Origin of the sequence: Methylobacterium sp. 275MFSha3.1, assembly GCF_900108435.1 — a bacterium.
Taxonomy (GTDB): Bacteria; Pseudomonadota; Alphaproteobacteria; order Rhizobiales; family Beijerinckiaceae; genus Methylobacterium.
Genome location: NZ_FNWP01000015.1, coordinates 1 through 56,321 on the forward strand (window position 1 = coordinate 1; position 56,321 = coordinate 56,321).

The 56,321-nt window shown below is 71.8% G+C and carries 51 protein-coding genes, 1 tRNA gene and 1 pseudogene (1 of these 53 running past the window's edge); 21 read left to right on the plus strand and 32 right to left on the minus strand.

Features of this window, described 5'->3' with window-relative positions:
- From BLW78_RS31770 to BLW78_RS18245, 3 genes and pseudogenes are all read right to left on the minus strand, one after another.
- Positions 1-138, minus strand: a pseudogene (locus tag BLW78_RS31770) (sugar transporter); the annotation flags it as partial.
- Between the two features lie 223 nt (positions 139-361).
- Positions 362-1,852 carry an LTA synthase family protein gene (locus BLW78_RS18240; RefSeq protein WP_091681225.1) on the minus strand — a complete coding sequence of 497 codons (1,491 nt, stop codon included), beginning with the start codon at positions 1,850-1,852 and terminating at the stop codon, positions 362-364.
- 218 nt (positions 1,853-2,070) lie between these two features.
- Entirely contained in the window at positions 2,071-3,573 is a 1,503-nt protein-coding gene (locus tag BLW78_RS18245; RefSeq protein WP_091681227.1) for a capsular polysaccharide export protein, LipB/KpsS family, read from the minus strand.
- Between the two features lie 336 nt (positions 3,574-3,909).
- On the opposite strand from BLW78_RS18245, the gene BLW78_RS18250 reads away from it, so the two are divergent.
- The 4 genes from BLW78_RS18250 to BLW78_RS18265 all read left to right on the plus strand — a co-directional run bounded on the left by BLW78_RS18250 (position 3,910) and on the right by BLW78_RS18265 (position 7,433).
- Complete coding sequence (locus BLW78_RS18250; RefSeq protein WP_091681229.1) at positions 3,910-5,217, plus strand: capsule biosynthesis protein; 1,308 nt, start codon at positions 3,910-3,912, stop codon at positions 5,215-5,217.
- A 115-nt stretch (positions 5,218-5,332) separates the two neighbouring features.
- Entirely contained in the window at positions 5,333-6,100 is a 768-nt protein-coding gene (locus tag BLW78_RS18255) for an SDR family NAD(P)-dependent oxidoreductase (protein ID WP_091681231.1), read from the plus strand.
- Entirely contained in the window at positions 6,100-6,960 is an 861-nt protein-coding gene (locus BLW78_RS18260; RefSeq protein WP_020093748.1) for a formyltransferase family protein, read from the plus strand. The genes BLW78_RS18255 and BLW78_RS18260 overlap by 1 nt, the downstream gene beginning before the upstream one ends.
- 62 nt (positions 6,961-7,022) lie before the next feature.
- Positions 7,023-7,433 carry a flagellar basal body rod protein FlgC gene (locus BLW78_RS18265; protein ID WP_020093747.1) on the plus strand — a complete coding sequence of 137 codons (411 nt, stop codon included), beginning with the start codon at positions 7,023-7,025 and terminating at the stop codon, positions 7,431-7,433.
- Here BLW78_RS18265 and BLW78_RS18270 read toward each other — a convergent pair.
- The 3 genes from BLW78_RS18270 to BLW78_RS18280 all read right to left on the minus strand — a co-directional run bounded on the left by BLW78_RS18270 (position 7,426) and on the right by BLW78_RS18280 (position 11,622).
- Positions 7,426-8,814, minus strand: coding sequence for an amino acid permease (locus tag BLW78_RS18270; protein ID WP_091681233.1), 1,389 nt, complete (start codon positions 8,812-8,814; stop codon positions 7,426-7,428). The two genes, BLW78_RS18265 and BLW78_RS18270, sit on opposite strands and share 8 nt — an antisense overlap.
- A 115-nt stretch (positions 8,815-8,929) precedes the next feature.
- A complete protein-coding gene (locus tag BLW78_RS18275) occupies positions 8,930-9,616 on the minus strand; it encodes a hypothetical protein (RefSeq protein WP_020093745.1) in 687 nt (228 codons plus the stop codon).
- Complete coding sequence (locus BLW78_RS18280; protein WP_091681235.1) at positions 9,613-11,622, minus strand: hypothetical protein; 2,010 nt, start codon at positions 11,620-11,622, stop codon at positions 9,613-9,615. Before BLW78_RS18280 ends, BLW78_RS18275 begins: the two co-directional genes overlap by 4 nt.
- A 291-nt stretch (positions 11,623-11,913) precedes the next feature.
- Between BLW78_RS18280 and rpsO the strand changes: the two genes are divergently transcribed.
- From rpsO to BLW78_RS18295, 3 genes are all read left to right on the plus strand, one after another.
- Positions 11,914-12,183: a 30S ribosomal protein S15 gene (gene rpsO, locus BLW78_RS18285; protein ID WP_012317943.1), complete on the plus strand. Its 270-nt coding sequence runs from the start codon at positions 11,914-11,916 to the stop codon at positions 12,181-12,183.
- 220 nt (positions 12,184-12,403) lie between these two features.
- Positions 12,404-14,623, plus strand: coding sequence for a polyribonucleotide nucleotidyltransferase (pnp, locus tag BLW78_RS18290; RefSeq protein WP_091681238.1), 2,220 nt, complete (start codon positions 12,404-12,406; stop codon positions 14,621-14,623).
- Between the two features lie 172 nt (positions 14,624-14,795).
- Complete coding sequence (locus tag BLW78_RS18295) at positions 14,796-15,017, plus strand: YgaP-like transmembrane domain (protein ID WP_020093742.1); 222 nt, start codon at positions 14,796-14,798, stop codon at positions 15,015-15,017.
- 224 nt (positions 15,018-15,241) lie between these two features.
- Here BLW78_RS18295 and BLW78_RS18300 read toward each other — a convergent pair whose 3' ends face one another.
- Positions 15,242-15,505 (minus strand): GlsB/YeaQ/YmgE family stress response membrane protein, encoded by a 264-nt coding sequence (locus BLW78_RS18300; protein ID WP_012317940.1) that lies wholly within the window; start codon positions 15,503-15,505, stop codon positions 15,242-15,244.
- 182 nt (positions 15,506-15,687) lie between these two features.
- Here BLW78_RS18300 and BLW78_RS18305 point away from each other — a divergent pair, with 182 nt between their 5' ends.
- Entirely contained in the window at positions 15,688-16,044 is a 357-nt protein-coding gene (locus tag BLW78_RS18305) for a RidA family protein (protein ID WP_020093741.1), read from the plus strand.
- Positions 16,041-17,168, plus strand: a complete 1,128-nt coding sequence (locus BLW78_RS18310) for a polyamine ABC transporter substrate-binding protein (RefSeq protein WP_020093740.1) — start codon at positions 16,041-16,043, stop codon at positions 17,166-17,168. The genes BLW78_RS18305 and BLW78_RS18310 overlap by 4 nt, the downstream gene beginning before the upstream one ends.
- Before the next feature lie 25 nt (positions 17,169-17,193).
- On the opposite strand, the gene BLW78_RS18315 is transcribed toward BLW78_RS18310, so the two are convergent.
- The 4 genes from BLW78_RS18315 to BLW78_RS18330 form a co-directional block, all read right to left on the minus strand.
- Positions 17,194-17,865 carry an ankyrin repeat domain-containing protein gene (locus BLW78_RS18315; protein ID WP_170855181.1) on the minus strand — a complete coding sequence of 224 codons (672 nt, stop codon included), beginning with the start codon at positions 17,863-17,865 and terminating at the stop codon, positions 17,194-17,196.
- Positions 17,866-18,070: 205 nt separating this feature from the next.
- A complete protein-coding gene (locus tag BLW78_RS18320) occupies positions 18,071-18,481 on the minus strand; it encodes a DUF3597 domain-containing protein (RefSeq protein WP_091681242.1) in 411 nt (136 codons plus the stop codon).
- Between the two features lie 121 nt (positions 18,482-18,602).
- The gene (locus BLW78_RS18325) at positions 18,603-18,926 is read right to left on the minus strand and encodes a hypothetical protein (RefSeq protein ID WP_042671911.1); all 324 of its coding nucleotides are present in this window, start codon (positions 18,924-18,926) and stop codon (positions 18,603-18,605) included.
- Between the two features lie 22 nt (positions 18,927-18,948).
- Positions 18,949-20,799: a DEAD/DEAH box helicase gene (locus BLW78_RS18330; RefSeq protein WP_091681243.1), complete on the minus strand. Its 1,851-nt coding sequence runs from the start codon at positions 20,797-20,799 to the stop codon at positions 18,949-18,951.
- A 289-nt stretch (positions 20,800-21,088) separates the two neighbouring features.
- Here BLW78_RS18330 and BLW78_RS18335 point away from each other — a divergent pair.
- Positions 21,089-21,172 (plus strand) — tRNA-Tyr (locus tag BLW78_RS18335).
- A 17-nt stretch (positions 21,173-21,189) separates the two neighbouring features.
- Here BLW78_RS18335 and ruvC read toward each other — a convergent pair.
- Positions 21,190-21,813 (minus strand): crossover junction endodeoxyribonuclease RuvC, encoded by a 624-nt coding sequence (gene ruvC, locus BLW78_RS18340; protein ID WP_020093735.1) that lies wholly within the window; start codon positions 21,811-21,813, stop codon positions 21,190-21,192.
- Positions 21,814-21,936: 123 nt separating this feature from the next.
- Positions 21,937-22,257 (minus strand): YnfA family protein, encoded by a 321-nt coding sequence (locus BLW78_RS18345; protein ID WP_020093734.1) that lies wholly within the window; start codon positions 22,255-22,257, stop codon positions 21,937-21,939.
- 104 nt (positions 22,258-22,361) lie between these two features.
- Here BLW78_RS18345 and BLW78_RS18350 point away from each other — a divergent pair, with 104 nt between their 5' ends.
- A complete protein-coding gene (locus BLW78_RS18350) occupies positions 22,362-23,342 on the plus strand; it encodes a tyrosine recombinase XerC (protein WP_091681245.1) in 981 nt (326 codons plus the stop codon).
- 261 nt (positions 23,343-23,603) lie between these two features.
- Positions 23,604-24,353, plus strand: a complete 750-nt coding sequence (locus BLW78_RS18355) for a response regulator (RefSeq protein ID WP_020093732.1) — start codon at positions 23,604-23,606, stop codon at positions 24,351-24,353.
- 157 nt (positions 24,354-24,510) lie between these two features.
- On the opposite strand, the gene lpdA is transcribed toward BLW78_RS18355, so the two are convergent.
- The 10 genes from lpdA to gloB all read right to left on the minus strand — a co-directional run bounded on the left by lpdA (position 24,511) and on the right by gloB (position 36,848).
- Complete coding sequence (lpdA, locus tag BLW78_RS18360; protein ID WP_091681247.1) at positions 24,511-25,914, minus strand: dihydrolipoyl dehydrogenase; 1,404 nt, start codon at positions 25,912-25,914, stop codon at positions 24,511-24,513.
- 67 nt (positions 25,915-25,981) lie between these two features.
- Positions 25,982-26,737, minus strand: a complete 756-nt coding sequence (locus tag BLW78_RS18365; protein WP_020093730.1) for an SDR family oxidoreductase — start codon at positions 26,735-26,737, stop codon at positions 25,982-25,984.
- Positions 26,738-26,744: 7 nt separating this feature from the next.
- Positions 26,745-28,064, minus strand: coding sequence for a 2-oxoglutarate dehydrogenase complex dihydrolipoyllysine-residue succinyltransferase (gene odhB, locus BLW78_RS18370; RefSeq protein ID WP_091681248.1), 1,320 nt, complete (start codon positions 28,062-28,064; stop codon positions 26,745-26,747).
- A gap of 49 nt (positions 28,065-28,113) precedes the next feature.
- A complete protein-coding gene (locus tag BLW78_RS18375; RefSeq protein WP_042671905.1) occupies positions 28,114-28,413 on the minus strand; it encodes a YciI family protein in 300 nt (99 codons plus the stop codon).
- A gap of 10 nt (positions 28,414-28,423) precedes the next feature.
- Positions 28,424-31,414 carry a 2-oxoglutarate dehydrogenase E1 component gene (locus BLW78_RS18380; RefSeq protein ID WP_091681250.1) on the minus strand — a complete coding sequence of 997 codons (2,991 nt, stop codon included), beginning with the start codon at positions 31,412-31,414 and terminating at the stop codon, positions 28,424-28,426.
- A 173-nt stretch (positions 31,415-31,587) separates the two neighbouring features.
- Positions 31,588-32,472, minus strand: coding sequence for a succinate--CoA ligase subunit alpha (sucD, locus tag BLW78_RS18385; protein WP_010685286.1), 885 nt, complete (start codon positions 32,470-32,472; stop codon positions 31,588-31,590).
- Between the two features lie 2 nt (positions 32,473-32,474).
- Complete coding sequence (gene sucC, locus BLW78_RS18390) at positions 32,475-33,671, minus strand: ADP-forming succinate--CoA ligase subunit beta (protein ID WP_020093726.1); 1,197 nt, start codon at positions 33,669-33,671, stop codon at positions 32,475-32,477.
- A gap of 112 nt (positions 33,672-33,783) precedes the next feature.
- A complete protein-coding gene (mdh, locus tag BLW78_RS18395; RefSeq protein ID WP_042671902.1) occupies positions 33,784-34,746 on the minus strand; it encodes a malate dehydrogenase in 963 nt (320 codons plus the stop codon).
- A gap of 401 nt (positions 34,747-35,147) precedes the next feature.
- On the minus strand, positions 35,148-35,723 hold the full coding sequence (locus BLW78_RS18400; protein WP_012317921.1) for a TetR family transcriptional regulator: 576 nt from the start codon (positions 35,721-35,723) through the stop codon (positions 35,148-35,150).
- 348 nt (positions 35,724-36,071) lie between these two features.
- Entirely contained in the window at positions 36,072-36,848 is a 777-nt protein-coding gene (gene gloB / locus BLW78_RS18405; RefSeq protein WP_091681252.1) for a hydroxyacylglutathione hydrolase, read from the minus strand.
- Positions 36,849-37,008: 160 nt separating this feature from the next.
- On the opposite strand from gloB, the gene BLW78_RS18410 reads away from it, so the two are divergent.
- The 4 genes from BLW78_RS18410 (at position 37,009) to BLW78_RS18425 (ending at position 40,352) form a co-directional block, all read left to right on the plus strand.
- Positions 37,009-37,743 carry a class I SAM-dependent methyltransferase gene (locus BLW78_RS18410; RefSeq protein WP_042671901.1) on the plus strand — a complete coding sequence of 245 codons (735 nt, stop codon included), beginning with the start codon at positions 37,009-37,011 and terminating at the stop codon, positions 37,741-37,743.
- Between the two features lie 5 nt (positions 37,744-37,748).
- Positions 37,749-38,462 carry a MarC family protein gene (locus BLW78_RS18415; protein WP_091681254.1) on the plus strand — a complete coding sequence of 238 codons (714 nt, stop codon included), beginning with the start codon at positions 37,749-37,751 and terminating at the stop codon, positions 38,460-38,462.
- A gap of 616 nt (positions 38,463-39,078) precedes the next feature.
- The gene (locus BLW78_RS18420; RefSeq protein ID WP_091681256.1) at positions 39,079-39,912 is read left to right on the plus strand and encodes a nucleotide-binding protein; all 834 of its coding nucleotides are present in this window, start codon (positions 39,079-39,081) and stop codon (positions 39,910-39,912) included.
- The gene (locus BLW78_RS18425; protein ID WP_091681258.1) at positions 39,909-40,352 is read left to right on the plus strand and encodes a hypothetical protein; all 444 of its coding nucleotides are present in this window, start codon (positions 39,909-39,911) and stop codon (positions 40,350-40,352) included. The genes BLW78_RS18420 and BLW78_RS18425 overlap by 4 nt, the downstream gene beginning before the upstream one ends.
- A 22-nt stretch (positions 40,353-40,374) precedes the next feature.
- Here BLW78_RS18425 and pbpC read toward each other — a convergent pair whose 3' ends face one another.
- From pbpC to BLW78_RS18445, 4 genes are all read right to left on the minus strand, one after another.
- On the minus strand, positions 40,375-42,447 hold the full coding sequence (gene pbpC / locus BLW78_RS18430) for a penicillin-binding protein 1C (protein WP_244526981.1): 2,073 nt from the start codon (positions 42,445-42,447) through the stop codon (positions 40,375-40,377).
- Between the two features lie 139 nt (positions 42,448-42,586).
- On the minus strand, positions 42,587-42,802 hold the full coding sequence (locus tag BLW78_RS18435) for a hypothetical protein (RefSeq protein ID WP_020093718.1): 216 nt from the start codon (positions 42,800-42,802) through the stop codon (positions 42,587-42,589).
- A gap of 154 nt (positions 42,803-42,956) precedes the next feature.
- The gene (locus tag BLW78_RS18440; RefSeq protein ID WP_091681261.1) at positions 42,957-46,370 is read right to left on the minus strand and encodes an acyl-[ACP]--phospholipid O-acyltransferase; all 3,414 of its coding nucleotides are present in this window, start codon (positions 46,368-46,370) and stop codon (positions 42,957-42,959) included.
- Between the two features lie 154 nt (positions 46,371-46,524).
- The gene (locus BLW78_RS18445) at positions 46,525-46,794 is read right to left on the minus strand and encodes a hypothetical protein (protein WP_020093716.1); all 270 of its coding nucleotides are present in this window, start codon (positions 46,792-46,794) and stop codon (positions 46,525-46,527) included.
- Positions 46,795-46,984: 190 nt separating this feature from the next.
- Here BLW78_RS18445 and BLW78_RS18450 point away from each other — a divergent pair, with 190 nt between their 5' ends.
- A complete protein-coding gene (locus BLW78_RS18450) occupies positions 46,985-47,995 on the plus strand; it encodes an SDR family oxidoreductase (RefSeq protein ID WP_091681262.1) in 1,011 nt (336 codons plus the stop codon).
- A gap of 190 nt (positions 47,996-48,185) precedes the next feature.
- Positions 48,186-49,061: an MBL fold metallo-hydrolase gene (locus BLW78_RS18455; protein WP_091681264.1), complete on the plus strand. Its 876-nt coding sequence runs from the start codon at positions 48,186-48,188 to the stop codon at positions 49,059-49,061.
- On the opposite strand, the gene BLW78_RS18460 is transcribed toward BLW78_RS18455, so the two are convergent.
- The 3 genes from BLW78_RS18460 to nthA are packed head-to-tail and all read right to left on the minus strand — an operon-like array spanning position 49,049 to position 50,696.
- Entirely contained in the window at positions 49,049-49,372 is a 324-nt protein-coding gene (locus BLW78_RS18460) for a nitrile hydratase accessory protein (RefSeq protein ID WP_056525624.1), read from the minus strand. The genes BLW78_RS18455 and BLW78_RS18460 overlap by 13 nt on opposite strands.
- Positions 49,369-50,028 (minus strand): nitrile hydratase subunit beta, encoded by a 660-nt coding sequence (nthB, locus tag BLW78_RS18465; RefSeq protein WP_091681265.1) that lies wholly within the window; start codon positions 50,026-50,028, stop codon positions 49,369-49,371. Before nthB ends, BLW78_RS18460 begins: the two co-directional genes overlap by 4 nt.
- Positions 50,025-50,696: a nitrile hydratase subunit alpha gene (gene nthA / locus BLW78_RS18470; RefSeq protein WP_091681267.1), complete on the minus strand. Its 672-nt coding sequence runs from the start codon at positions 50,694-50,696 to the stop codon at positions 50,025-50,027. Before nthA ends, nthB begins: the two co-directional genes overlap by 4 nt.
- Before the next feature lie 202 nt (positions 50,697-50,898).
- Between nthA and BLW78_RS18475 the strand changes: the two genes are divergently transcribed.
- Entirely contained in the window at positions 50,899-51,603 is a 705-nt protein-coding gene (locus tag BLW78_RS18475; RefSeq protein WP_091681268.1) for a sigma-70 family RNA polymerase sigma factor, read from the plus strand.
- 165 nt (positions 51,604-51,768) lie between these two features.
- On the plus strand, positions 51,769-52,056 hold the full coding sequence (locus BLW78_RS18480) for a hypothetical protein (protein ID WP_244526978.1): 288 nt from the start codon (positions 51,769-51,771) through the stop codon (positions 52,054-52,056).
- A gap of 111 nt (positions 52,057-52,167) precedes the next feature.
- Here BLW78_RS18480 and BLW78_RS18485 read toward each other — a convergent pair whose 3' ends face one another.
- The gene (locus BLW78_RS18485) at positions 52,168-53,559 is read right to left on the minus strand and encodes an amidase (protein ID WP_091681272.1); all 1,392 of its coding nucleotides are present in this window, start codon (positions 53,557-53,559) and stop codon (positions 52,168-52,170) included.
- Positions 53,560-53,563: 4 nt separating this feature from the next.
- On the minus strand, positions 53,564-55,165 hold the full coding sequence (locus BLW78_RS18490) for an ABC transporter substrate-binding protein (protein WP_091681273.1): 1,602 nt from the start codon (positions 55,163-55,165) through the stop codon (positions 53,564-53,566).
- Between the two features lie 209 nt (positions 55,166-55,374).
- Here BLW78_RS18490 and BLW78_RS18495 point away from each other — a divergent pair, with 209 nt between their 5' ends.
- On the plus strand, positions 55,375-56,321 hold the 5' portion of the coding sequence (locus BLW78_RS18495; protein WP_170855186.1) for an acetolactate synthase large subunit. The gene runs 598 nt beyond the window's last position; only the first 947 of its 1,545 coding nucleotides appear in the window; the start codon lies at positions 55,375-55,377; its stop codon lies beyond the right edge, outside the window.

Genomic DNA, 56,321 nt, shown 5'->3' on the forward strand with positions numbered 1-56,321 from the left:
GTCGATGATCTCGTAGCGGGCAAGGATCCCGCCGTCGGCCGTGGCGACCTCGGCCCCGGCCTGGATCGCGCTCGCCGTCGGACCCGCCGCGGGCATGTACGTGCAGCCGCCGGCAGATCCAGCCGCGAGGGCGGCCATCAGGGCGGTGCACGCCGTCTTACGCAGCATCACAAAGATTTCTCCTCGCCGAGCCCGCGCCATCGCTGGCCCGGGCCGGGATACCCAGTTTGACCGCCAAACGCTGCGATCGCTTTAACGACCGCGCCGGTGCGGCGGCCGCCGTGCGGACGGTCGCGCTATCCGCGGGCAATGCGTCACCAGCGTGGCACGGCCACGCTTATGCCGCGCAAGCTTAACCGTATCATGTCCCCGCGGCGATGTCCGCAGGTGCCGTCGCGAGGGCCCCGCGGAGCGCCCGACCGAGCTCGTCGGCGGCGATGTCGGCGCGGCGCGGGACCGCCTGCGGGCGGCCGAAGCGGAACAGGGCGTACTCGGTCGTCCGCCCGCCGAAGCCCGGCTTGCAGCTCGGCAGCGACGGTGCGTGGTCGCCGAACACGCAGAGCGTGATGGTCTGGCCGCGCTCGCGGGCGACGGCGTCCAGGCCCGCGACGAGATCCTCGACCATCCGCCCGGTATTGGCGACGTGATGGAGGTACTGCGCCTGCGGATCGTCGATGCCCGGCAGCCGCCCGGGCTTCCAGGGGCCGTGGTTCTCCATGGTCACGCAGAACAGGAACAGCGGCGCGCGCCGGGCCCGGACTTCCGCGAGGAGGCGCGCGCCGAGGGCGACGTCCCCGACATAGGGCCCGACGCGCGGCGCCTCCGCGAACGCCTCGCCCATCACGAGATCGGCGAAGCCGAAGGCCTCCATCACCCGCGCCCGGCGGAAGAAGTCGCGGTGGAACGGGTGCAGGAACAGGGTCCCGTAGCCCCGACTCCCGGCGAGCCGGGCGAGGCTCGTCGGCTCGTCGCCGCTGCGGGACGTGTAGGGGTCGTAGCGGCCGAAGCCGAGGCTCTCGGACGGACGGCCTGTGAGCACCGCGTGCTCGCTGCGCATCGTGTAGGCGCCGTGCGCCGGAACCCGCAGGCGCCCGTACTGCGCGGCCCGGGTTCGGAACAGGTCCATCGCCGGCAGTTTCGCGCCGCCGAGCCGCTCCGGATCGACGAAGGATTCGAGCTGGATCACCACGACGACATCGTCGCCCGGGCCCTCCGGCAGCGCCGGCGCCGCGGGCACCGGCACGCCGCCCGCCATCGCGCGGGCGGTGTAGCCGAGGAGGCTCGCCGGGAGGCCGACCCGGGTCACGTCGGCCTCCAAGTCGGGCTCGGGGAACCAGCGGGCGATCAGCCGGGCGAGCGGCGGCCGCGGGGCGGCCTTGACCAGCAGCCAGAGCGCGAGCGGGAGGCCGAGCATCGCCAGCACCCGCGGCAGGGTCGCGGCGGGCAGCACGCTCGGCTCGATCCAGTACCACAGCGCGGTGAACGCCGCGGTGAGCAGGACCGGCACGGAGATGCGCGGGTCCCACAGGGGCGGGATGTAGTAGAGCTGCGGATGCCGCGGCACCTGGGGCAGCAGGGCGAAATCGCTGAACAGCAGCGGCTCGCCGATCACCGAGCGCTTCGCGCGGCTGACGACGATCAGGATCGCCACGGTGATCACGCAGGTCAGCCCCGCGAGCCAGGGCCGCCAGGAGAACTCGAACCAGAACAGCAGGATCAGCAGGTAGCCGAGCAGCCGCAGGCCAAGATCCCGGGGCGCGAGGCTCGCCCGGGTGATCGAGTCGCCCGCGAACACCTCCAGGGCGAGGCACACGGCGAGCGCGAGACCGGTGGCGATGAGGAACGTCGTCAAGACACGGGCACTCGGCGTGGGGCGGGCCTGCTCGCCGCCGGCATCCGGTCCGGCAGGAAACAGCGCGCGGGAGCAAGGGCTTGCGAGCCGTTCCTGATCCGGAATGATCGGAAACGGTCCCGGGGCGGGCGGTTGCGGGCGGACTCTAGCAGCGCGCGCTATCGCTTTGGTGTCACATCAGGGTCTCGCGGAACCGGATTCGCGCCGCGCGCCGCGCCCTAGCGCGGTCCGCCGCCGGCCTCGCGGCCGACGCCGCGCCGGCTGCGCAGGGCCCGCACGACGGGATTGAGGAGGCCGTAGCGGGCACGCATCACCAGGTGGGCCGTCCGGCCGAGGGAGAGGGCGTTGCGCGGCGCCGCCGCCCGGGCCGCGCTGAGGCGGTCGAGGAGCTGTTCCGGCGTGCACGGCTTCATCGCCACCGGGTCGAGGTAGCGCGCGTAGAGGATCATGGCGCCGGCCACCAGCTCATCGAGGCTCAGCCGGCGGCCGCGGTCGGCGCCCGGCGCGAGATCCTCCGACAGGCCCCAGCCGGAGTAGAACGGCCGGCCGTGGGTCGCCACGGTGAGGCCGCGGATCAGGGCCTCGAACCCGGCGAGGGACGTCATGGTCTCGACGTGATGCACCCGGTCGAGGAGGTCGACGATGCTGATGCCGCCCACGATCCGGTCGGCCAGGGTCAGGGCCTCCGCCTCCGGGATGATGCCGGGACGGAACCCGGCCTCCACGTCGGGATGCGGCTTGTAGAGCAGGAACGCGTCCGGGTTGCGCCGCCGCGCCGCCTCCAGCAGCGCCCGGTTCGAGCGGACCAGCGGCGAGCCGTGGCGCACCGAGGCGTCGTCCTCCACTTGGCCGGGCACGAGCACGATCCGCCGGCCGGCCGGCCAGTCGAGCGCGGCGGCGTCGAGGCCGACATTGTACTTGCTGAGCCGGCGCGCCACGACCTCCTCGCGCAGGCGCCGCGCCCGGGCGACGAGGTCCGGCGTGAAGTCGGCCTCGGCGAGCAGCCGCTGCAGGCGGCTCTCCCGGCGCGGGTCGTAGTAGATGCCGAGGTCGTCCACCACGATGGAGGCGCCGGGCTGCAGGCTGGCGCCGAGCCCCACGGAGCGCAGGAACCCGTCCTCCACGCGGGCCAGCGGCAGGCCGGCCCGCGCGCAGGCTTCCTCGAGCTGGCCGGGCGCCCGCGTCGCCCAGGCGAGGAGGCGGCCGCCGTGGCGCTGTCCCGCGGCGATCGCGGCCTCGGTGGTCATGGTGTGGATCGGCCGTCCGGCGGGGCCCGCGCCCAGGACGTCGAGGGCGGGCCGCTTCCAGCGCGACATCCCGACATAGACCACCCGCCGGTCGTTCTCGGCAAAGCGCGTGGCGAGCCACGCCACCCGCTCGGCGCAGGTCGCGCGGTCGATCGGCGCCCCGGTCCAGGGGTCGAGGTAATGGACGCCGCCCTCCCCGCCGAGAGGCGCCCCGTCGAGGGTGATCCGCAGGGATGCGAAGCCGGACTCCGGCGAGTCGTAGGGGCTCAGGAGCGGCCCGGGCGCGACCACGAGCCGGCGCCGCCCCGTCAGCGCCAGCAGGCGCCCGGCGAGGCTCCCCGCGCCCCAGGTCGCGCCGACGGCGCCGGGGCGCGCCGGACCGAAGGCGAGGCCCGTCGCGGCCTCGATCTCCGCCCGCAGGCGGCGGATCGTGCGGCCGGTCGCGTAGAGCGACGGGATCGGGTCAGCGGGCATGGTCGGTGCGTCCGGCTCCGGTCGGGTGAGGTGCGGAACAGGCCTGTAGCGCATTTTCGCCGGCATGGGATGGTGATGCAACGCGGGGACAACCTGAGCGCGCGTCGCCGTCGCCACGTCCTGGAAAGGATTTGGACATATCGTCGCCGCGATTGCCCGCCTATTCCGGAGGCTAGGCCGCAGACGCGGGACCGTTGCAGACGGGCCACGCCGGCGCGGAAACGCCATGCCGCGGCATGGCTTCGGATTGCGGGCTCGCCGGGCACCGTGCCACCTCAAGAGTCTCTCGCCGGTTCGGTTCATCCGGCCCAGGGTCAAGGACAGAAGCGCCGCGGAATGCAACAGCCCGCCCCCGACGCCCTCCGCGACCGCCCCGCGACCTTCCTCTTCCTGCAGGGCATCGCGACGCCGTTCTTCTCCGATCTCGGGCAGGCGCTGCGCGCGCGGGGACACTCTGTCCGGCGCATCAATCTCTGCCCCGGCGACTGGCTGTTCTGGAGCGGCGAGGCCGATAATTACCGCGGTCGCCGCGAGACCTGGGGCGAGTATCTCGACGCCTATCTCGACCGCGAGGGCGTGACCGACATCGTGCTGTTCGGCGATTGCCGGCCGTTCCACAAGGCGGCCCGCATGATCGCCGAGTATCGCGGCCTGCGGGTGCACGTGTTCGAGGAGGGCTATATCCGCCCGAACTGGATCACCTGCGAGCTGGGCGGCGTGAACGGCTTCTCGTCCCTCCCCCGGACGGCCGCCGAGATCCGCGCCCTGGCGCGGCGCCTGCCGCAACCCGGCCGGGCGATGCCCTCCACGGGCGACATGGCCCGGCGCAGCGTCTGGGACGTCGGCTACAACCTCGCCAACGTCCTGTTCCCGTACCTCTTCCCCCATTTCCGCAGCCACCGGCCGACCCATATCGCGGCCGAGTATGCCGGCTGGATCAAGAAGTTCGCCCGCCGCGCGCATACCCGCCGCGAGGCGGCGCGCTGCGACGAGATCTACCGCGCGGTCGGCTGCGACTACTTCCTGCTGCCACTGCAGCTCGACAGCGACTACCAGATCCGGGTCCACTCGCCGTTCCTCGGCGTCGAGGGCTTCATGGACCGGGTGATCAAGTCGTTCGCGGACGGCTCGTCGGCGCCGACCCGGCTGCTGGTGAAGCTGCACCCGCTCGACAGCGGCCTGATCAACTGGCGGAAGTTCGCCCGCGCCTCGGCCCGCCGCCACGGCGTCAGCGACCGGCTCGACTTCATCGACGGCGGCGACCTGCCGGCCCTGATCAAGGGCGCCCGCGGCGTGGTCATCGTCAACTCGACGGTGGGGATGCTGTCCCTGGAGATGGGCTGCCCGACCCACGCGGTTGGCACCGCGATCTACAACATGGCCGGCCTGACCCATCAGGGCGACCTCGACAGCTTCTGGAAGAATCCGACGCCGCCGGAGACGGACCTGATGGCGGATTTCCGCCGCGTGGTCCTGCACCGGACCCAGGTCAACGGCGGCTTCTTCTCCAAGGAGGCGATCGACCGCGCGGTGGCCGGCTCGGTACCGCGGATGGAGGCCGCCCTCCCCGACGCGATGCTGGCGGCGGCGCGGGCGGTGAGTGAGGCGGCCGAGCGCGACGGCGAGCTCGCGCCGGTCTACTGACCGGGCTCGCCCGGCTCCCGAGCCGTCGCCATTCGGCGGCCTTTGAAGCGCGTTTAACCGCGGGTGAGCCGTTCCCGGCCTTGATCTTTCCCCGCGCGGCGGCGTAACCCGCCCCATGCCCCGCATTCTGATCACCGGCGCGTCGAGCGGCATCGGCGCCGCGCTGGCGCGCCACTACGCGCAAACCGGCGCGAGCCTCATCCTCGTCGGCCGCAACGCCGAGCGGCTGGAGGCGGTCGCCCGGGACTGCCGCGCCAGCGGCGCCGCCGTCGAGACCGCCCGCCTCGATACCCGCGACCGGGCCGCCACCGTGGCGCTGGTCCACCGGTCGGATGCCGAGGCCCCCCTCGACCTCGTCATCGCCAACGCGGCGGTGAACGGCGGCAACCAGGAAGGGCAGGTGGAGGCCGAGGACGTGGCCTTCGAGACCGCCGACATCAATTACACCGGCACGCTCAACGTGATCCTGCCCGCCCTGACGCTGATGCTCCAGCGCGGGCGCGGCCAGATCGTGCTGCTGTCGTCGCTCGCGGCCTACGCGCCGCTCCAGGACGCGCCGGCCTATAGCGGTGCCAAGGCCGCGCTCGTCGCCCACGGTCTCGCCCTGCGCCAGAAGGTCGCGTCCCGCGGCGTGAAGGTCAACGTCGTCACCCCGGGCTACGTGAAGACGCCGATGGGCGGCGAGCTCAAGGGTTGGCGGCCGCTCGAGATCAGCGCCGAGGAGGCGGCCGTGCGGATCGCCAAGGGCATCGCGGCCAACCGCGACGTGATCGCGTTCCCGTTCATCCTCACGGCGCTCGCGCGCACCGTGCTGCTCCTGCCCGAGAACGTCCGCAAGGCCGGCCTCTACGCCTTCCGTTTCCAGCGCCGGAAGCGGCGCTGATGGCGCGACCCCGGATCGCGCTGTTCGTTCTGGAGGCGCTGCCGAACGCCCGCGCGGTGCGCCGGCTCGTCGCCGATCTCCGGGCCGACATCGCGCTGGTCGGGCTCTCCAACGCCGAGCGGCCGTCGAGCGGCGGCCTCACGGGGCAGATCCGGCGGCACCTCGCGCGCTCGGGCCCCGGGATCCTGCCCTACCTCGCGGTCAATTTCGGCCTGCCGGACCTGCTGCGGCCCCTGGCGCCCCTGACCCAGGCGGCGTCGGGAAGCGGCGACGCGCCGGAGGCGACGCCGCTCAGGACCCTGTGCCGCCGCCTCGGCGTCCCGACCCTGACGGTCGACGACGTCAACGGTCCCGACGTCGCGCGGGCCCTCCGGGACGCGGCGCCGGACCTGATCCTCACCTACCATTTCGACCAGATCCTGAAGCCCGAGACCATCGGGCTGGCGCGGCTCGGCGGGATCAACGGGCATCCCGGCCTGCTGCCCCGCCACCGGGGCCCGGTGCCGACGATCCACGCGCTGGCCGACGGGCCCGGGCAGTTCGGCATGACCCTGCACCGGCTGGCCGCCGCGATCGACACCGGCGCGATCCTCGCCCAGGAGGCGCTGGCGCTGCCCGAGGGTACCACCGCGACTCGGGCCTCGGTGGCGCTCCACGCCCACGGGCGCGGGATGCTCGACCGGTTGCTCGAGGACGTCACCCGGAGCGGAACCCTGCCGGAGGGGCGGTCCGAGCCCGTTCTGCCCTACTGCCCGTTCCCCGACCGCGCGATGCTGGCCGCGCTGCGCCGCCGCGGCCTTCGCCTGACCGACGGGCAGGATCTTCGGGACGCGCTGAGCCTCTCCGCGCGGGCGTCTTAACCCCCGGTTAAGGCTGTTCGGCAAGGATTCGGTCAGATCCTCGCCGTCGACAGGGCCCGCGCATGCCGGATACCAGCGCCCTCAACTCGGCCGCTGGCGCCCTGGCCGCCGGCCGGCAGGTGCAGAGCGGGCGGATCCGCGCGATCTCCGAGAACCTCGCCAACGCCGATTCGGTCCCGACCACCCCGGGCGGTGCCCCCTACGCCCGCAAGATCGCGGTGTTCGCCCCGGTGGCGGCCGACAGCCCCCGCGACCCGGTCGGCCGGATCGTCCGCGACACCACCGGCTTCCGCACCCGCTACGACCCGACCAATCCCGGGGCCGACCCGACCGGCTATGTCCGTCTGCCGAACGTCAACGTCGCGGTCGAATCGGCCGACCTCCAGCGGGTGGTCCGGAACTACGAATTGAGCCTGAGCGCATCGGCCTCGATCAAGACGCTCGCGCAGGCCACCATCAACCTGATCAGCTGAGCCGGCCGTGCCGCCGGCCGTAGCCGGCGTAGATCGCGAGGCCGATCGCCAGCCAGACCGCGAGGCGGATCCAGGTGTCGGCCGGGAGCGACGCCATCAGCGTGACGCAGGACAGGATCCCCAGTCCGGCGATGAGGGTCACCGCCGGCACGCGGAACGGGCGCGCCCGGTCCGGATCGGTCCGGCGCAGGATCAGCACCGTCGCGCAGACGAGGCAGAAGGCCAGGAGCGTGCCGATACTGACGATCTCGCCCAGGACGTCGATGGGCACGAGCCCCCCCACGGCCGCCGTGAACAGGCCGATCACCAGCTGGCTCGCCACGGGCACCCGCGTCACCGGATGGACCCGGCAGAAGATCCCCGGGAGGAGCCCGTCGCGGGCGATGGCGAAGAAGATCCGGCTCTGCCCGTAGAGGGCGGTCAGTGCCGAGGTGGTCAGGCCGATCAGGGCGCCGGCCTTGATGATCGTGGCGAAGCCCGTCAGGCCGATCACGTCGACCGCCTTGGCGACCGGGTCGGCGACGTCCAGGTCCCGATAGGGCACGAGTCCCGTGAGGACGGCCGCCATGGCCACGTACAGGATCGTGGTGATCAGCAGCGACCCGATCAGGCCGACCGGCGCGTCGCGCTGCGGCGCCCGGCACTCGCCCGCGGCCGTCGCCACGGTCTCGAAGCCCACGAAGGCGAAGAACACCACCGCGGCGCCGCGGAACACGCCGCTCCAGCCGTAGGCGCCGAAGGTCCCGGCATTCTCCGGCACGAACGGGTGCCAGAGTTCGGGACGCAGATGGGCCACGCCGACACCCACGAAAGCCAGGATGATCGCGACCTTGCAGGCGACCAGCAGGCCGTTGACCAGGGACGCCTCCGCGGTGGCGCGCATCAGCAGGGCGCTGAGCAACAGCACGATCCCGGCCGCCGGGAGGTTGACGAGGCCGCCGGCGCCGGGCGCCGCGGCCAGGGCCGGCGGCAGGCGCAGGCCGAACTCCGCCGCGAGGGACTGCGCGTAGCCCGACCAGCCTACCGCCACGGTCGCCGCCGCCACGGCGAACTCGAGGACGAGGTCCCAGCCGATGATCCAGGCGGGAAGCCGCCCGAGGCTCGCGCGGGTGTAGGTGTAGGTCGATCCCGGCTCGGGGATCATGGCGGCCAGCTCGGCGTAGCACAGGCCGACGAGGCCGCAGGCGACGCCGCCGATCACGAAGGAGAGGCTGAGCGCCGGACCCGCGTACTGCGCCGCCGCCGTCCCGGTGAGCACGAAGATGCCGGCGCCGATCGTGGCGCCGAGGCCGATGGCGACGAGGCCCGGCGCGGTGAGGCTCCGGGCGAGTCCGCGCCCCGCGCCCGCCCGTTCACCCGTGGTCACCGCGGACTCCGCCATCGCGTCCGTTCTCCCTCGCCCAGATCGTCACCCGGCACTTTTCATGCCCGGACGGCGGCCTCCGCGGAACCGCCCGGACCGGCACCGCACCGTCCTCATCCCGAGTCGATACAGCCTACCGCCGCACCGCGCCCACGGGATCGGGTTCAGGCGCCCCGCCGCGCGCTTCCGGGTCGCCCCCGCCGGGCGGGGACGGTGCGGCGGCGATCATCCGGGTGTCGGTCCGGAACGCCCGGGCGACGAGGCCGCAGAAGCGGATGAAGGCGCTGCCCTGCGAGGTGATGACGTAGCCGTCACCCGCTCGCGCGACGTTGCCGGAGGCCTGCTGCTCGGCCAAGCGCCGCTCCATCTGCCGGAACTCGCCGAGATAGACCCGCTCGAACACCGCCCGCGCGCGCTCAGGCGTGAAGCGCTCCCCGGGATGGGCGGCCATCTGGCCGAGCAGGAACACGCTGATCGACCGGTCGACCGTCACCGGCAGGATCACGAAGGCGCTGAGGTTCAGGGACAGCGACAGGACGCAGGCGCCGAGGGCGTCCCGTCGGCGCAATCCCCAGGCTCGGCCGAGCCCGGCCAGCGCCGCCGTGACCGCCAGGGTCAGCAGGAAGGCCACCGCGAGCAGGATCAGTCCGCGGTAGAACAGGATCGTCACGCCGGACCACAGATCCGTCTGGAACAGCAGCACGAAGCAGGCGAAGCCGACGACGACGGCGCCGGCCTGCAGCAGCGCCTGGGCGCAGAGCCAGCGCAGGGCCTGCCCGGCGCGCGGGCGGGTGGGTGCCGCGGGACTGGGTTCAGTCACGGAGATCCTCCACGGAGATCTTGGACCCGCAGGATCCGGACGAGCGGATCGGCGTAGACCGCGGGGCTGCGCCAGACCCAGGAATCGGGGCTGCTCCAGGGGGCGTCCTGCGCGGTGACGACCAGGGCGCCGATCCCGGCCGCTTCGGCGCGCCGCCGCACCTCGGCGCCGTCCAGGCGGTCGCGGAAGACCGGCGCGACGTCGGCGAGCCGCGACGCCACGGCGTCCGGCGGGGCGCCGAACAGGCGCGCCTCCGCGTCGGCCACCCCCGTCGGCTGGAGGCCGTAGAGCCCGAAATCGAACACCCGGTGCGGCACCGGCGACTGCTGCAGCACCAGGTCGTGGGGCATGTGCGTGCCCGCCCAGGCGTAGGCCGCGCGCAGCGCCCGGTCGATATCGGGACTGCCGGCGAGGCGGGCGAAGGCGGGCCGGTCGGAGGCGGGATAGGCGCGCATCCCGACGAAGCCGTAGAGGGTCGTCGCGTAGCCGAGGATCAGCAGCGCGGCGAGGAGGCCGGGGAACCGGAGCCGCCGCGCCTCGCTCAGGCGGGTCAGCGCCACCACGGTCCAGACCAGGGCCGCGACCTGCGCGAGCAGGACCACGCGCGCGCCGAGGTCGTTGTTGAGGATCGCCGAGCGCAGGAAACCGCCGAGGAGCAGGCTCGCCGCGGCGCAGAGCGTGAGCAGGCGCCCGGCCTCGCGCCTGTGCGCCTCCCGGCGCGGCACGAGGCGCCAGAACAGCAGCGCACCGGCGGCGCAGACCCCCAGGGCCGTGTAGTAGTTCAGCGGCAGGAGGATCAGGCGCAGCGCGCTCAGGGCCGGCTCGTCGACGAGGCCGTCGAGCGGCCCGAATCGCCGGATCGAGAACCGGATCGGCGCGCCGCCGTCGGTCCGGTTGGCCAGGACGCTCAGCAGATAAGGGGCGGCCAGCGCGGCGCTGAGCAGGCCGGCAACCGCCAGCCGGGCCGCGGCGCGCCAGCGGCGCTCCAAGCCGAGCAGCACCAGCCAGGCACCGGCCGCACCCGCCGTGCCGAGGCAGACCCAGACGGACAGGCCCGCGCAGGCCGCGAAGGCCAGTGCCGCGACGCCGATCGCCGCCGCCTCCGCGCGCCTGTCCGGTCGCGCCCGGTCCGCGACCTCCGCCAGGGCCAGGAGTCCGAGCCACCCGGCGACGGCGCCGGCGACGTGGTGCGGCACCCAGACCAGCGAGGCCGGCCAGTTGAGGACCTGCTCGTTCAGCCATTCCGGGACCGGCAGCCAAGTCCCGGACGTCGTCCGGTCGGCGAGGACCAGCAGGATGTCGAGGCTTCCGGCCGGCAGCAGCAGCAGCACCGCGCGGCGCACGAGCCGGGGCGCGGCGTCCGCGACGAGTCCGGTCGCCGCGAGCAGACGGTCGATCAGGCCGAGGAGCGCGAGGCCGGTCCAGAAGGCGAGGCCCGCGAAGGCGGTCCGCCCGTCGACCAGCCGTCCGCCCGCCCAGTCGACCAGGGCGGTGAGCGTGTAGAAGCCGTAATAGTAGCCCGCCCGCTCGGGCCGGGCGAAGAACGGGTCCACCGGCGGCAATCCGTGCTCCATGATCGCGCGGGTCAGGGCAGCGTGCTTGACGAGGTCGATGATCGTCACGGGCCGGTAGAGGGCGGTGCCGGTATCGACGTCGATCAGCGCGTAGGCCACGACGCCGAGCCAGAGCAGCGCGAGGGCGAGCGCCGCCCGGTCGAGGGACTCGCGCAGGCTCCGCGCGACCGGCCGCAGCGCGGCGAGCCCGAGGGCGCCGGTCGCGAGGGCCGCGACCGGGACGCCGCCCGCCTGGATCAGCAGGCTGTCAAGGGCCGGCAGCAGCCCGATCCCGAGGAGCGCCCCGCACAGGAGGCGGTCGCCGGGCGCGAGCGTGCGGAACCCGAGGATGCCGGTCAAGCCGCCCAGGGCGTAGCCCGGCAGGAGAACGAGGGGGATACCGAGCAGCGTCGCGACGGCGACGCCGCACGCATCCGAGAAGGTGCCGTTCATCGCCGGGCCGCGTCGCGTGAGCGGTTCCGGGTAGCACGGCGGCGTTAACCGTTCTTTGGACGGGCCCGGACAGCCGCGACGCGCCACCGCTGCGGCCCGCCCGGCTCGGGACTGGCATAACCGTCGGTTTCGTGTATGGATCGCGCGGCCTCGACCCGGGTTGCCGGGCGGGGCTTGAGCCGCTTGGCGCTGTGACCGTGCTGGACGACATCCCGGCACCGGCCGAACGCCGAGCCCGCGCGCGCCCGTTTGGGGCGCCGCATCCGACCAGCACAACCCGAAAGGCACGCGATGTCGATCACGGCAGAGCGCAAGACCGCGCTCATCAAGGAACACCGCAAGGACGCCAAGGACACCGGGTCCCCCGAGGTCCAGGTGGCGATCCTCACCGAGCGGATCACCAACCTGACCGGCCACTTCAAGACCCACGGCAAGGACAACCATTCCCGCCGCGGCCTCCTGAAGCTGGTCTCGCAGCGCCGCTCGCTGCTCGACTACGTCAAGCGCAAGGATGAGGCCCGCTACCGCGCCCTCATCGAGCGTCTCGGCATCCGCCGCTAAGGCACCCTCGCGCGGTTCCGGGCCCGGCCCGGGGCCGCGTTTCACCATCGCGGGCTGCCGGAATGGGTCCGGCCTCCCGACAAACGGGCCGCTTCGAGGCGCCAGCGTCGGGGCAGGATCGCGAGACACTTCGCCGAGGATGTTCCGGCGCAGTGTCTCGCCGTCTTGCCCCCGGGCGGCGCCGGGCTTGGGCCCGCCGCAGGCAAGGAAGAGATTGAGAATGTTCGACGTTCAACGCGAAGAGCTGATGTGGGGCGACCGCAAGCTCGTCCTGGAGACCGGCAAGGTCGCGCGCCAGGCCGACGGCGCCGTCATCGCCACCTACGGTGAGACCTCGGTGCTCGCGACCGTGGTCGCCGCCAAGGAGCCGAAGCCCGGCATCGACTTCATGCCGCTCACCGTGAACTACCAGGAGCGCGCCTACGCCGCCGGCCGCATCCCGGGCGGCTACTTCAAGCGCGAGGGCCGTCCCTCCGAGAAGGAGACTCTGGTCTCCCGCCTGATCGACCGCCCGATCCGCCCGCTCTTCATCGACGGCTGGCGCAACGACACGCAGGTCGTCGTCACCGTCCTGACCCACGATCTCGAGAACGATCCCGACATCGTCGCGATGGTCGCGGCCTCCGCGGCCCTGACCATCTCGGGCGTGCCGTTCATGGGCCCGATCGGCGGCGCCCGCGTCGGCTACATCAACGGCGGCTACCGGCTGAACCCGCTGGTCACCGAGACCAAGGAAGAGTCGAGCCTCGACCTCGTCGTCGCCGGCACGCAGGACGCGGTGCTGATGGTCGAGTCGGAGGCCAAGGAGCTCTCCGAGGAGGTGATGCTCGGCGCCGTGATGTTCGGCCACAAGCACTTCCAGCCGGTGATCGAGGCGATCATCCGCCTCGCCGAGAAGGCCGCCAAGGAGCCGCGCGACTTCAAGGCCCCCGAGAACGCCGACGTCGAGAAGGCCGTCCTGGAGGTCTGCGAGGCGGAGCTCCGCGCCGCCTACACCAAGACCGTCAAGCAGGAGCGCTACGCCGCCGTCGACGCCGTGAAGGCGAAGGTGATGGCCGCCCTCTGCCCGGAGGGCGCCGAGAAGTTCCCGGCCGAGAAGGTCAAGGCCGCCTTCAAGGAGGCCCAGTCGAAGGTGGTCCGCTGGAACATCCTCGACAGCGGCGCCCGCATCGACGGCCGCGACGTGAAGACGGTCCGCTCGATCCTCTCCGAGGTCGGCGTGCTGCCCCGCGCCCACGGCTCGGCCCTGTTCACCCGCGGCGAGACCCAGGCTCTCGTGGTCGCCACCCTCGGCACCGGCGAGGATGAGCAGTTCATCGACGCGCTGGAAGGCACCTACAAGGAGCGCTTCCTGCTCCACTACAACTTTCCTCCCTACAGCGTCGGCGAGACTGGCCGGATGGGCTCGCCGGGCCGCCGCGAGATCGGCCACGGCAAGCTCGCTTGGCGGGCGATCCGCCCGGTCCTGCCGCCGGCCCACGAGTTCCCCTACACGATCCGCGTCGTGTCGGAGATCACCGAGTCCAACGGCTCGTCCTCGATGGCCTCGGTCTGCGGCGGCTCGCTGTCGCTGATGGATGCCGGCGTGCCGCTGCGCCGTCCGGTGGCGGGCATCGCCATGGGCCTCATCCTCGAGGGTGAGCGCTTCGCGGTCCTGTCCGACATCCTCGGCGACGAGGATCACCTCGGCGACATGGACTTCAAGGTGGCCGGCACGGACGAGGGCGTCACCTCGCTCCAGATGGACATCAAGATCGCCGGCATCACCGAGGAGATCATGAAGATCGCCCTCGCCCAGGCGAAGGACGGCCGCGCCCACATCCTGGCCGAGATGGCCAAGGCCCTGACGGCGGCCCGTCCGGAACTCGGCGAGTACGCCCCGCGCATCGAGACGATGCAGATCCCGACGGACAAGATCCGCGACGTGATCGGCACCGGCGGCAAGGTGATCCGCGAGATCGTCGAGAAGACCGGCGCCAAGATCAACATCGAGGACACGGGCGTCGTGAAGATCGCCTCGGCCGACGGCAAGGCGATCAAGGCGGCCTACAACTGGATCCGCTCGATCGTGGCGGAGCCGGAGGTCGGCGTGATCTACGACGGCACGATCGTGAAGTGCATGGAGTTCGGCGCCTTCGTGAACTTCTTCGGCGCCAAGGACGGCCTGGTCCACATCTCGGAGCTCGCCGCGAACCGGGTCGCCAAGGTGACGGACGTCGTCAAGGAAGGCGAGAAGGTCAAGGTGAAGTTCCTCGGTCAGGACGACCGCGGCAAGATCCGCCTGTCCATGAAGGTCGTCGACCAGCAGACCGGCGAGGACATCACCGAGAAGGTGAAGGCTCAGCGCGACGCCGACCGGGCCGAGCGCGGCGACGAGCCGCGCGAGCCCCGCGAGGGCGGCCGCCACCGTGGCGAGCGCCGCCGCGAGGCCGGCGAGTAAGCACGCGGGACGCCCGCGCCGGCCTCGGTCGGCAGGGATGTCTCAGACGGGCGCGGTCCTCCGGGGCCGCGCCCTTTTTGTTGCCCCGTCGAGGTCGGGTCACACCGGTCGTCGGCCGGGAACGGGGCGCCGGATGCCGCGTTCCCCCGCGACTTCCCAATCGGAGACCCTCATGGCCAACGACATGATGCACGACATCTTCAGCGGGCAGCCGAACCTGTCGACGACGGAGCGCGCCGTCTCGGTGGCGCTGGGCCTCGGCATCGCCGCCGCCGCCGCGCAGCCCCGTCCCAACAAGCTCCTGAGCCTGCTGGCCCTCGTGGTCGGCGTGGGCCTCGCCGTGCGCGGCGCCACCGGCCACTGCGCCGTGAAGGCCGCGTCCGAGCATCTCTGAGCCTCAGCCCTCGGAGGGCTTCGGCGCCTCCGTCTTTGCGAGCGCAGCGAAGCAATCCAGGCAGCGCGACGTCCGACCTCGTTGGGCTGGCCAGGGTCACGTCGCTGCGCTCGTGATGACGGAGGGCGCCCGAGTTGGCGCTCCCGACCGGAATGTGCAGACCGACAATGAGAAAGGGGCGCCCCGCGGGGCGCCCCTCGTCGTATCCGGACCTGTCGGACGGATCAGTAGGTGGTGGTGCGGCGGCCGGCGATCAGGCCGTAGATGAACAGCACGACCACGGCCCCCACGATGGCGCCGATGAAGCCCGCGCCCTGGTTCGGCCCGTACCAGCCGATCGCCTGGCCCAGGAAGGTCGCCACGAAGGCGCCGACGATGCCGAGGATCGTGGTCAGGATGAAGCCGGCGGGCTCGTTCGGGCCCGGCATGAGGAACTTGGCGATGACGCCGGCGAGAAACCCGATGATGATGGTCCAGAGAATACCCATGACTGACCCCAAGGCGTGATTGTCGATGGCGGCAGAACGCTTCGAGGCCCGCGACGGTTGCCCGCACCCCGACCGCCGATGACGATTTTCCTCGGGTTCCCGCGGCGCGTGCGCGCGCGGCCCTTTACGGCCGGGCCGGTGCGGCGGCAGATACGCCGGTTCTCGAGGATGTGGAGACGGGTATGGACATTCAGCGGATCGAGCCGGGCAAGCGGATGTCGCAGGCCGTCACCTTCGGCGACATGGTCTACCTCGCCGGGCAGGTCGCGTCCGACACGGTCGGCACCGGGGTCACGATCCAGACCCAGCAGATCCTGTCGGAGATCGACCGGCTACTCGCCGCGGCCGGCAGCGACAAGGCGCGGATCCTCTCGGCCACCATCTACCTCGCCGACATCGCGACGTTCGCGGAGATGAACGCCGCCTGGGACGCCTGGGTGTCTCCGGAGAACGCGCCGGCCCGCGCCACCGTCGAGGCCAAGCTCGCCGCGCCGGAGTACTTGGTCGAGATCGTGATCGTGGCCGCGAGGAGCCGGTGATCGGCCCGCGTCGGACCGTCCTGGCGGCGGCCGCGGCCGTCCTCGCGGGAGGGCTCCTGGCGGTCCTGCCCCTCGTGCGGCCGGCACCGGCCGCCGAGGAGCGGGTCGTCAACATCTACAACTGGTCGGACTATATCGACCCGCAGGTGCTCGAGGCCTTCACCCGCGAGACCGGGATCAAGGTCGTCTACGACACCTACGACAACAACGAGATCCTGGAGACCAAGCTGCTCGCCGGCCGGTCGGGCTACGACATCGTCGTGCCGTCGGGACCGTACCTGCAGCGGCTGATCCGGGCCGGCGCGTTCCTGCCCCTCGACAAGTCCAAGCTGAAGAACCTCGGCAACCTCTGGCCCGAGGTGACCAGCCGGCTGGCAGCCTACGATCCCGGCAACACCTACGCCGTCGACTACATGTGGGGCACGACCGGCATCGGCTACAACGTCGCCGCGGTGCGCGAGCGCCTGGGCGCCGGCGCGGCGGTCAATTCGTGGTCCGTCGTCCTCAATCCCGCTTCGGCCAACAAGCTGAAGGAGTGCGGGATCATGGTGCTCGACAGCCCCGAGGACCTGATCCCCAGCATGCTCCCGGCCTTCGGCGCCAAGGCGGATTCCAAGCGCTGGGACGACATGACCCTGGTGACCGACGCCCTCTACAAGGTGCGCGGCGCCGTGCGGAAGTTCCACTCGTCGGAATACATCCAGGCGCTGGCCAACGGCGATATCTGCCTGGCCGTCGGCTATTCGGGCGACATCATGCAGGCCAAGCGCCGCGCCGAGGAGGCCAAGAACGGGATCGACATCGCCTACGTCGTGCCGAAGGAAGGCGCGCTCATGTGGTTCGACACCTTCGCGATCCCGAAGGATGCCGCCCACCCGGCCGAGGCGCTGGCCTTCATCGACTACATGATGCGGCCCGAGGTGGCGGCGGCCAACACCAACTTCGTCTCCTACGCCAGCGGCAACCTCGCGGCGAAGAAGTTCGTGAAGCCCGAGATCCTGAGCAATCCCGGCATCTACCCGGACGAGGCGACGATGCAGCGCCTGTCCATCAACACCGCCTGGGACGACCGCACCCAGCGCTTCGTCACCCGCCTCTGGACCCGGGTCCGCACCGGGCGCTGACGCGGATCGGCGTCGGAGGGGGCCGTCAGCCTTCCGGATCCGCCGGCACGCCGCTGCGGGCGAGCCACGCGCGGACCGCAGCGCGGGTCTCGCGCCCGGAATCGTTCAGCAGGCGCTCGGGGGTGGTGAAGAAGTACGGCTGGAAGGTCTTTCGCTGCGCGTTGCGCAGGGTCGGGTCGATCCCGGCCTCGAGCAGCCTCAGCACCCAGGGATTGGCCGCGCCGACCTGCGCGGCCACGTGCAGCAGCGAGTTGCCGGTGGCGTCGACCCGGTTCAAGTCCGCACCGGCCCGCAGCAGCAGCGCGATCTGCGCCTCGCGCCGGTTCTGTACGGCGCGGAACAGCGGCGTCCACTGACCGCGCGGGCTCACCGGGTCGACCGGCGCGCCGTGGCGCAGCAGGATCTCCAGGTAGGTCGGATCCTCGACCATCGCCGCCATGTGCAGCGCGGTCTCCTGATCGAGCCCCGGCACAGACGGGTCCGCCCCCGCGTCGAGCAGGGCCGACACCGCGCGCGGCCGCGCGTTCCAGATCGCCCATTCGAGCAGGGTGAGGTTCCGGCCGCCGCGGACGGAGAGATCCAGGCCGGGCGCTAGCGCGGCGATGCGCGCGACGTCACCGCGGGCGACCGCCGTGGCGATCGCGGCGAGAGGGGACGCCTCGAAGGCGCCGCTGTGGTCCCCGGTCGGGGTCTCCATGACCGTTCGCTCCTCGGCGCCGCCTGATTCGGCGCTGCGCGACGCGGGCCATGTGACCGATAAACACGGAGGTGCCGCAAGGCCCCTTCCGCAAGTGTCGCCGCCGGGGCGCACCGCCGGCGCACGACGTGGTCAAGAAGCGATCTCGCCGCGGCGCCGGTCGAGACCGTCCGCGGCGAGCCTCGTCGATCCCGGAATCGATGACCTAGTGCTTCAGATCGTCCGGAACCTTGCCGCCGTTCTCGGCGAGCTTCTGCATGACCTGCTTGTGCAGCCAGATGTTCATGCTGGCCGAATCGTCCTTGTCGCCGGTGTAGTGGAGCTCGTCGGCGAGCTGCTTGCGCGCGGCGAGGCCGGAATCGAGGCCCAGCAGCTTCATCAGGTCGACGATCGAGTGCCGCCAGTCGAGCGTCTGCGGGTTCTTCTCGGCGAGGCCGGTGAGCACCGCCGCGACGTCCACGGGCTCGCTGCCGCCGGCCGAGCCGGGGGCCGACGTGGAGGGCGTGCTCGTGCCGGCCTGGCCGCCGGAGCCGGCGTTGGGCGCGGGCGCGGCGTCCGCGGTGCCGCCACCGAACGGATGGAGGATCTTGCTGACGATGCTGCCGAGGAGGCTCATGGATCCGCTCCGATAATCGAGGCCCGATCTCCGCGTCGGGCGGCCATTCAACTGGCTGTGAGCCTTGGCGTTCCGCGATTCGGCAGGCTCGGGACGGTCGGCGCGGCGCGGCCCGGAGCGATCACGATCTCGGCCAGAGGGCGAGGACGAGCGCGGCCCGCTCCTCCGCGAGCGTGCCGTCCGGGACCGGGCGGCCCGCGCGGGCGTACCAGTAGCGCGCGTTGCCGTCGTCGCCCTCGACCCGGTGGAGATGGGCGTGGACCCAGGCCGCGTCGGACCCGCCGGCGTCCTGGACGAGGCGGTGCGCCCGCTCCCAGGCGGCGGAGGCCGGGCCGGACGCGTCCCGGGCGAGCCACCAGAGCGCGGCGAGCGGGGCGTCCCAGACGCTCGGCGGCTCGGACGCGGCGAGTGTCGCGGCGAAGGCGGCGGGGAGGCTCTCGGTCACGGCTGTCTCCTTCCCGGGCGTTTCAGCGGCCGGCGGCGCGCTCCGGCTGCCAGCGCCCGCGGCGCTGCCGGGCCGACCACGCGTAGCGGGCATCGCCGTCGAGGCGGTCGAGATGGTCGGAGAGGCGGTTGCGCTCGAGCCACGACAGGGCCGCCTCCAGCTCCGGGAGGGTCATGGTCGCGCGGCCCTTGCCGAGCACGCGCTTGAGAACGGCGTTGTAGCGGTGGGCGAGATTGCCGCCGCGGGGCACGCGCAGCGAGGTCTCGTCCTCGACCGCCTGGGCGGCCACCGCGGCGGCGAGCCGCTGGCGCAGGGTCCGCTCGGTGACGGAGGGCGGTTCGGGCGCGGGCGCCGCGGCGACCGGTTCGGGGAGGCGCGGGCGCAGCAGGGCGTAGCGCATCCCGATCGCGTTGCTCTCCAGGGGCGTGATCCCGCCCGGCTCGTCGTCGCGCCAGCGGGTCCGCTCGGGCACGACGGCGCTCGCCGGCCGCTCGCGGGGCGGCCGGACGCTGCTGCCCTGCTCGGTCTCGAGTTCGAGGCGGAACCGCGCGAAGAGCGGGTCGTCGGGGTGGAAGATCAGCGCCTGCTGCCCGTTGTAGGGGCCGGCATGGGGATCGACCCGGGTGGCCCGGGCGAGCATCTGCTCGAGCCAGGGCCGGGAGCGGATATGGGTCAGGGCCGCGACCACCGCGACCTCCGGGGCGTCGAGCCCCTCGTACGCCATCGCCACCGTCACCAGCACGGCCGGTTCCGGCGTGAGCCGGAACGCTGCCAGAGCCGCGTGGGCGTCGCCTTGACCGGAGGTCGCGAGACGGACATCGCGCGCGCCCTGCCCGGCCGGCATCCAGTCGCGCAGGGTCGCGAGATAGGCCCGCGCGCTCGCCTGATCGGGCGCCACCACGAGGAGCTTGCCGAGCCCCCGGGCCGGTTCGCCGGGCGGGAGATCGCGCTCCGCCCGGCGCCGGGCGCGCAGGCGCTTCGTGGCGAAGAACGCCTCGCTCAGAAGGTCGCGGGCGAAGCCGGTCCGAAGGGCGGTGAACAGCGCCGGCCGGGTGGTGATCCGGACCGCGCCCGCGCCGAGCCGGTGCGGCCCGACGCGCGGGCTGTCGCCGGCGATCCGGCCGCCCTCCAGCCAGCTCGCCTCGCCGTCGAGGGCGCCGAACGTCACCGGCAGCACCGCCCGCTCGGCCAGCGCCTGCGCCCGCGAGTAGCCGATGACCGCGAGGCCGGTCGCGTCGAGGTCGAGTTCCGGCCCGCGGCCGGGTGCGGCGGGCTGGTAGGGCAGCCCGAGGATCCGCCGCCCGTCCGCCCGCTCCAGCGTCCCGGACAGGTACAGGCGCACGGTCGCCGCCTCCATGACGGGCAGCATCGCGCGGGACCACGCCCCCGCCTCGGCATCCTCCGCGGAGGCTTCGTCGGCGCCCGGGCGACCGGGGACCGGCAGGTGATGAACCTCGTCGACCACCAGCAGGGTGCGGTGCGCCCGCGCCTCCGCGAGGTGGAGCGCCGGGGCGGCGGCGACCGCCTGATAGGTGGTGACGTAGCCGGCCAGCCCCCGCGCCGGGTCGCGCTCGTTGTCGGCGGCCCGGACGCTGAGGGCGTGCCCGAAGGCCGCGCGCCACAGCGGGTCGGCGAAGGCCTCCTCGGCCTGCAGCCGCAGGGAATCCCGCGGTACCACCCAGACCACGCGCTCGACGAGCCCCGCCTCGATCAGCCGGTGCGCGGCGATGACCGGCAGCAGCGACTTGCCCCCGCCCGGCGTGACCGCGGCCAGGATCTTCCGGACATGGGCCGCCTCCCCGCTCGCCATGGCCGCGACCAGGGCCATCAGCGTGCGCTGGTGCGACCGCAGGGACGGGGCGGGACGGGTCAAGGGCCGGCGAAGCAGGGCGACATCGCCACACCGTGGCCGATCCGGATTCCTTTGTGAATCCCCGGAGTCGCGGAACGTTCGCGTTTTCGTCCCAATGGCGGAGCCGCGGGCACCGCGAGGCCGGAAGAGGGTCGACTCTGCAAGCGCGGCCGCCCGGATCGCGGCGACGCCGAGCGAAACCGTCCCGCTCTCCACGATTGCCGCGTCCGGCGAGGCGGATCGGTCCACCATAAGCGTTGACACCCGGCCCACCCCTCACCATAAGGGCGCCGCGGGCGATGCCCGCCTTGGGGGAATGTCCCGAGCGGCAAAGGGGGCGGACTGTAAATCCGCTGCGTAAGCTTCGTAGGTTCGAGTCCTACTTCCCCCACCAAGTTCTTCCCGATCCCGTCAGCCTTGTTTCGCCAGCGCGGCCTCGATACGCGCGGCCGCGGCGGCCGAGAAGCCCTTCCCCTCGAGCCCTTGTCCCGCGGCCGCCTGACCGGTGAGCGAGCGGCGCTTGCCCCCCGGTAGATGCGCCTGCCGCAGGGCGTGGGCGTCTCGGTGACTGGCATGGGTGATCGCGATGGCCAGCGCGTCGGCGGCGTCCGCGACGCGGAACTCGGCCTTCGGCAGAAGGAAGCGGACCATCGCCTGGATCTGCACCTTCTCGGCGTGGCCGGAGCCCGCGACGGTCTTCTTGATGAGGTTGGGGGCGTACTCGAACACCGGCAGTCCGGCGAGGGCCGGCACGAGCAGCGCCATCGCCCGCGCGTGGCCCAGCTTGAGCGTCGCCTGGGCGTCCTTGTTGACGAAGGTCTCCTCCACGGCGACCTCGTCGGGCCGAACGGCCTCGACGACGCGGCCGATCCCCTCGAACAGTTCCCGCAGCCGCAGGGCCAGCGGAAGCTCCCCGTCCGAAGTCACGACCCCGCAATCGCCGTAGGTGAGCTTCGTGCCCTGCGCGGTGATCAGGCCCCAGCCGGTGCGGCGGAGTCCGGGGTCGATCCCGAGAATGCGGACGGCGCTGGTCATGGGGCTCCACGGCTCGGTGAACGGCCCGAGGCTGCCGTACGTATCGTGAACGCTTGGTTTCACCAAGGTTCCGGGCGCGGAAGCGGTCGGCCGTGGCCGGCCCGGCACGGTGCCGGGTCGAACTCACCCCCGGCGACCGAGGAGGATCAGCGCCGTTCCGGCGAGGCAGACCGCGCTGCCCGCGAGGTCCCACCGGTCGGGCCGCTGACCCTCCGCGAGCCACAGCCACAGGACCGAGGCCGCGACGTAGACGCCGCCGTAGGCCGCGAAGGCGCGCCCCGCCGCGGGGCTGTCCACGAGGGTCAGGAGGGCCGCGAAGGCCGCCAGCGAGGCGAGGCCCGGCAGCGCCCACCAGGCCGACCGCCCGAGCCGCAGCCAGGCCCAGAACGCGAAGCAGCCGGCGATCTCGGCGAGGGCGGCGGCCGCGTAGGCGAGGAGGGTCATCGCGTCAGCTTGGCACGGCGCACCGCGCGGGACGAGTCCAGCGCCGGGGACGGACCGCGACCGGCATTAAGCTCCCGGCAAGGAGGATCCGGTCGAGTGTCGCCATGAGCACGCATGTGAGCACCCGCGAGACCCAGGGCGACCGGCTGCTGTTTCCGGGGGACGCCCGCCTCCGCGACGCCGTCCTCGCCTGGATCGAGGCGCTGGCGCGGGAGCGGCGGATGTCGTCCAACACCGTCGAGGCGTACGGGCGCGACCTCCGGCAGTTCCTCCACCACCTCGCGTCCCGTCAGGGGACGCCGACGATCCCGATGCTGATCGGCCTCAAGGTGCGGGACATCCGCGGCTTCATGGCCGCGCGCCGGGCCGACGAGGTCTCCGGGCGCTCGCTGATGCGCATGCTGGCGGGTCTGCGCTCCTTCGCGCGCTTCCTCGAGCGGGAGGGCTTCGGCACCGTCTCGGCCCTGGGCGGTGTGCGCTCGCCCAAGGTCCCGCGGCGGCTTCCCCGTCCCCTGCCCGTCTCCGCCGCGGTGGCGCTGACCGATACCGCGATCCGCGCCGGCGAGGAGCGGGAGCCCTGGGTCCTCGCCCGGGACGCCGCCGTGCTGGCGCTGCTCTACGGCGCGGGGCTGCGCATCTCCGAGGCCCTGGGCCTGACCCGCCGTGACGCACCCCTGCCCGGGGTCGATCAGGTCACCGTGCTCGGCAAGGGCGGCAAGCAGCGCATGGTGCCGATCCTGCCCGTCGTGGCGCAGGCCGTGGCGGACTACGTCGCCGCCTGTCCCCTGCCGCTGCCGCCGGAGGGACCGCTGTTTCTCGGTGCCCGGGGCGGCCCGCTCTCGCCGCGCATCATCCAGTACACGGTCGCGCGCGCCCGCGGCGCCCTGGGCCTGCCCGAGAGCGCCACACCGCACGCCCTGCGGCATTCCTTCGCAACCCATCTCCTGGCGCGCCAGGGCGAACTCCGGGCGATCCAGGAACTCCTGGGCCACGCCTCGCTCTCCACGACACAGCTCTACACGCAGGTCGACGCCGCCCGCCTCATGAGTGCCTACGCGGCGGCCCATCCGCGGGCTGGCCATTGAGCAAGATTGCTAAAAACTTCGACTTCGAGAGCCTTCATCATCGTCTATAGGCGCGTGTTCCGGTTCGCCCAGTGCAGAATCCCGCTCTTTAAGAGCTTCGTCACGATCTTCAGCCAATATGGGCAACGAACGGGATGGGGTTGGGCGGGCGTCATGGATCTTCAGGATGGGAGGGCGCCGGCACGTGTCGTAATCGCGGATTGCGATCCGGGCCGCCGCGTCTCCCTGAGAGAGATCGTCCTGCGATTCGATCCCAGCGCGGTGATCGATGAGGCGACCTCGGGTCAGGCGCTCTGCGACATCCTCCTCCGCCACCGTCCCACCCTGGCCTTCGTGGGAATGCAGCTCGACGATCTCAGCGGCCCCGAAGCCGTCGCCGTCGCGCGCCGGGCGGGTGCGGAGCCCCCCTGCCTGGTGCTGGTGGCGACCCGCGTGCTGCCGCACTGGCAGGAGATCGCCACGAGCCTCGGCGCCTACGAAGTCCTGAAGACGCCCCTCGACCCGAGCCATATCGAGCCGCTGCTCCACGCGGATGCCCGCCGTCGCGCACCGACCCGGGCCCTGCTCGCCTGCTCGACTCCGGCCGGGCGGTCGGCCATCAGCCGCGTCGTGGCGCGCAGCGGGTTCGCGATCGAGCTCGACGAGACGGATGACGGCCGCCACGCCCTCAAGCAGCTGAAGCTCGCCGCCTACGACTTCGCCTTCATCGACGTGAAGCTCGGCGGCATCGACGGGCTCGAACTGGCCTGTCAGATCCAGCCCCTCGGCCTCCCGACCCGGATCACCCTGCTGACCACGTCCGAGCTGGAGCCCGTCGCTCAGGCCGGCCGCTACTTCGGCGTCGACGCCGTGCTGCGGATGCCGTTCTACGCCCGCGACATCGACCTCGCCCTGCACAACGCGCTGGGCCTGCGTCGGCCGTATCTGCTGAACGCCCTGACGGCCCCGCCCGCGCCGAGCGCGCTGCTGCGGATCGCCGACCTGCCGAATTCCAGGCGCAAGATCGCCTGACCCCGCGCCGGGCCGTCGCTCTGCGGGCCAGTCAGGTTCGAGGCGCGCGGTGTGTGACGGAACGCGAAGGCCCCTTTCCCGCACGGGAGAGGGGGCCTTCGCGCAGGCGGTCGAGCCCGCCGAGGTAGCAATCTGCGCAGCCGTGGGCCTTAGCCCGTCAGACGTGGATGGCGCGCTTGTTGACCGCCAGCGCGGCTTCCTTGACGGCCTCGGTCAGCGTCGGGTGCGCGTGGCAAGTGCGGGCGATGTCCTCCGACGAGGCGCCGAACTCCATCGCGACCGCCACCTCGGCGATCAGGTTGCCGGCATCCGCGCCCACGATGTGCACGCCGAGTACCCGGTCGGTCTGGGCGTCGGCCAGCACCTTCACGAACCCGTCGGTGGTGCCGTTCGCCTTGGCCCGGCCATTGGCCGTGAAGGGGAATTTGCCGGCGTTGTAGGCCACGCCGTCCTTCTTCAACTCCTCCTCGGTCTTGCCGACCGAGGCGACCTCCGGGAACGTGTAGACCACGTTCGGGATCACGCCGTAATTCACGTGGCCGGACTGGCCGGCCAGCATCTCGGCGATCGCCACGCCCTCGTCCTCGGCCTTGTGGGCGAGCATCGGGCCGGCAATCACGTCGCCGATGGCGTAGATGCCGGTGACGTTGGTGGCGTAGTGGGAATCGGTGAGGATCCGGCCCTTGTCGTCCCGCTGGACACCGACCGTGTCGAGGCCGAGGCCCTCCGTGTAGGGCGTCCGGCCGATGCAGACGAGGACCACGTCGGCCTGCAGCGTCTCCGCCGCGCCGCCCGCGGCCGGCTCGACCGTGACCGTCGCGCCGCCCTTCTTGCCGACCTCGACGCCCGTCACCTTGGTGGACAGCCTGAAGGCGATGCCCTGCTTCGTCAGGATCCGCTGGAACTGCTTGCCGACCTCGCCGTCCATGCCCGGCAGCACCCGGTCGAGATACTCGACCACGGTCACCTCGGAACCGAGCCGGCGCCAGACGGAACCCAGCTCCAGCCCGATCACGCCGGCGCCGATGACGAGGAGCTTCTTCGGCACCCGGTCGAGTTCCAGGGCGCCGGTGGAGGAGACCACGACCTTCTCGTCGATGGTGACGCCGGGCAGGCGCGCCACGTCCGAGCCGGTCGCGATGACGATGCTCTTCGTCTCGAGCATCTGGTTGCCGCCGTCCTCGGCGATGACCTCGACGCGGCCGGCGCCGGCGATCCGGCCGGTGCCGTGGAAGGTGTCGACCTTGTTCTTCTTGAGCAGGAACTCGACGCCCTTGGTGTTGCCGGCGACGCCCTCGGCCTTGAAGGCCATCATCTTCTTGAGGTCGAGCTTCGGCGTGCCGACGTCGATGCCGAGATCGGCGAAGTGCGTGTTGGCCTCCTCGAAGGCCTCGGACGCGTGCAGCAGGGCCTTGGACGGGATGCAGCCGACATTGAGGCAGGTGCCGCCGTGCGTCGCGCGCTTCTCGACCACCGCGGTCCGCAGGCCGAGCTGCGCCGCGCGGATCGCGCAGACGTAGCCGCCGGGGCCGGTGCCGATGACGACGAGATCGTAGGACATGAGGCTTCGCTTCCGCTCGGTCGTGCCGCGTGCGAGACGGGCAGGGAATGTCAGGTGGGGCTTGGCCTCAGCGGCCGCCGCCGATGTCGAGGATGGCGCCCGTGGTGTAGGAGGCCTCGTCCGAGAGGAGCCACACGATCGGTGCGGCCACCTCCTCGGCGGTGCCGGCCCGCTTCATCGGGACGCCGGGGCCGAGACGCTCGACCCGGTCCGGCTCGCCGCCGCTGGCGTGGATCTCGGTGGCGATGATGCCGGGCGCCACCGCGTTGACGCGGATGCCGTCGGCGGCGACCTCGCGGGAAAGCCCGATCGTCAGCGAGTCGATGGCGCCCTTGGAGGCCGCGTAGTCCACGAACTGGCCGGGGCCGCCGAGGCGCGCCGCCACCGAGGACAGGTTGACGATCGCGCCCCCTGCCCCGCCGCGCTTGATCGACATGCGCCGCACCGCCTCCCGCGCGCACAGGAAGCTGCCGACCACGTTGGTGGTCATCATGCGCTGCAAGCGGGCGACGCTCATGTCGGCGACGTCAGACTTCACGTCGACCACGCCGGCATTGTTGACGAGCGCCGCGAGGCGGCCGAGGCCGTCGGCCGCCTTGAACAGGGCGATGACGTCGGCCTCGTTGCCGACGTCGCCCTTCACGGCGAGCGCCCGTCCGCCCTTGGCCGCGATCGCGTCCACCACGCCCTGCGCGGCGGCGGCGTCCGACACGTAGCTCAGGCAGACGGCGTAGCCGCGCTCCGCCAGGAGGAGCGCCACCGCGCGGCCGATGCCGCGGCTACCACCCGTGACGATCGCGACCCTGTTCTCAGCGCTCGACATGGCTGCCTCAGAGGTCCAGCACGAGGCGCGCCGGATCCTCCAGCGCCTCCTTGACCCGCACCAGGAAGGTCACGGCCTCCTTACCGTCGACGATGCGATGGTCGTACGACAGGGCGAGGTACATCATCGGCCGCGCCTCGATCTTGCCGGCGCGGACCACCGGGCGCTCCTCGATGCGGTGCATGCCGAGGATGCCGGATTGCGGCGCGTTGAGGATCGGCGTCGACATCAGCGAGCCGTAGATGCCGCCGTTGGTGATCGTGAAGGTGCCGCCCTGCATCTCCTCGATGGAGAGCTTGCCGTCGCGGGCCTTCTTGCCGAAGCCGGCGATCTTCTTCTCGATGCCGGCGATCGACAGGTCGTCGGCGTCGCGCACCACCGGCACGACGAGGCCCTTATCGGTGCCGACCGCGATGCCGATGTGGTAGTAGTTCTTGTAGACGAGGTCCTGCCCGTCGATCTCGGCGTTGACCGCCGGCACGTCCTTGAGGGCGCCGATCACCGCCTTGGTGAAGAAGCCCATGAAGCCGAGCTTCGTGCCGTGCTTCTTCTCGAAGATGTCCTTGTACTGGCTGCGCATCGCCATCACGGCCGACATGTCGACGTCGTTGAACGTCGTCAGCATCGCCGCGGTGTCCTGCGCGTCCTTCAGGCGGCGCGCGATGGTCTGGCGCAGCTTCGTCATGCGCACGCGCTCCTCGCGCGCGGCGTCGTCCGGCGCCGAGGGGGCGCGCGGCAGGGTCGGACGGGCCTCCTTGGCGGGCGCCGACGGGGCCGACCCCTTGGCGATGGCGCCGAGCATGTCGCCCTTCGTGACGCGGCCGTCCTTGCCGGACCCGCTCACCGACGACGGGTCGACACCCGATTCCCGGGCGAGCTTGGCCACCGCCGGGCCGTTGTCTCCGACCGGGCGCTGCTGGGCCGCGGGGGCGGCGGCATCGCCGTGGTTGCCGTAGCCGGCGGACGATTCCTGGGCCGGGGCCTCGGCCTTCGCGGGCGCGGCGGCCTTCGGGGCCTCGCTCCGGCTCTCGGCCTTGGTCTCGGCGGTCTCCTTCGGGGCGGCCTTCTTGGCCGTGCCGCCGCCGGCTCCGGCCTCGACGATCGAGCCGAGCAGGGCACCGGGCTCCACGGTCTCGCCGTCCTTGACCAGGATCTCGCCGAGCTCGCCGGCCGCCGGGGCGTTCACCTCCAGGGTGACCTTGTCGGTCTCGAGCTCGACGATCGGCTCGTCGGCCGCGACCGTGTCGCCGGGCTTCTTGAACCAGCGGCCGATCGTGGCCTCGCTCACGGATTCGCCGAGGGTCGGGACGAGGATGTCGGTTGCCATGCTCTCTTCTGCCCCGCGGGGGGCCTCCTCTGGATGTCGGGCCGCGACGTCAGCGCCGAAGGATCAGGGATGGAACGGGCGAGACGGTGTACCGGAAGCCTGCCTGCGCCATCAGGACGGGATCTGCTTCGCCGAGCGCCTCGGCCCGGGCCGCGTCGTCGGCCTCGACCAGGGCGAGGCCCCAGGTGCCGCCGGACTCGAAGACGGGTCCGACCGCGATGGCGGTGCCGGCGGCCGCCTGCTCCATCCAGTAGCCGGAATGCGCCGAGAACAGCGCCTTCTCGGCCTCCGTCGCGTCGAACGGGAAGCTCGGGCGGGGTGGTTCCAGGCGGAGCAGGAAGTAGGCCATGGCCGGACGATCAGACCGCCAGGGCCTCGTTGAGGAAGGCCTGGAGCTGCGCCTGGTGCTTCGACATCTGGCCGACCGCCGTGGAGGCGGAGGCCGGACGGCCGACGTAGCGGGCGCGCTTCACCGCGGAGCCGGCCTGGCCGAGCACCCACTCGAGGTAGGGCTCGACGAAGGACCAGGCGCCCATGTTCTTGGGCTCCTCCTGGCACCAGATCACGTCGGCGTTGCGGAACCGGGCCATCTCGTTGGCCAGCGCCTTCAGGGGGAACGGGTAGAGCTGCTCGACGCGCATCAGGTAGATGTCGTTGAGGCCGCGCTTCTCCCGCTCCTCCAGCAGGTCGTAGTAGACCTTGCCGGAGCACAGCACGACGCGGCGGATCTTATCGTCGCGCACGAGCTTGTTCTGCGCCCCCTCCTCCTCGGCGTCGTCCCAGAGGACGCGGTGGAAGGTCGAGCCCTCGGCGAGCGCGTCGAGGTTCGACACGGCGCGCTTGTGGCGCAGCAGCGACTTCGGCGTCATCAGGACCAGCGGCTTGCGGAAGTCGCGCTTCAACTGCCGACGCAGGATGTGGAAGTAGTTCGCCGGCGTCGTGACGTTGGCGACCTGCATGTTGTCCTCGGCGCAGGCCTGGAGGTAGCGCTCCAGGCGGGCCGAGGAGTGCTCGGGCCCCTGGCCCTCGTAGCCGTGCGGCAGCAGCAGCACGAGGCCCGACATGCGCAGCCACTTGCGCTCGCCGGACGCGATGAACTGGTCGATCACCACCTGGGCGCCGTTGGCGAAGTCGCCGAACTGGGCCTCCCAGAGGACCAGGGCGTTCGGCTCGGCGAGCGAGTAGCCGTACTCGAAGCCGAGCACCGCTTCCTCGGAGAGCATCGAGTTGATGATCTCGATCGCGGCCTGCCCCTCGCGGATGGCGTTGAGCGGCGTGAAGCGCTGCTCGTTCTCCTGGTCGATCACCACCGCGTGGCGCTGCGAGAACGTGCCGCGCTCCACGTCCTGACCCGACAGGCGGACCCGGTTGCCGTCGAGGAGCGTCGCCCCGAAGGCCAGGGCCTCGGCGGACGCCCAGTCGATGCCGACCCCCGTCTCCACCGCCTTGGCGCGGTTGTCCATGAAGCGCTGGATCGTGCGGTGCAGGTGGAAGCCGGGCGGCGCCTGCGTGATCCTGCGCCCGATCTCCTGCAGGGTCCCGGCCGGCACGGCGGTGCGGCCGCGGCGCGGGTCGTCCACGTCCTCGTGCACGGCCTTCACGCCGGACCAGCGGCCGTCGAGCCAGTCGGCCTTGTTGGCCTTGTAGTTGTTGGCGACGTCGAGCTCGCTGTCGAGCATCCCGCGGAACTCGGCCTTGCGGGCGTCGAGCGCCTCCTGGGTCACCGAGCCGTTCTCGACGAGCTTGCGGCCGTAGCTCTCCAGCACCGACGGATGCTTGCGGATCCGCTGGTACATCTTCGGCTGGGTGAAGGCCGGCTCGTCGCCCTCGTTGTGGCCGAAGCGGCGGTAGCACAGCATGTCGATCACGACCGGCTTGCCGAACTTCTGCCGGTACTCCACCGCGACCTTGGCGGCGAAGGTGACGGCTTCCGGATCGTCGCCGTTGCAGTGGAAGATCGGCGCCTCGACCATCTTGGCGACGTCGGACGGGTAGGGTGAGGAGCGCGAGAAGCGCGGATCGGTCGTGAAGCCGATCTGGTTGTTGATGATGAAGTGCACCGAGCCGCCGGTGCGGTGGCCCTTCAGGCCCGACAGGCCGAAGCACTCCGCCACCACGCCCTGGCCCGCGAAGGCGGCGTCGCCGTGGATCAGGAGCGGCAGCACCGTGCGGCGCTCGATGTTGGGCTTGGCCCACTGGTCCTGCTTGGCGCGGACCTTGCCGAGCACCACCGGGTCGACGATCTCGAGGTGGGACGGGTTGGCGGTGAGCGACAGGTGGACGTTGTTGCCGTCGAAGGCGCGGTCCGAGGACGCGCCCAGGTGGTACTTCACGTCGCCCGAGCCCTCGACCTCGGCCGGGGAGGCCGAGCCGCCCTTGAACTCGTGGAACACCGCCCGGAAGGGCTTGGCCATCACGTTGGTGAGCACGTTGAGCCGGCCGCGATGGGCCATGCCGAGCACGATCTCGCGCACGCCGAGCGCGCCGCCGCGCTTGATGATCTGCTCCAGCGCCGGGATCATCGCCTCGCTGCCGTCGAGGCCGAAGCGCTTGGTGCCGGTGTACTTGAGGTCGAGGAACTTCTCGAAGCCCTCGGCCTCGATCAGCTTGTTGAGGATCGCGCGGCGCCCCTCGGGGGTGAAGGAGATCTCCTTGTCCTTGCCCTCGATGCGCTCCTGGATCCACGCCTTCTCGGCGGGATCCGAGATGTGCATGAACTCGACGCCGAGGGTCTGGCAGTAGGTCCGCTCCAGGATGCCGACGATCTCGCGGATCGTGCCGAACTGCAGGCCGAGGACGTTGTCGAGGAAGATCGGACGGTCCCAGTCGGCCTCCTCGGTGAAGCCGTAATGCTGCGGGTGCAGCTCCTCGTGATCGCCCCGCGGCGCGAGCCCCAGCGGGTCCAGCTTGGCGTGCAGGTGGCCGCGCATCCGGTAGGAGCGGATCAGCATGATCGCCCGCACCGAATCCTTGGTCGCCTGCTCCACCGACACGCCGGTGGTGGCGGTGACGCTGTCCTGCGGCTTGCCGGGCTTGGGCTCCTTGGCTTCCCGCGCGACGATCTTGTCGCCGATCGCCTTCTCCAGGGCGCCCCAGTTGCCGTCGAGCGCCGAGACCAGCTCGCCGTTGAGCGGCACCGGCCAGTGCGGCTTCTCCCAGGAGGCGCCGGCGGCGTTCTTCTCGACCAGGGTCTCGTCCTCGCCGAGCCCCTTGAAGAAGGTCTGCCACTCCGGATCCACCGAGGACGGGTTGCGGGCGTAGGCCGCCTGCAATTCCTCGATGTAGGCGGCGTTGGCGCCGTACAGGAACGAGGTTTCGAGGAGCGCTTCGTTCACGTCCTGGCGTGCCATGGTGCGTCCATCCTGATCGCGCGGGCAGGCTCCCCTGCCCTCCGGGCTCCCCGTCAGCGCGGCGGAGCGCCCTCGAACCGAAACGGGGCGGGTGACCGCCCCGCTGAGATCGTCTGCACGCCCGATATGGGCGTCGCGGCCCTGCGATGGCCGCGACGCAGGCGCGCGGGCCTTTAGCCCTTCAGCACTTCGACGAGCGTCGAGCCCAGCCGGGCCGGCGACGGCGACACGCGGATGCCCGCGGCCTCCATGGCGGCGATCTTGTCCTCGGCGCCGCCCTTGCCCCCCGAGATGATCGCGCCGGCATGGCCCATGCGGCGGCCCGGAGGCGCCGTGCGGCCGGCGATGAAGCCGACCATCGGCTTCTTGCGCCCGCGCTTGGCCTCGTCCTTGAGGAACTGCGCCGCCTCCTCCTCGGCCGAGCCGCCGATCTCGCCGATCATCACGATCGACTCGGTCTTCGGGTCGGCGAGGAACAGCTCCAGCACGTCGATGAACTCGGTGCCCTTCACCGGGTCGCCGCCGATGCCCACCGCCGTGGTCTGGCCGAGGCCGGCATTGGAGGTCTGGAACACCGCCTCGTAGGTCAGCGTGCCCGAGCGGGACACGATGCCGACCGAGCCCGGCCGGAAGATGTTGGCCGGCATGATGCCGATCTTCGATTCGCCCGCCGTGACGATGCCCGGGCAGTTCGGCCCGACGAGGCGCGACTTCGAGCCCGTCAGCGCCCGCTTCACCCGCACCATGTCGAGCACCGGGATGCCCTCCGTGATGCAGACGATCAGCGGCACCTCGGCGCTGATCGCCTCGCAGATCGCGTCGGCGGCGCCCGGCGGCGGCACGTAGACCACCGAGGCCTCGGCGCCGGTGGCCTCGCGCGCCTCCGCGACCGTGTCGAAGACCGGCAGGCCGAGATGGCTGGAGCCGCCCTTACCGGGGCTCGTGCCGCCGACCATCTTGGTGCCGTAGGCGATGGCCTGCTCGGAGTGGAAGGTCCCGTTCTTGCCGGTGAAGCCCTGGCAGATGACCTTGGTGTTGGCGTCGATCATCACCGACATGATCAGGCTCCCTTCACGGCGGCGACGATCTTCTGGGCGGCGTCGTCGAGGTCGTCCGCCGGGATGACGTTGAGGCCGGAATTGCGGATGATGGCCTTGCCCTGCTCGACGTTGGTGCCCTCGAGGCGCACCACCAGCGGCACCTGCAGGCCCACCGCCTTCACGGCCGCGATCACGCCGTTGGCGATCACGTCGCACTTCATGATCCCGCCGAAGATGTTGACGAGGATCCCCTTCACGTTCGGGTCGGCGGTGATGATCTTGAACGCCGCCGTGACCTTCTCCTCCGAGGCGCCGCCGCCGACATCGAGGAAGTTCGCCGGCTCCTCGCCGTAGAGCTTGATGATGTCGAGCGTCGCCATGGCGAGGCCGGCGCCGTTGACCATGCAGCCGATCGTGCCGTCGAGCGCGATGTAGGCGAGGTCGTACTTGGACGCCTCGATCTCCTTGGCGTCCTCCTCGGTCTCGTCGCGGAGCGCCATGATGTCCGCGTGCCGGTAGAGGGCGTTCGAATCGAAGGCCATCTTGGCGTCGAGGCACTTGAGGTGCCCATCGGCGGTCAGCACCAGCGGATTGATCTCCAGAAGGCTCATGTCCTTGGCCACGAAGGCCGCGTAGAGCTTCTCGGTCAGCGCGGCCGCTTCCTTGGCCTGGGCGCCGGACAGGCCCAGCGCCTTGGCGACGGCGCGGCCGTGGTGGGGCATCACGCCGGTGGCCGGGTCGACCGCGATCGTGTGGATCTTCTCGGGCGTGTCGTGGGCGACCGCCTCGATGTCCATGCCACCCTCGGTGGAGACCACGAAGGCGACGCCGCCCGTGGCGCGGTCGACCAGCATCGAGAGGTAGAACTCCTCGGCGATCTGGGCGCCCTCCTCGATGTAGAGGCGGTTGACCTGCTTGCCGGCCGGGCCGGTCTGGATGGTCACCAGCGTCTGGCCGAGCATCTCGCCGGCGAACTGCTTGACCTCGTCGATCGACTTGGTGACGCGCACGCCGCCTTTGGCGCCCTCGGGCGCGCCCTTGAAGGTGCCCTTGCCGCGGCCGCCCGCGTGGATCTGGCTCTTGACGACCCAGACGGGGCCGCCGAGCTCCTTGGCGGCGGCCTCGGCCTCCGACGGGTTGAAGATGGCCACGCCGCGGGAGACGGGCAGGCCGAACTCCTTCAGCACGGCCTTGGCCTGATATTCGTGGATATTCATCGGAGCCTCGTAAGGAGGAGCGAATAGGTGGCAGCGGGCGGCGCGTAGAGAAATCGAGTGATCGAGATGCGAATCTCCGACCGCTACGCGCTGCCCGGTATCCGCTTACCGGTCAGGCGAGGCTGCTGTCGACGCCCTTGCAGGCCTCGATGAGTCCCGTCACCGAGGCGACCGACTTGTCGAACATGGTCTTCTCGGCCGCGTCGAAGGTCACCTCGAGCACGCGCTCCACGCCGTTAGCACCGATCACGATCGGCACGCCGATGAACATGCCCTTCACGCCGTACTGGCCGTCGAGGTAGGCGGCGCAGGGCAGGACCCGCTTCTTGTCGCGCAGGTAGCTCTCGGCCATGGCGATGGCGGAGGCGGCGGGCGCGTAGAAGGCCGAGCCGGTCTTGAGCAGGTTGACGATCTCGCCGCCGCCCTTGCGGGTGCGGTCGACCATGGCGTCGAGCTTCTCCTGGGTGGTCCAGCCGAGCTTGACGAGGTCGGTCAGCGGCACGCCCGCCACCGTCGAGTAGCGGGTCAGCGGCACCATGTCGTCGCCGTGGCCGCCGAGCACGAAGGCCGTGACGTCCTCCACCGACACCTTGAACTCCTCGGCGAGGAAGTGGCGGAAGCGCGCCGAATCCAGCACGCCGGCCATGCCGACGATCTTGTTGGTCGGGACGCCCGAGAACTTCTGCAGCGCCCACACCATGGCGTCGAGCGGGTTGGTGATGCAGATCACGAAGGCGTCCGGCGCGTGGGTCTTGATGCCCTCGCCGACGGCCTGCATGACCTTGAGGTTGATGCCGATCAGGTCGTCGCGGCTCATGCCGGGCTTGCGCGGCACGCCGGCGGTCACGATCACCACGTCGGCGCCCTTGATGGCGGCGTAGTCGCTGGCACCCGCGTAGGTCGCGTCGAAGCCCTCGACCGGGGCGGCCTCGGCGATGTCCAGCGCCTTGCCCTGCGGCACGCCGTCGACGATGTCGAACAGCACCACGTCCCCGAGATCCTTGAGGCCGGCCAGAAGGGCCAGGGTGCCGCCGATCTGGCCGGCGCCGATGAGCGCGATCTTGTTGCGAGCCATGTCGGATGTGTCTCCGCTGCGTTCGACTTCGGTGATGCGTTGCGCGAGGCCGGAGCTCCTCGTCCGTCAGGGTCCGAGGCCGGATTCGCCACTCTGAAATCTGCGCGGCTGTGTGGCCGAAAAGCACCGTGGCTTCAACCCGATGAGGGCCGCGCGGGCGGCGCGTCCAGGCCGTCGGATCGCCCTCGAGCGTCCCGACGGTGCCTCCGAAACGTCAACGTCGCGAGTGTTTTAGGTGCAGTGCACCCTGGCGCGGGACGGTCGCGAAGCCGCGATGACAGATCTGGAATCCTGTCATTTCGGGTCGCGGCGGGCGGCGTGCGGCGCGGGAGGGCGCACGAACGACGAAGGCCCGGACAGTCTGTCCGGGCCTTCGAGAGAGCCTGTGGGTGCGCGCCGGATCAGAGGATGCCGGAGCGCAGGACCCGCTGGATCGCGTGGATGACGGCCCCGAACCGGGCCTCGATCAGGTCGCGCGGCACCTCGGCATCGTGCTGGATCGCCAGCGGATGCGTGAAGCGGTAGCTCGCGTCGAAGATGTAGGCGATCGCCCGTTCCCGGTCCCGGGCCGAGAAGATCCCGGAGGTGATGCCCTCCTCGACCACGCGCTCGACGAGGCTGCGCAGCCGCACGCGGTGCCGCCGGGCAATCGGCCGTGCCGAGACGGTGGCGTCGAGATGGACCGCGAACAGGTTCGGCTCGTCGAACAGGGCGTCCCGCTGGACCGTCGCGAGGGCGGTCAGGAGCCGCTCGATCTTGTCATCGGCGGGATCGGGCGCGTCGGCGATGCCGGCTAGCCGGGCTTCGACCTCGCGCAGCCAGCGGCCCGCCACCGCGTCGAGGAGCGCGTCCTTCGACGGGAAGTAGCGGTACACGTTCGCGTGCGTCATGCCGGCCTCGGCGGCGACGGCCACGACCGTCACGCGCTTGGGCCCGAGCCGCGAGAGGTGCTCGGTGGCGATCCCGAGGAGCCGCACGTCGGCCGCGACCGGCGCCCGCGGGCGGGCGGGACTGGCCGCCTCACCGCTCTCGCGGAGTGTGCCGGATTCGGCGTCGGCGACGGTGATCTTGGCCTTGGCGCTGAGCGCCTCCTCCTTGGACCCGTCGGACTCTGGCTTGAGGAAAGGAAGCGGAAGGCGGGAAGTGGACAGGTGGTAGGGCGAGACGGACCCCCATCATACCGGCTGAAGCGTCCCGGCGCTTCGCGTTGACGTTACGGCTTCCCCCCGGGAGCCCGGTTACCTGAGCGGATTAGGACCGCTTAAACACCCCTATGTGTCAGTTTGCCTTGAGAAGGCAACAAATTTTTCTCGTTATCACCTGCGTCAGAAGCGGTTCTTCCACGCCCGCAAGGCGACGAACACCGCTTCGGGATCGCTTTCCGGCGGAAGGTCGACGGATCGCGCCAGGGCCGGCTGCCCGCTGCGCAGGAACGGGTTGGTCGCCCGCTCCGCACCCATGGTCGAAGGGATGAGGAACCGCCCCTCCGCCTGGGCGCGCTCGGCCTCGGCGAGGCGCTTCCTCAGCTCCGGGTTGTCCGGATCGGCCGCCAGGGCGAAGCGCGCGTTGGAGAGTACGTAGTCGTGGCCGCTGAAGACCTGCGTGGCGTCGGGCAGGTCGTCGAAGCGCCGCAGGGAGCGGTAGAGGGTCTCGGGCGGGCTCTCCATCACGCGCCCGCAGCCGAGGGTGAACAGGGTGTCGCCGGCGCAGACGAGGCCGGCTTTCGCGAACCAGTAGGTCACGTGGTCGGCGCAGTGGCCCGGCGTCTCCCAGACCTGCGCCTCTAGGCTGCCGACCGTGACCGTGTCGCCCTCCCGCACGGTCACGTCCACCTGTGGGACCGCGTCGCCGGCCCTGGCGGGGGCGACCACCCGGGCGCCGGTCGCCCGCTTCACCTCCGGGATGCCCTCGACATGGTCGGCGTGCCGGTGGGTCACGAGGATGTCGGTCAGCCGCCAGCCGGTCTCGTCGAGGGCCCGGAGGACCGGTCCGGCCTCCGGCACGTCGATCGCCGCGCAGGCGCCGGTCTGCGGATCGCGGATCAGCACGCCGATGTTGTCGCTGCGGCAGAGGAAGGTGCGAATCTCGGTCTCGGCGGCCATCGGACGGGGTCTCCCAAGAACGCGAACGGGCGCGAAGCGGCGCGAAATCTGTTGCCGTGAACAGGTGATGGTCCGGCGAGGTTCCTCCGGCGCTTGCCGCGCGGCGCGCGGCTCACCATTGAGTACGACGACCGTTCCGTCCGCGATCTCCTGTCCCTCCATGCGCCTCGACGTCAACGGCTTGCGGGCCTTCTACGCCAGCCCTCTGGGCCGCACGACGCACCGCGTGGTCGGCCGCGCGCTCCACGACTTCCTCGGCTCGGTCTCGGGGCTGCGCGTCCTCGGGATCGGCTATGCGACGCCGTATCTCGGGCCGGTCCACTGCATCGCCGAGCGCACCCTCGCCTTCATGCCGGCCTCGCAGGGCGTGGTGAACTGGCCGGGCACCGGGCGCTCCTGCGCGGCGCTCGCCGATCCCACCATGATGCCGCTGCCGGAGGCCGCTATCGACCGGGTCATCCTGGTCCACGCCCTCGAATCGGTGGAGAGCCCGACGGAGCTGCTGCAGGAGGTCTGGCGCACCCTGACGCCGGGCGGCCGCATGATCCTCGTCGTGCCCAACCGCCGGGGCGTCTGGGCCCGCCGGGAGGCGACGCCCTTCGGCCACGGCCAGCCCTACAGCCGCTCGCAGCTCGGTCGGCTCATGCGCGACACGCTGTTCTCACCGGTGAGCTGGGCCGAGACCCTGTACATGCCGCCGGCCCGCTCGCGCCTGATGCTGCGCACCGGGCCCGCCTGGGAGTGGCTCGGCACCGGCCTGTCCCTGCCCTTCGCGGGCCTGCACGTGGTCGACGCGACGAAGCAGCTCTACCGGCCGGTGGCCGTCCAGCAGGTGCGTCGCGCCCGCCGCCTCGCGCCGGCCCGGGTGCTGGTGCCGGCCCCCTCCCCGGGTTGACCCCGATGAGCCTCGACTTCACCACCCAGCAGTTCCTGCTCGCCCTGTCGGCGCTGTTCTCGATCGTGAACCCGGTCGGGGGCGCCTTCATCTTCGCGCAGGTGGCGGGCGCCTTCAGCCACGCCGAGCGCGTGCTGCTGTCGCGCCGGATCGGCGTCTACGCCGCCCTGGTGATGCTCGGCGCCCTCTGGGCGGGCACGCCGATCCTGAACTTCTTCGGCGTCACCCTGGGTGCGCTGCGCATCGCCGGCGGCCTCGTGGTCATGTCGTCGGCCTGGACCCAGCTGAACCGGCCCGAGGCCCGGGAGGCGCGCAAGCAGGCCGAGGCCTCCGGGTCGGCGGGTCGCGGCCCGGCCCCCGCGGAGCCGCCGGGCGACCCGGCCCCCGGCCCCCTCGCCGACATCGCCTTCTTCCCCCTGACGCTCCCGTTCACCACCGGGCCGGGGACGATCGCGGTCGCCATCACCCTGGGGGCCAACCGGCCGGAGGCCTACGCGGAGCGCTTCGGCTTCTACATCGGCGTCACGCTGGCGGCCCTCGCGGTCGCCGCCACGGTCGCGGTTCTCTACGCCTCCGCCGACCGGGTCGTCGCCTTCATCGGCCCGGCCCGCGCCCGGGTGATGGGCCGCCTCTTCGCCTTCCTGCTCCTGTGCGTCGGGACCCAGATCCTGGTGAACGGCCTCATCGACGTGTTCGCGTCCCTCGCCGCGGCGCGGTGACGACCGGGTCACCGCCGACAGGGCAGGGCAAGGCCCGCGGCCCAGATGACCCGCGCGGATTCCGGCCGGCCGAATCGATCGAATTGCGGACGATGTCCGGGATGTTGTGTGTTCATCCAGATATAATAGTCGTACTTCGCTCATCATTGCATATTTTATAAATATAAATCTTCATTAACGATCTAATTCTAGAGCATTCGTCGATGAGAGATCCGATTTTTCGAGGCTTGCGTCCTCACTAGGTCCGAGCATGATCATGCATGGCCCTCGGCCGCGGCGAGGAAGACTTGCGGCCGGAGCCGTCGGCGAAGCGGATCCAGCAACGGAGTGCAGATCGTGGCGACGGACGTCATCGCGGAACCCGAGCGTCGGCCGTCCACATCCGGGCCACGAGCACGAGGCGGCCGCGCCTCTGCCGACCCGTGCACGACCGGATCCCGCGCGTGATGCGACCGGCATCCCGGGCGCGCCGTCGAGCCGGCGCGCGCCGCGTCCCGCCCACGCGGGCCGTGCGGCCCGGCCCGAGCCCGTGAACCCCCGAGATCCCGCAGCCCGGTGCCGCGCGCGGAGCGCGCGTCCGGCGGCCACCCCGCGCGTATCAGCAAGGAGACACCGCATGACCGACACGACGCAGAGCAAGGTTCCGGCCTGGTACAGCCCGGACGAGATCCAGGACATCCAGCGCGATCTCCTGGGCGCCGCCGCGAAGGTTCTCGTGCTCTGCCTCGGCGGCAAGGGCGGCGTCGGCAAGACGACCATCGCCCTCCAAGTGGCCGATCTCTGCGCGGAGGTCGGTCCGGTGCTGGCAATCGACACCGACCCGGCCAACCGGCACTTCCACACGGCGCTCATGCAGGAGACCACGCCCGGCAGCGACAACTTCGTCCCGCGCCGTCCCGGTATCACCGCCATCCGGCAGCGGCTGCGCGCCGAGGACAGCACGGGCCGCGTCGACCCGACCCTGTGCCAGGACCTGATCGAGCGCGTGACCGAGGCGGCCGAGCGCCTCGTCGTGGTCGACTTCCCGGCCGGCGACACCGAGACGACCCGTCGGTGCACCGAGATCATCGTGGAGAGCTGCCGGGAGGCGAATGTCCGCCTCGCCGTGGTCGTCGCGGCCGGCGCGGTGGATCCCACAGCCCTGGAGGTCCTGCGCGAGCTCCGGCCCATGCTGATCGAGTGCGACCGGGCGATCCTGGCGAAGAACACCCTCCAGGCGACCAATTTCGACTATCTCGAATCGTCCGATCTCGTGCGATCCCTGCGGAAGCAGTCGAACTTTCGCGTCATCGAGATCGAGCGGATCGGCGAGCGGCTGATCGAGGCCCTGCGGGTGCAGAACACGACCTGGCAGGCCTTGGCGAACAGCGCGCCGATGCGCCTGCGGGTCGAGGGCCGCCGCCTGCGGCGCAACTTTCACACGGCGTGGCGGGATGCCCTCCGGCCGTGACCAACCTCGAGCGGTTCTACCGGTCGGTCCACGGCCGCGATCTCCAGCCCTGGGAGCGTCAGCTCGCCGTGCGGATCGCGGCCGCCCTCAACACCACGACGGACGACGACTTCGTCGTCCACCTGCTGCTGGTGTACATGTCCACCAACGCCATCACGAACATGTACAACGAGCTGGTGGCGGCGCGGAACGGTCTCGCCGAACACAACCGGGACCTCATCGGGTCGCTGACGGCGGACCTGCGGCGCAACAGGCTGATCACCGCCGTTCTGCTCGGCGCGGCCGCCCTCGGCGTGCTCGTGAGCGTCGGGATCCTCTCCACTGTCCTCAACCTGTCTTACGGGTCCGCGGCCAGCGCGGCGCGCCTCGCCGCGGCGCTGGAATCCTGCGAGGCGCGCGGCCCGGCCGGCGCCCAGCGCGGCCTCGGGATCGGCCGCTGAGCCGAGGGAACCCGCCGTCGGCTCACTCGAGGCGGACGGACACGCTGTCGGTGGCGCCGGTCGTGTCCAGGACCGAGATCCGCGCGAAGCCGGCGCCCCCCGGGGCCCACTCGGCCTTCCGCCGCGGCGTCTGCACGACCGGCTGACCGTCGACCAGCCAAGTGAGCGGCGGCACGCCGCCCAGGGCCTTGAGGGCGAGACCCGGGCCGCCCGCCGCGGCGCCGTGCCGGTCCGCCGCGAGGCCGAGATCGATCCGCGCCCCGTCCGGCGGATAGGCGATCCGCAGCGACGGTCCCGCCGCCTCGGCCGCCTCGCGCCGCAGGTGCCGCAGCGGCGGCGGCAGGCCCGCCGTCCCGACCACCAGCGCGTCCCGCGGCTGGGGCACCGGCTCGGTCTCGATCCCGAGGCGCGCGAAGGCGTCGAACAGGATCGGCGCCGCGACGGTGCGGCCCACCAGCCCCGGCACCGCGGCACCGTCCGGGCGCCCGGCCCAGACGACGATCGTCGCGTGGCGGTCGAAGCCGGCGGCCCAGGCGTCGCGGTACCCGTAGGAGGTGCCGGTCTTGTAGGCGATGCGGTTCGGAAGGGCGTTCTCCGGCGGCGGTGTCCCGCGCAGGATGTCGGCGATGTACCAGGCCGCCACGGGCTCGGCGACGCGGTGCCGGGATTCGGCCGCGACCCCGTCGGCGCGGCGCAGCAGGTCCGGAACCGCGCCGCCGCGGGCGAGCCCCGCGTAGAGCCGAGCGAGGTCGGTGACCGTGATGCCGAGGCCGCCCAGCGCGACCGGCAGCCCCGGGGCCGCCTCCCGCGGGAGCTGGATCCCGGCCCCGGCGGCGCGCAGCCGGGCGATGAAGCGGGCGGGACCGACCGCGTCCATCAGCTCGACCGCCGGCACGTTCAGCGAGAACTGCAGGGCCCGCCGGGCCGTGACCGTGCCCTGGAAGGTCAGGTCGAAATTCTCCGGCGCGTAGCTCGCCGAGAAGCGCGCCGGGCGATCCTCCAGCAGGGTCTCGGGATGCGCGAGACCGTCCGCGAAGGCCATGGCGTAGACGAAGGGCTTCAGCGCGGAGCCGGGCGAGCGCACCGCCAGGGTCATGTCGATGGCGCCGCGCCGGGCGGGGTCCAGGTAGCCGGCGCTGCCGACCTGGGCGAGCACCCGGCCGTCGCGGTTGTCGAGGACGAGGATCGCGGCCGAGAGGTCCGGGCCGGCGGCGGCGGCGCGCTCGGCCGCCAGGGTTTCCAGCCGCTCCTGCAGGCGCCCGTCGATCGCGAGGCGGATCGTGGCGGCACCGGGATCGGCCGCCACCGCCTCCTCGGCGGCGTGCGCCGCGAGCATCGGGAACGGCTTGCGCGCCGTCGGCACCGGCTCGGCCCGGGCGGCCTCGGCCTCCGCCGCCGTGAGGATGCCCCGCGCGACGGCCACCGCCAGGACCCGGTCGCGGGCGGCGCGGGCGCGCTCGGGGAACCTGTCCGGACGGCGGGTCTCGGGCGATTGCGGCAGGGCGACGAGCAGGGCCGCCTGCGCGGCGGTCAGCCGGACCGGCTCGCGCCCGAAATACGCGACGCTCGCCGCGCGCACGCCCTCCAGCGGGCCGCCGTAGGGGGCCAGCGCCAGGTAGAGGTCGAGCAGCCCGGCCTTGCCGAGGCGCCGCTCCAGCGCGACCGCCCGCACCATCTGGCGGAGCTTGGCCTCGAGCGACCGCTCGCGCCGCGGCTCGACGAGGCGCGCCACCTGCATCGACAGGGTGGAGGCGCCGGACACGATGCGGCCGCGCGTCAGCCACTGGCCGGCGGCGCGCAGCACCGCGGCCGGGTCGATGCCGGGATGCGCGGCGAAGCGGCGATCCTCGTAGGCGAGCAGCATCGCCCGGTAGCGCGGATCGACCGCCTCCGCGGTGACCGGCAGGCGCCAGCGCCCGTCCGTGGTCGCGAAGGGGCGCAGCAGCGTGCCGGACCGATCCAGCACCACCGTCGAGCGTGATTCGGCCGCGGCCAGGTCGAGGGGCGGCAGCGCGTCGGCGTAGCGCCAGAGCGCGGCGGTGCCGGCCCCCAGGAGGCCGAGACCGAGCGCCGTCGCCCCGAGCGCCGCGCGCAGGCCCCTCGCCCGCTTCCGGGGAGGCGCCGACGCGCGCGGATCCGACCCGTCGTGCGGCACGCATCCTCCCGGTCTCGGCTCCGACGGCGCAGGATCCCGTGTTCCCGCGCGCCCGGCAAGCCCCCGGCGGAGCCGGCCTCTAGGCCGTGCCGACGCCTCGCAGGTCCTCGAAGGCGGGTCGATCCGGCCGATTCATCCGGATCGGGAACGGCACGACGTTGGAGGGCATCGCGGCTGCCGGTGTCTCAGGGGGCTGCGCCGCCTTGCGCGCCTTGCCGGGCTTCGCCCAGCGCTCGATCCGCTTGAAGTAGGTCCGCCTCGCCAGCCAAGCCGGAACTCGCCTGCCCTTCCGCATGATCTGTCCCTCGCCGTTGCGTACCGAGTCCCCCTCAGACCCGCGCCCCGAACGCGTCAAGCGGTTCGAATCACGGCTGTATTCACGATACGAGCGGATCCCGGGGAGCACCGCATCCCCCGTTTGGGTGACGCGGGAGGCCCGGCCGCGACCGTCAGGCCGCCGCGTTCTCCTTCGCCCGCTCCAGCGCGAGCTTCGTGACGGCCACTTGGTCGACCTTGCCGGTGCCGAGCATCGGGATCGCGTCCAGCACCACCACCTCGGCGGGGATCGCGACGTCGGAGGCGCCGCGGCCCTTGGCGAAGCTCTGGTAGGCGGCCCGGGTCGCGCCCTTCTCCTGCGTGAACAGGATCAGCCGCTCGCCCTTGCGGGCGTCCGGCACCGCCGCGACGGCGCTCGGGCGGTCGGGCCAGAGTTCGGCGGCCAGGGACTCGATCCCGGCGAGCGACACCATCTCGCCGGCGATCTTCGCGAAGCGCTTGGCCCGACCCTTGATGGTGACGAAGCCCATCGGGTCTATCGCCACGATGTCGCCGGTGTCGTGCCAGCCGCCCGGCGGCGGCTCCAGCACGCCGGGCTTCTCGGCGCGCAGGTAGCCCAGCATGATGTTCGGCCCGCGCAGGGACAGGCGGCCGCCCTCGTCGATTCCCGGCACCGGCTCGAGGCGGGTCTCGATGCCGGGCAGGATCCGCCCGACTGTGCCGAACCGGTTGAACATCGGCGTGTTGAGGGCGACGACTGGCCCGCACTCGGTGACGCCGTAGCCCTCCAGGATGCGCAGCCCGAACTTCTCCGCCCAGGTCTTCCGGGTGGTCTCCTTCACGGCCTCGGCGCCGGCCACGACGTAGCGCAGGGAGCGCAGGTCGTAGGAATGGGCCGACCGGGCGTAGCCCGTGAGGAACGTGTCGGTCCCGAACAGGACGGTGCTGTTCGAGCCGTAGATCAGCTCCGGCACGATCCGGTAGTGCAGCGGCGACGGGTAGAGGTAGACCGGCACCCCCGAGACCAGGGGCAGGACCAGCCCGGCCGTGAGCCCGAAGGCGTGGAACACCGGCAGGACGTTGAACACCTTGTCCATCGGGCCGAAATCGATCCGGGCCGCCACCTGCGCCACGTTGGCGAGCATGCAGCGGTTGGCGAGCACCACGCCCTTCGGCGTGCCCTCGCTGCCCGAGGTGAACAGCACCGCCCCCGGATCCTCACCGGCGCGCGCCACCAGGGGGCGGCGCGGCGCTAGGAGGCCGCGGATCTTGTCCCCCGTCGTGATGCCGGCCCGCACGTCCTCCAGGTAGATCAACTCGACCGAGCCGCGGATCGCCTCGACGAGCGGGCCCAGCCGTCCCTTCTCGATGAAGGCCCGGGAGGTCAGGATCTTGCTGACCTCCGCCGCCCGGCAGGCCGAGAGCACGTTGGCGGGCCCGGCTGAGAAATTGATCATCGCCGGCACCCGGCCCGCGGAGGCGAGGGCAAACAGCGTCACCGCGGCGCCGTTGGCGTTCGGCAGCATGACGCCGATCCGGCCGCCCACGGGCGCCAGCGGCATCAGCTTGCGGCCGAGGATATTGGCGCCCATCACGAGCCGGCTGTAGCTGAGGCGGCCGCCGACCGGATCCTCCAGGGCGTTGCGGCCCCAGCCGTGGCGCTCGCCCGCCTCGATCAGCGCCGCCATCAGGCCGCGGTCGATGTCGGCGGTGCGGAACACGAGGTCCGACATGATCCCGTAGAGGGCGGCGCCCGCCGCCTGCCGCCGCGCCTTGCCCTTGAGCGCGGGGTCCACGGTCAGCCGCACCGGCGGCATCACCGTCACGGTCACCTTGGGCCACCAGCGGCGGCGCACCTGCCCGCGCGACAGCCGCGAGAAGACGGTGCGTTCCAGGCCGTCGAGCTTCACCGGGACGACCATCGCGCCCGACTTGTCGCCGATCAGCCCGGCGCCGTCGTAGACCTTCATCAGGCTGCCGGTGACCGTGAGCCGGCCCTCGGGGAAGATGATCAGGGTCTCGCCGCTCTTGACCGCGTTGATCAGCGTCCGGGTGGCGAGCGGCCGGGTCGGGTCGAGCGGCATCGCCTTGGTGATGCGCAGGAACGGGCGCACCCACCAGCGCTGCGCGATCCCGCTGTCGATGGCGAAGACCGGCTCCTGCTCGAGGAGCGACAGCGCGAGCGGCGCGTCGAGGAACGAGACGTGGTTGAGGGCGATGATGGCGTTCGGGCCGGCCGCCGCGAGGTTGTCGAAGCCGCGAACCTCCAGCCGGTAGAAGGCCCGGAACAGGATCGACAGGAAGTCGCGGAACGGGCTCGTCGGCAAAGTCGCGAACACGAGCGCGCCGACGATCAGGTTCAGCACCGCCACCACCGCCAGGAGGCTCGCGATCGTGAGGCCAGCGCCCTGCAGCGCCGCGAGCGCCAGGGTGCCGGCGACCATGAAGGCCGCCGTCATGACGTTGACCGCGCCGATGATCCGGGCACGCATCGCCTTCTCGGCCCAGGCCTGCACGGCCGCGAAGGACGGGACGATGTAGAGGCCGCCGGAGATCGCCAGCCCGAGGAAGTCGATCCCGGTGCGCAGGCCGTGGCCGGTCTGCAGGAAGCCGAGGGGGCCGATCGGCTCGGCGGGCGGGGCCGGCAGGTGGCCGATCGTCCACGCGAGGTCGAGGCCGAACAGGCCCATCAGCACCGCGCCGACCGGCGTCGGCAGCAGCACGATCCGTCCGCTGGCGAGCCACGAGGCGAGGCCGGAGCCGACCGCGATGCCGATCGAGAACAGCGCCAGCAGCAGCGTGATCACCGTCTCGGTGCCGTTGAAGGCGCCGCGCACCAGCACCGGCAGCAGCGACAGCACCACCACGCCGACCAGCCAGAACCAGCTCACCGTGAGCGAGCCGCGCCACAGCCGCGTGTCGGCCCAGAGGTCGCGCAGCAGCGCGTAGGTCGAGCGGGCGACGTTCGGGTCGACGCGCAGGTCCGGGGCGCCCTCGCCGGTCGCCGGGATCATCCGGGCCGAGAGCCAGCACAGGACGGCGAAGCCCATCACCAGGACGCCGAACACGAGTCCCGAGCCGCCCATCGCCGAGGCCGCGCCGGCCGCGATCGTGCCGAGCAGGATCGCCAGGAAGGTCGCCGCCTCCACGAGGGCGTTGCCGGCGGGCAGCTCCTCGCGCCGGAGATGGTCCGGCAGGATCCCGTACTTGATCGGGCCGAACAGCGCCGCGATCGTCCCGAACAGGCCGAGCGCCACGAACAGAACCGGGATCGAGTGCAGGAGGAAGCCGAGCACGGCGGTGCCGGCCGCGAAGATCTCGGCGAACTTGAGCCGCCGCGCCATCAGCGCCTTGTCGTAGCGGTCGGCCCACTGGCCGCCGAGACCCGACAGGATGAAGAACGGCCCGATGAACACGGCGCTCGCGAGTGTCACGAGGACGCCGGCATGGGCGTCCGCCTGGCCGCCGATCCCGAACAGGATCAGGAAGGCGAGCGCGTTCTTCAGGAAATTGTCGTTGAACGCCGAGAAGAACTGGCACCAGAACAGCGGCGCGAAGCGCCGCGCAGACATCAGGGTACGGAACATGGCGATCTCTCGGTTCCGAACCTGACTGGCCCACGAGAGACCGTCAGGTCAAATCGGACCGAGGCGAACGCACAGGGATCGCGGGGGCCGCGCGGCCGGGCCGTGTGGACCGGCACGGCTCAACGCCGCCCGGCCGTCGATCCGCTCCCGCGCGTCAAGCCTTGTGGACGAGCCGGCCGCGCCGCGCGACGGCGGCCCCGGCATGCCGGGCGATGAACGCGTGGAGGGAGGCGCCGAGATCGTAGGACCAGTACACGTGGGCCGCGAGCGTCGTGAACACGAGGAGCGCGGCCCCGACCGCGCAGGCCGGCACGAGCAGCAGGCCGGTCAGGACCATCCCGACGGCGGTCCGCTCGGCCAGGGACGCCTGCGGCCAGGGATCGATCGGGAGCGAGAAGAGGGAGAAGCGTCGTCCAGTGCGCATGGCTGCGACCCTCGATGGTTCGGCATGACGCGGTACAGGCAGTCAACAGCGGCCGCGGTCGGACGTTGCGTCCCGGTCCGCGAAATCGGCGTCGCGATCGGTATCCCCGTGACGTTCCGGCCCAATCGGGCGGCGCAACCGAGCGCGCCGCACCGTGTTGCCGGTTCGGTCTGTCGCGGATGAGGTCGGTATGGCACGGGTTGCGGTCGTTACGGGGGGCACGGCCGGAATCGGGCTCGCCACCGCGCATGAATTCGCCGCGCGCGGCTGGTCGGTCGCGGTGATCGCGCGGGATCCCGGCCGTCTCTCCGCGGCCGAGCGGGCGCTCGCCGCCTACGGCCAGCCGGTGCTGGCGATCGGCGCGGACGTCGCCGACCCGGAGGCCGTGGACGCGGCCGCCGAGCGGGTCGAGCGCGAGCTCGGCCCGATCCGCGCGTGGGTGAACAATGCCATGTCGACGGTGGTGAACCCGGCCGACCGAATCACCCCGGACGAGTACCGGCGGGTGACCGAGACCACCTATCTCAGCCAGGTCTACGGGACGCTCGCCGCCCTGCGCCGCATGAAGCGGCGCGACCGCGGCGCGATCATCCAGGTCTCGTCGGGCCTCGCGATACGGGCGGCGCCCCTGCAGGCGCCCTACTGCGCGGCCAAGTTCGCGGTCTCGGGCTTCACCGACGCCCTGCGCTGCGAGCTGCTGCACGACCGGGTCAATGTCAGCCTCAGCGTGATCTACCTGCCGGCGGTCAACACGCCGCAGTTCAACTGGGCGCGCAACCGCACCGGCCACCGCCAGTACGCGCCGGACCCGGTCTTCGACCCGCGGCTCTGCGCCGACGCGATCCTGTACGCGGTCGAGCACCCGCGCCGGGAGGTCTGGGTCGGCCGGTCCTCGGTGATGATGGCGGCCGCCCAGGCGCTGGCGCCGGCGCTCGCCGACCGCAAGGCCGCCTCCATGTGGTCGGCCCAGCTCTCCGAAGAGACCATCCCCGAGATGGCGGGCAATCTCGAGGCCCCCGTGCCCGGCCCGGCCGGGATCGACGGGCGCTTCTCCGGTCGGACCAAGGCGAGCCGCGCCGAGTTCGTCACGAGCCGCACCCGCGACGTCGTGGTCGGCGGCCTCCTCGGCTTGGCCCTCGTCGGCCTCGCCGGCACCGTCCACGCCGCCCGGTCGGCGCGCCGCCTGCCCGGGCGGACCTGACGGCTGCCGAGCCCGATCCCGTCGACAGGCCTGCCACCGTCATTGCGAGCGGAGCGAAGCAATCCACGGTGACGCCCTGCCCGGAGAACGCCCTCTGCCCTGGGTCGCTTCGCTGCGCTCGCGATGACGGGGACGGCGAGTTCAACTAGGGCCGTATCGCACGCACCGCCCCCGAGGAAGGTCCCAGACGATGCCCGGCTATCTGCCCTTCGCGGGCGCCCTGAAGCTGCCCGCCTACACCTGCGACAATTGCGGGTTCTGGCAGCGGCACTTCGAGACGCCGGCCGCCTGCCCGATGTGCCTCGACGCCCGCCACGTCGTGCCGCAGGACGGCTGGCGCTTCCGCACCGCCCGCGAGGCGCAGGACGCCTTTCCCTGCCACTGGCAGGAGCTCGAGCCGGGCGTCTGGCGCTTCTGGAACGAGCCGGTCTCCGGCATCGGGCCGTCCGCCTACCTAATCCAGACCGAGCACGGGAACATGGGCTTCGAGGGCTGCCCGGTCTTCAGCGAGGCCGCCCTCGACCAGATCGAGCGGCTCGGCGGGATGGCTGTGCTCTCGGCCTCGCACCCGCATTCCTACGGGGCGCTGACGCAGCTCCAGGACCGGTTCGACCCGGAACTCTGCCTGCCGGCGGCCGACTTCACGTGGAGCGCGGCGCTGCAGGTGAGCTGGCCCTACGACGATTTCCTCGAGCCGTTGCCGGGGCTGGAGCTGCACCGCACCGCCGGCCATTTCGATGGCCACGCGATCCTGTACGACCGCGGGCGGAAGATCTGCTTCTGCGGCGACGCCCTGAAGTTCGAGCTCGACCCGGCGGATTTCCGACGCGCCACCACGATCTCGGCCCACAAGGCCTTCGTGCGCGGGGTGCCGCTCACGCCGAGCGAGCTGCGCCGCTACCGCGACGTGTTCGAGCGCCTCGACTTCACCCAGACCTGGACGCCGTTCGAGCCCGCCCGCAATTGCGGGCGGGCCGAGGTTCTGGCCCTGCTCGACCAGCTGATGAGCGGCCGATCGCACGCCGCGCCGGTGCCGCTCGACAGCCTGCGGGCTCAGGGCCGGTAGAGCGGGTCGTTCTCCAGGCGGATCGGCTGGCCGTGGGGCGTGGCCTCCGCGGCCCGCAGGAAGGCCTCGGTCCGCGCCGCGACGCTCTCGGGCCCCGCCACGCCCCGCTCGGCCAGGAGCGCTTCCAGCGTCGCGAGCCACGCGCCGTAATCGGCCGCCTGCTCGGGGGCCTCGGTGGGGCGGATCTGGCGGCCGAGGCGGTCCGCCCATTCCGACCACGTGAACAGCCCGGATTCGCGCAGGGAGACCACCAGGGCGAAGACCTGCGCCTCCCAGGGCGCCGCGAAGGGGCTGGGCGACGGCGCGGTCACGAGGGGTCCAGGTACGGTTCGAAGGCCGCCACCGTGACGACTCCGCCCGGGTCGCCGCTCTCGCCCCACAGCTCCTGCGCGGTGAAGGCGACCGTGTAGAGCCAGGTCGGGTTCTCACCCGACCCGTAGGCGTTGGTGTCGGGGAAGACGTAGACCCCGTCGACGCGCACGATCCGGCCGCGCTTGCCGCGCACGTAGCGGGGCAGCCGCGTGTGGCCGGTCGGGTGGCTGTTGCGCGCCAGGACGGCGTCGCCGACCGCGAAGCGCGCCGGGGCATCGGCGGCGCGGCTGCTCGGGAAGCCGGCCCGGAAGCGCTGCTCCAGGCCCTCGCGGGCCAGGACCCGCGCGACGGGCTTGGCCTTCTCCGCGGATCGCCCGCTCGCCAGTTCGGCCGGCGTCACCAGCCCGGTGCCGACGACCTGCTTCTCCAGCGCCCTGAGCCAGATCTCGTAGTAGCTCGACGCGAGATATTCCGCCGGCGGCAGGGATTCGCGGTTGGCCCGGCTGCCGTCGAGGTTCCAGGCGCCCGTGTAGCCCATGGCCATGGCCAGCGCGAAGACGCGGCGCTCCCACGCGGCGTGGAAGACTGGCTCGTCCGGCTCCGGCACCACCGGCCCGAAGCCGTGCGCCCCGCCGAGATCCTGGGCTCCGTTCATACCGGCATCTCCGCGGGCGCGACCGGGATCGCCCTGGGCAGGCCCGTACCGATCATGGAATCGCGGGTGACGAGGGCGGCCAGGGCCTCCTCGGAGAAGCCCTCGGTCTCGGCCGGGCGCATCGGCAGGACCATGTAGCGGGTCTCGGCCGTCGAGTCCCAGACGGTGATGCGGGTGGTTTCCGGCAGCGTCACCCCGAACTCGGCGAGCACGCCGCGCGGGTCGATCACCGCCCGCGCCCGGTAGGGCGGCGCCTTGTACCAGACCGGGGGCAGGCCGAGCACCGGCCACGGGTAGCAGGAGCACAGGGTGCAGACGACGAGGTTGTGGATCTCCGGCGTATTCTCGACCACCACCATGTGCTCGCCGCCGCGGCCGCCGATATCCAACTCGGCGATGGCCGGCGTGGCGTCGGCCAGGAGCCGCGCCCGGAAGGCGGGATCTGTCCAGGCCCGGGCCACGACCCGGGCCCCCGCGTGGGGGCCGACCTTGGTCTCGTAGAGCTCGACCAGGGCATCGAGGGCCGCCGGGTCGACGTAGCCCTTCTCGGTGAGCAGCGATTCCAGGGCGCGCACCCGGGCCTCGACCGGCGACAGGTCGCTGCCGTGGTGATGATCGTGGTGGTGATCGTCGTGGCCATGCGCGTGCTGCGCGTGATCGTGGGTCATCCCGCTCTCCTGACGCTGCGCACTTTGCATCGACCGGCCCGCCGCTGCCAGCCCGGGGGGCCGGATCCGGCCGCCGTTGTCACCCCGGTCACCATGCTTAAATTCCCTGTCACAATTGGGAGCGTTTGGCATCGGTTCAGGATTCCACCGCTACCGACGTTAGAGCTATTCCAGTATACCAGCGTTGGAGGCGGAACCGTTCATGACTGAGGACGCTGCGGACCGGCCAGACGGAGGCGCGGGCACCCGGGACGGGGCCGGCTACGCCGCTTCCATCGGCCAGCACCTCGCCCTGCCGATCCGGGAGTATTTCAAGGTCGTGGAGCTGGAGCCCCTGCCGGCGCAGCTCGCGGCCCTGGTGTCCCGCTTCGACGCGGCGGTCACGGCGCACGGCGAGACGGTCCCCTTCGACTTCCGCGGCGACATCATCAAGGCCCTGCCGGCCCTGCGCACCTTCGCCCTGTCGCTCGTGGGCGACGTGAGCCGCGCCGACGACCTGGTGCAGGAGACCTTCGTGAAGGCCTGGGCCAACCAGCAGCGGTTCCGGCCCGGCACCAACTTCACCGCGTGGCTGTTCACGATCCTGCGCAACCAGTTCTACACCGACCTGCGCAAGACGCGGCGGGAGGTGGAGGACGTGGACGGGACGCATGCCGGGCAGATGACCAGCCCGTCCGACCAGGAGGATGCCAGCACCCTCAAGGTCGTTTGGGAGCGTCTCGGAGACCTGCCCTCCGCGCAGCGCCAGGCGCTGCTGCTGGTGGGTGCCGAGGGCCACACTTACGAGGAGGCCGCGGTCATGCTCGGCTGCCAGGTCGGCACCGTGAAGAGCCGGGTCAGCCGTGCCCGGTCGTCGCTCCTCGACACGCTCGGCGTCGTCGTAGCCGGGCAGGTTCCGGCCGCGTGATCGATCCGTCCCCGAACGGCGCAGCCTGACACGGCCGCGCTCCAGCACCGCCGCACGCAGGATGTGGATCCGCCGCCGGGCCCGCGCCGATCCTGTGCGCGTCGTCACGAGAACCGGACGCCGCGGCCCTTATGGTCGATGTCAGTCATCGATTCGGGGGCGCACATGCAGCACGTGTCCGCAGACAACGACAGGGTGGCGCAGTGGTGCGCGGCGCATCCCGTCCTTCTCGCCTTCGGCCTGTGCGCGTTCGGCCTCGCCGTCGTCGCCGCGGTCTGGGGATTCGGGATCCTCACGCCGGCCACGGCCACGGTCATCGCCTTCATCTATGTGGCCTGCCTGGGCGGCTTCCTCATGGAGTACCTCGGGATCAATGAACTCATCAGAGGCTTGAGATTCCTCTGGTTCATTCTGACGGGCGTCTGGTGGCTGTTGACCTTCTGGCGGGCGTGACGGGGCCGTGGATCCCGTCTCCGCGTCTCCGGATCGCCCGCGGTCTCCCGCAGGATGGGGGCGTCGGCAGGTCCGCTGCCGAACGCCGGAGGCGCCGAGACTCCGCGGGTCTCACACCGGCGGCCGGCGCAGGTGCCAGTCGGTCGCGCGCTGGTAGGCCTGTCCGATCCGCAGCGCCGTCGTCTCCTCGTAGCCGCGGCAGACGATCTGCAGCGAGAGCGGCAGCCCGGACGCGGTGAAGCCGTTCGGCAGCGCCAGGGCACAGAGATCGAGCAGGTTGCCGAAACGGGTGAAGCGCGACGGGAGGTGCGCCTCGTCGACGGCGTCGAGCGCGACGGCCGCGCTCTCCGTGGTCGGCGTCAGGAGGGCGTCGATGCCCGCGAGGGCGGCGTCGTACTGCTGCTTCATTGTGGCCCGGCGGTGGAGCGTGCCGAGATACTCCTGGGCCGAGACGTTCGCGCCGGCCAGGATCCGGGCCCGGACGGCGTCGCCGAGCTGGGCGGACGGATCCTCCGCCAAATCCCCGTTGACGAAGTAGGCCTCCGCGTTGGTGATCTGGCTCATGGCCACGCAGTCGCTGAGCCGGAACGGCAGGACGACGTCGACGATCTCGGCGCCCTGCCGGGCCAGGAGGTCGAGGGCCGCGTCGTAGGCGGCCAGCATGTCGGGGGCGACCCCGTCCCGCTCCGAGGCCGGCATCCGGCCGAGGCGCAGGCCGCGGACCCCGCGGTTCAGCGCCGGCCAGGGCGCGTCCGGTGCGACCCCGCGGGTCGTCGGATCGCGGGGATCGGGGCCGGAGATCGCCTCGTAGAGCAGCGCCGTGTCCTCCACGGTGCGGGCCAGCGGTCCGGGCGTGTCGAGGGTCATCGAGAGGGGCACGATCCCCCAGGTCGAGACGCGCCCGACCGTCACCTTGAGGCCCGTCAGCCCGCAGAAGGAGGCCGGCAGGCGCACCGAGCCGCCGGTATCGGTGCCGATGCCCCAGGGCGCCATCCGGGCCGCCACCGACACGCCGGTGCCGCTGCTCGACCCGCCGGGGGTGCGCGGCGTCTCGGCGTCCCAGGGATTCCACGGCGTGCCGAGATGCTGGTTCGTGCCCCAGCCGCCGTAGGCGAACTCCACCGTGTGGGTCTTGCCGAGCACGATCATGCCCTGGCCGATGAGGCGCCGGGCGATCGTCGCGGTGCGCGCGGCCCGGCGCGCCCGGTGAGCGGCCGAGCCGCCCATGGTGATCCGGCCCTCCAGGTCGATCAGGTCCTTGAGCACGACCGGGACGCCGTGGAGCGGCCCCACGGCGTGGCCGGACCGGATCGCCCGGTCGGCCCCCTCGGCGGCGAGGCGGGCATCGGCGGCGAAGACCTCCGTGAAGGCCTGGAGCTTCGGCTCCAGCCGGTCGATCCGGCCGAGGAGGGCGTCGACGGCGTCGACCGGCGAGAGGGTCCGCGCCTGGATCGCGCGGCCGAGCTCGGCCGCGGAGGCGTGTACGGGATCGATGTCGGGCATAGGGTCACTGCACGCTGACGAGGGTGAGGTCGACGAACCAGGATTGCGGCGAGACGAAACCCTGGACCTTCTTGGACATCCCGCGGGGATTGAGGTCGTGGACGACGAACAGCCAGGGCGGATTGTCCACGAGGCGCTCGTGGGCGACCTTGGTCTGGGCGTCGATCACCTTGGCGTCGGTGGTCTCGGCGAGCGCCTTGAGGGCCGCGTCGAACGCGTCGTCCTTCCAGTTGGGGAAGTTAAAGCCGGCCGGCGGGAACCGGTCCCCCGCGAAATAGCGCGCCATCACGGCGGCGTCCGAGGAGGGCGAGGAGACGTTGAGCGCCATCGCGCCCTGGAGGCTCTGCGCATCCGGCAGCGCCCGGCTGGAATTCAGCAGCACCTGCCACTCGACCACGTTGAAGCTCAGATCGACGTTGCAGGCCTGCTTCAGATTTTCCTGCAGGTACTCGTTCATCGGCATGGGCAGCATCTGGCCCGAGCCTGAGGAGGAGATCATCACCTTAAGCTTCAAGGGCTTGGCATCGGTGAAGCCCGCATCGGCGAGCAGCGCCTTTCCCTTGGCGGCATCGAACGTGTAGCGATTCTTCGGGGACCCGAAATTCGGGTCCTTGTCGTTGAGCCAGCCCGAGGCCGGCTCGGCCGTGCCGTTCAGCAATTCGACGATGCCGGCGCGGTCGACGCAGTAGTTCAGCGCCTGCCGGACGCGGACGTCCTTCAGCGGGCTGTCCTTCGCACCGATATTGTAGATGTACGGCCAGACATGCGGGTACGAGCCCGTGGTGATGGTGAAGCCCGCCTGCTTCATCGACGGGATCGCGTCGGGCGCCGGCACCTCGATCCAGTCGACCTGGCCGGCCCGCAGGGCGGCGACGCGGGCATTCGCCTCCGGGATCGGCAGCAGCCGGACCTTGTCGACCTTGGCCATCCGGTTCGGGTCCCAGTAGCCGTCGAACTTGGCGAGATCGACCGCCTCCCGCGGGGCGACGCGGGTGATCCTGAACGGGCCGGTGCCGGCCGCCGGCAGGGCCGCGACCTTGCTCCAGTCGCGCCCGGCCTTCTCGAAGGAGGCGGGCGAGGTGAAGAGCAGGTAGACCACCATGTAGGGGAAGTACGAGGCGACCTGGGTGGTGGTGATCTGCACGGTCGACTCGTCGATCTTCCTGTAGCTCCCGACCAGCGGCGCCCGCGCCCGGGAGATGCCCGCGCCCTGCGGCTCGAATTGCGGGCTGTCGTTCTTGAAGTAGCGGTCGAGGTTCCAGATCACCGCGTCGGCGTTGAACGGCGTCCCGTCGTGGAACTTCACGCCCTGGCGCAGGTGGAAGGTCCAGACCGCCTTGTCGTTCGGGTCCTGCTCCCAGCGCTCGGCCAGCGCCGGGACGATGCCGGCGAGCTTGGTGGTGCTCTTGAGGTCCCACTGCACCAGCCCCTCGAAGATCGGGTAGCCGAGGAAGCGCATCCCCTCGAAACCGTTGTTGGGCATGCCCGTCGTGGTGGGGATGTCGCTCGCCGTCATGGCGATGCGCAGGACGCTCTCGGCGCTGGCCGATCCCGTCAGGGCCACGGTACCCGCCAGGGCGGCGGCAATCAGGCGGCGAAATGTCATCCGGATCCCAATCGTCGAAGTTGCGGCGCGCCGGGCGCAATTCCCGCGCCACGCTCAGGCTTAGGCCCTGCGTCCGGCGAACAGAAGATGCCGGACGTCGCCCCTTGCGCGTGGCGCCCGCTGCGCCACGATAATAAAAAATGCGAGTCGCCAGCCCGGACGGCCGGCCCCCGAAGGAGACGCCCGTGACCGACGAGACGCCGCGCGCCATGAACGGGGCCGAGAGCTTGGTCCGGACCCTCGTGGAGGGCGGGGTCGAGGTCTGCTTCACCAATCCCGGCACCTCCGAGATGCACTTCGTCGCCGCCCTCGACCGGGTCGAGGGCATGCGCTGCGTCCTGTTCCTGTTCGAGGGCGGGGCGACCGGCGCCGCCGACGGGTACGCCCGCATGGCCGACAAGCCGGCCTCGACCCTGCTCCATCTCGGGCCCGGCCTCGCCAACGGGCTGGCCAACCTCCACAACGCCAAGAAGGCGCGCACCCCCGTCGTCAACATCGTCGGTGAGCACGCCACCTACCACCGCGAGTACAACGCGCCGCTCACCTCGGACATTGAGGGGCTGGCCCACCCGATGTCCTCCTGGGTGCGGACGGGCATGAGCGCGACCGAGATCGGCTCCGACGGCGCCGCCGCCATCGCGGCCGCCCGGACCGCCCCGGGACAGGTCGCGACCCTGATCCTGCCGGCCAACACCGCCTGGGATCCCGGCGCCGGCCCCGCGCCGGTGCCGCCGATCCCCGAGCGGGCGCGGGCCGGCGACGACGCAATCGCGGCGGCCGTGAAGGCCCTCCAGAGCGGCGAGCCGGTGCTCCTGCATCTCGGCGACCGGGCCGTGCGGGGCGAGGGCCGGGTCATCGCCGATCGGATCGCCCGCAAGACCGGCGCCCGGCTGATGGCGATGACCTCCAACGCCCGGATCGATCGCGGCGCCGGCACCGTGTTGATCGAGCGCCTCCCCTACCCGATCGACCAGGGCATCGACGCCCTGAAGGGCTTCCGCCACATCATCCTGATCGGCGCGACCCCGCCGGTGGGCTTCTTCGCCTACCCGGGCAAGCCGAGCCTCCTGGCGCCGGAGGGCAGCACCACGATCACGCTGGCCACACCCGAGGAGGACCAGATCGACGCCCTCGAGCGGCTCGCCGAGGCCGTCGC

Bases quoted from the DNA above. Each gene is read 5' to 3' on its own strand.
- BLW78_RS18320 (WP_091681242.1), bottom strand. From the start codon at position 18,481: ATGAGCCTCCTCGGCAGCATCGTCAGCAAGATCCTCCATCCGTTCGGT.
- BLW78_RS18380 (WP_091681250.1), bottom strand. From the start codon at position 31,414: ATGGCACGCCAGGACGTGAACGAAGCGCTCCTCGAAACCTCGTTCCTG.
- gloB (WP_091681252.1), bottom strand. From the start codon at position 36,848: ATGGCCGCCGAGACCGAGATTCGCACCTTCCTCTGCCGCAGCGACAAC.
- BLW78_RS18445 (WP_020093716.1), bottom strand. From the start codon at position 46,794: ATGCGCACTGGACGACGCTTCTCCCTCTTCTCGCTCCCGATCGATCCC.
- BLW78_RS18415 (WP_091681254.1), top strand. From the start codon at position 37,749: ATGAGCCTCGACTTCACCACCCAGCAGTTCCTGCTCGCCCTGTCGGCG.
- BLW78_RS18420 (WP_091681256.1), top strand. From the start codon at position 39,079: ATGACCGACACGACGCAGAGCAAGGTTCCGGCCTGGTACAGCCCGGAC.
- BLW78_RS18255 (WP_091681231.1), top strand. From the start codon at position 5,333: ATGCCCCGCATTCTGATCACCGGCGCGTCGAGCGGCATCGGCGCCGCG.
- nthB (WP_091681265.1), bottom strand. From the start codon at position 50,028: ATGAACGGAGCCCAGGATCTCGGCGGGGCGCACGGCTTCGGGCCGGTG.
- BLW78_RS18410 (WP_042671901.1), top strand. From the start codon at position 37,009: ATGCGCCTCGACGTCAACGGCTTGCGGGCCTTCTACGCCAGCCCTCTG.
- BLW78_RS18485 (WP_091681272.1), bottom strand. From the start codon at position 53,559: ATGCCCGACATCGATCCCGTACACGCCTCCGCGGCCGAGCTCGGCCGC.
- BLW78_RS18280 (WP_091681235.1), bottom strand. From the start codon at position 11,622: ATGAACGGCACCTTCTCGGATGCGTGCGGCGTCGCCGTCGCGACGCTG.
- ruvC (WP_020093735.1), bottom strand. From the start codon at position 21,813: ATGACCAGCGCCGTCCGCATTCTCGGGATCGACCCCGGACTCCGCCGC.
- BLW78_RS18365 (WP_020093730.1), bottom strand. From the start codon at position 26,737: ATGTCGAGCGCTGAGAACAGGGTCGCGATCGTCACGGGTGGTAGCCGC.
- BLW78_RS18305 (WP_020093741.1), top strand. From the start codon at position 15,688: ATGGACATTCAGCGGATCGAGCCGGGCAAGCGGATGTCGCAGGCCGTC.
- BLW78_RS18490 (WP_091681273.1), bottom strand. From the start codon at position 55,165: ATGACATTTCGCCGCCTGATTGCCGCCGCCCTGGCGGGTACCGTGGCC.
- BLW78_RS18250 (WP_091681229.1), top strand. From the start codon at position 3,910: ATGCAACAGCCCGCCCCCGACGCCCTCCGCGACCGCCCCGCGACCTTC.
- mdh (WP_042671902.1), bottom strand. From the start codon at position 34,746: ATGGCTCGCAACAAGATCGCGCTCATCGGCGCCGGCCAGATCGGCGGC.
- BLW78_RS18345 (WP_020093734.1), bottom strand. From the start codon at position 22,257: ATGACCCTCCTCGCCTACGCGGCCGCCGCCCTCGCCGAGATCGCCGGC.
- BLW78_RS18350 (WP_091681245.1), top strand. From the start codon at position 22,362: ATGAGCACGCATGTGAGCACCCGCGAGACCCAGGGCGACCGGCTGCTG.
- BLW78_RS18260 (WP_020093748.1), top strand. From the start codon at position 6,100: ATGGCGCGACCCCGGATCGCGCTGTTCGTTCTGGAGGCGCTGCCGAAC.
- BLW78_RS18455 (WP_091681264.1), top strand. From the start codon at position 48,186: ATGCCCGGCTATCTGCCCTTCGCGGGCGCCCTGAAGCTGCCCGCCTAC.
- BLW78_RS18270 (WP_091681233.1), bottom strand. From the start codon at position 8,814: ATGGCGGAGTCCGCGGTGACCACGGGTGAACGGGCGGGCGCGGGGCGC.
- BLW78_RS18375 (WP_042671905.1), bottom strand. From the start codon at position 28,413: ATGGCCTACTTCCTGCTCCGCCTGGAACCACCCCGCCCGAGCTTCCCG.
- BLW78_RS18440 (WP_091681261.1), bottom strand. From the start codon at position 46,370: ATGTTCCGTACCCTGATGTCTGCGCGGCGCTTCGCGCCGCTGTTCTGG.
- BLW78_RS18245 (WP_091681227.1), bottom strand. From the start codon at position 3,573: ATGCCCGCTGACCCGATCCCGTCGCTCTACGCGACCGGCCGCACGATC.
- lpdA (WP_091681247.1), bottom strand. From the start codon at position 25,914: ATGTCCTACGATCTCGTCGTCATCGGCACCGGCCCCGGCGGCTACGTC.
- BLW78_RS18480 (WP_244526978.1), top strand. From the start codon at position 51,769: ATGCAGCACGTGTCCGCAGACAACGACAGGGTGGCGCAGTGGTGCGCG.
- BLW78_RS18315 (WP_170855181.1), bottom strand. From the start codon at position 17,865: ATGGAGACCCCGACCGGGGACCACAGCGGCGCCTTCGAGGCGTCCCCT.
- BLW78_RS18450 (WP_091681262.1), top strand. From the start codon at position 46,985: ATGGCACGGGTTGCGGTCGTTACGGGGGGCACGGCCGGAATCGGGCTC.
- BLW78_RS18295 (WP_020093742.1), top strand. From the start codon at position 14,796: ATGGCCAACGACATGATGCACGACATCTTCAGCGGGCAGCCGAACCTG.
- nthA (WP_091681267.1), bottom strand. From the start codon at position 50,696: ATGACCCACGATCACGCGCAGCACGCGCATGGCCACGACGATCACCAC.
- odhB (WP_091681248.1), bottom strand. From the start codon at position 28,064: ATGGCAACCGACATCCTCGTCCCGACCCTCGGCGAATCCGTGAGCGAG.
- BLW78_RS18265 (WP_020093747.1), top strand. From the start codon at position 7,023: ATGCCGGATACCAGCGCCCTCAACTCGGCCGCTGGCGCCCTGGCCGCC.
- BLW78_RS18475 (WP_091681268.1), top strand. From the start codon at position 50,899: ATGACTGAGGACGCTGCGGACCGGCCAGACGGAGGCGCGGGCACCCGG.
- sucC (WP_020093726.1), bottom strand. From the start codon at position 33,671: ATGAATATCCACGAATATCAGGCCAAGGCCGTGCTGAAGGAGTTCGGC.
- BLW78_RS18435 (WP_020093718.1), bottom strand. From the start codon at position 42,802: ATGCGGAAGGGCAGGCGAGTTCCGGCTTGGCTGGCGAGGCGGACCTAC.
- BLW78_RS18300 (WP_012317940.1), bottom strand. From the start codon at position 15,505: ATGGGTATTCTCTGGACCATCATCATCGGGTTTCTCGCCGGCGTCATC.
- sucD (WP_010685286.1), bottom strand. From the start codon at position 32,472: ATGTCGGTGATGATCGACGCCAACACCAAGGTCATCTGCCAGGGCTTC.
- rpsO (WP_012317943.1), top strand. From the start codon at position 11,914: ATGTCGATCACGGCAGAGCGCAAGACCGCGCTCATCAAGGAACACCGC.
- pnp (WP_091681238.1), top strand. From the start codon at position 12,404: ATGTTCGACGTTCAACGCGAAGAGCTGATGTGGGGCGACCGCAAGCTC.